The 51,414-nt window shown below is 41.2% G+C and carries 53 protein-coding genes; 9 read left to right on the top strand and 44 right to left on the bottom strand.

What is annotated here, in order from left to right; translation table 11 throughout:
- Positions 1 to 338: 338 nt before the first annotated feature.
- Both BIZ38_RS16705 and BIZ38_RS16700 read right to left on the bottom strand, forming a co-directional pair.
- Positions 339 to 788: a hypothetical protein gene (locus tag BIZ38_RS16705; protein ID WP_187490791.1), complete on the bottom strand. Its 450-nt coding sequence runs from the start codon at positions 786 to 788 to the stop codon at positions 339 to 341.
- Positions 789 to 885: 97 nt separating this feature from the next.
- Positions 886 to 1,287 carry a hypothetical protein gene (locus BIZ38_RS16700; protein WP_187490790.1) on the bottom strand — a complete coding sequence of 134 codons (402 nt, stop codon included), beginning with the start codon at positions 1,285 to 1,287 and terminating at the stop codon, positions 886 to 888.
- 193 nt (positions 1,288 to 1,480) lie between these two features.
- Here BIZ38_RS16700 and BIZ38_RS16695 point away from each other — a divergent pair, with 193 nt between their 5' ends.
- On the top strand, positions 1,481 to 1,684 hold the full coding sequence (locus tag BIZ38_RS16695) for a helix-turn-helix transcriptional regulator (RefSeq protein WP_187490789.1): 204 nt from the start codon (positions 1,481 to 1,483) through the stop codon (positions 1,682 to 1,684).
- 66 nt (positions 1,685 to 1,750) lie between these two features.
- On the opposite strand, the gene BIZ38_RS16690 is transcribed toward BIZ38_RS16695, so the two are convergent.
- From BIZ38_RS16690 to BIZ38_RS16650, 10 genes are all read right to left on the bottom strand, one after another.
- Positions 1,751 to 3,121, bottom strand: a complete 1,371-nt coding sequence (locus BIZ38_RS16690; protein ID WP_187490788.1) for a helix-turn-helix domain-containing protein — start codon at positions 3,119 to 3,121, stop codon at positions 1,751 to 1,753.
- A 13-nt stretch (positions 3,122 to 3,134) separates the two neighbouring features.
- Entirely contained in the window at positions 3,135 to 4,334 is a 1,200-nt protein-coding gene (locus BIZ38_RS16685; RefSeq protein ID WP_187490787.1) for a tyrosine-type recombinase/integrase, read from the bottom strand.
- Between the two features lie 449 nt (positions 4,335 to 4,783).
- Positions 4,784 to 5,392, bottom strand: coding sequence for a recombination mediator RecR (gene recR / locus BIZ38_RS16680; RefSeq protein ID WP_054551546.1), 609 nt, complete (start codon positions 5,390 to 5,392; stop codon positions 4,784 to 4,786).
- Between the two features lie 10 nt (positions 5,393 to 5,402).
- Positions 5,403 to 5,729: a YbaB/EbfC family nucleoid-associated protein gene (locus BIZ38_RS16675; protein ID WP_054551547.1), complete on the bottom strand. Its 327-nt coding sequence runs from the start codon at positions 5,727 to 5,729 to the stop codon at positions 5,403 to 5,405.
- Between the two features lie 59 nt (positions 5,730 to 5,788).
- Entirely contained in the window at positions 5,789 to 8,194 is a 2,406-nt protein-coding gene (gene dnaX / locus BIZ38_RS16670) for a DNA polymerase III subunit gamma/tau (protein WP_187490786.1), read from the bottom strand.
- A 3-nt stretch (positions 8,195 to 8,197) separates the two neighbouring features.
- The gene (apt, locus tag BIZ38_RS16665; protein ID WP_054551549.1) at positions 8,198 to 8,743 is read right to left on the bottom strand and encodes an adenine phosphoribosyltransferase; all 546 of its coding nucleotides are present in this window, start codon (positions 8,741 to 8,743) and stop codon (positions 8,198 to 8,200) included.
- Between the two features lie 161 nt (positions 8,744 to 8,904).
- The gene (locus tag BIZ38_RS21870) at positions 8,905 to 9,027 is read right to left on the bottom strand and encodes a hypothetical protein (RefSeq protein ID WP_254907726.1); all 123 of its coding nucleotides are present in this window, start codon (positions 9,025 to 9,027) and stop codon (positions 8,905 to 8,907) included.
- A gap of 85 nt (positions 9,028 to 9,112) precedes the next feature.
- Complete coding sequence (locus BIZ38_RS16660) at positions 9,113 to 9,871, bottom strand: DUF2063 domain-containing protein (RefSeq protein ID WP_300542595.1); 759 nt, start codon at positions 9,869 to 9,871, stop codon at positions 9,113 to 9,115.
- Complete coding sequence (locus BIZ38_RS16655; RefSeq protein ID WP_138616016.1) at positions 9,864 to 10,727, bottom strand: DUF692 domain-containing protein; 864 nt, start codon at positions 10,725 to 10,727, stop codon at positions 9,864 to 9,866. Before BIZ38_RS16655 ends, BIZ38_RS16660 begins: the two co-directional genes overlap by 8 nt.
- A gap of 54 nt (positions 10,728 to 10,781) precedes the next feature.
- Positions 10,782 to 11,321, bottom strand: coding sequence for a hypothetical protein (locus BIZ38_RS16650; protein ID WP_187490785.1), 540 nt, complete (start codon positions 11,319 to 11,321; stop codon positions 10,782 to 10,784).
- A gap of 173 nt (positions 11,322 to 11,494) precedes the next feature.
- Here BIZ38_RS16650 and BIZ38_RS16645 point away from each other — a divergent pair, with 173 nt between their 5' ends.
- Together BIZ38_RS16645 and BIZ38_RS16640 are read left to right on the top strand one after the other, a co-directional pair.
- The gene (locus BIZ38_RS16645) at positions 11,495 to 12,472 is read left to right on the top strand and encodes a tRNA-dihydrouridine synthase (RefSeq protein ID WP_187490784.1); all 978 of its coding nucleotides are present in this window, start codon (positions 11,495 to 11,497) and stop codon (positions 12,470 to 12,472) included.
- 51 nt (positions 12,473 to 12,523) lie between these two features.
- A complete protein-coding gene (locus BIZ38_RS16640) occupies positions 12,524 to 12,859 on the top strand; it encodes a TraR/DksA family transcriptional regulator (protein WP_054551553.1) in 336 nt (111 codons plus the stop codon).
- A 14-nt stretch (positions 12,860 to 12,873) separates the two neighbouring features.
- Here BIZ38_RS16640 and BIZ38_RS16635 read toward each other — a convergent pair whose 3' ends face one another.
- From BIZ38_RS16635 to pyrC, 10 genes are all read right to left on the bottom strand, one after another.
- The gene (locus BIZ38_RS16635; RefSeq protein ID WP_054551554.1) at positions 12,874 to 13,878 is read right to left on the bottom strand and encodes a hypothetical protein; all 1,005 of its coding nucleotides are present in this window, start codon (positions 13,876 to 13,878) and stop codon (positions 12,874 to 12,876) included.
- 56 nt (positions 13,879 to 13,934) lie between these two features.
- Entirely contained in the window at positions 13,935 to 15,194 is a 1,260-nt protein-coding gene (locus tag BIZ38_RS16630; protein ID WP_054551555.1) for a tetratricopeptide repeat protein, read from the bottom strand.
- 11 nt (positions 15,195 to 15,205) lie between these two features.
- On the bottom strand, positions 15,206 to 15,823 hold the full coding sequence (locus tag BIZ38_RS16625; protein ID WP_054551556.1) for an energy transducer TonB: 618 nt from the start codon (positions 15,821 to 15,823) through the stop codon (positions 15,206 to 15,208).
- A complete protein-coding gene (locus BIZ38_RS16620; protein WP_054551557.1) occupies positions 15,823 to 16,227 on the bottom strand; it encodes an ExbD/TolR family protein in 405 nt (134 codons plus the stop codon). Before BIZ38_RS16620 ends, BIZ38_RS16625 begins: the two co-directional genes overlap by 1 nt.
- A 14-nt stretch (positions 16,228 to 16,241) precedes the next feature.
- A complete protein-coding gene (locus tag BIZ38_RS16615; RefSeq protein WP_054551558.1) occupies positions 16,242 to 16,766 on the bottom strand; it encodes a MotA/TolQ/ExbB proton channel family protein in 525 nt (174 codons plus the stop codon).
- On the bottom strand, positions 16,766 to 18,130 hold the full coding sequence (locus tag BIZ38_RS16610) for a MotA/TolQ/ExbB proton channel family protein (protein ID WP_054551559.1): 1,365 nt from the start codon (positions 18,128 to 18,130) through the stop codon (positions 16,766 to 16,768). The genes BIZ38_RS16615 and BIZ38_RS16610 overlap by 1 nt, the downstream gene beginning before the upstream one ends.
- A 6-nt stretch (positions 18,131 to 18,136) precedes the next feature.
- Positions 18,137 to 18,907 carry a DUF3450 domain-containing protein gene (locus BIZ38_RS16605; protein ID WP_054551560.1) on the bottom strand — a complete coding sequence of 257 codons (771 nt, stop codon included), beginning with the start codon at positions 18,905 to 18,907 and terminating at the stop codon, positions 18,137 to 18,139.
- 466 nt (positions 18,908 to 19,373) lie between these two features.
- A complete protein-coding gene (locus tag BIZ38_RS16600; protein WP_161804338.1) occupies positions 19,374 to 19,964 on the bottom strand; it encodes a response regulator transcription factor in 591 nt (196 codons plus the stop codon).
- A gap of 432 nt (positions 19,965 to 20,396) precedes the next feature.
- A complete protein-coding gene (locus tag BIZ38_RS16595) occupies positions 20,397 to 20,606 on the bottom strand; it encodes a cold-shock protein (RefSeq protein ID WP_036967526.1) in 210 nt (69 codons plus the stop codon).
- Positions 20,607 to 20,946: 340 nt separating this feature from the next.
- A complete protein-coding gene (gene pyrC, locus BIZ38_RS16590) occupies positions 20,947 to 21,993 on the bottom strand; it encodes a dihydroorotase (RefSeq protein WP_187490783.1) in 1,047 nt (348 codons plus the stop codon).
- 191 nt (positions 21,994 to 22,184) lie between these two features.
- On the opposite strand from pyrC, the gene BIZ38_RS16585 reads away from it, so the two are divergent.
- Complete coding sequence (locus tag BIZ38_RS16585; RefSeq protein ID WP_187490782.1) at positions 22,185 to 24,557, top strand: EAL domain-containing protein; 2,373 nt, start codon at positions 22,185 to 22,187, stop codon at positions 24,555 to 24,557.
- Between the two features lie 58 nt (positions 24,558 to 24,615).
- On the opposite strand, the gene BIZ38_RS16580 is transcribed toward BIZ38_RS16585, so the two are convergent.
- Positions 24,616 to 26,895, bottom strand: a complete 2,280-nt coding sequence (locus tag BIZ38_RS16580; protein ID WP_187490781.1) for an acyl-CoA dehydrogenase — start codon at positions 26,893 to 26,895, stop codon at positions 24,616 to 24,618.
- Between the two features lie 168 nt (positions 26,896 to 27,063).
- Here BIZ38_RS16580 and BIZ38_RS16575 point away from each other — a divergent pair, with 168 nt between their 5' ends.
- Entirely contained in the window at positions 27,064 to 28,914 is a 1,851-nt protein-coding gene (locus tag BIZ38_RS16575) for a M2 family metallopeptidase (RefSeq protein ID WP_187490780.1), read from the top strand.
- 57 nt (positions 28,915 to 28,971) lie between these two features.
- Here the strand turns inward: BIZ38_RS16575 and BIZ38_RS16570 are convergent, their stop codons facing one another.
- From BIZ38_RS16570 to BIZ38_RS16520, 11 genes are all read right to left on the bottom strand, one after another.
- Positions 28,972 to 29,760 carry a putative porin gene (locus BIZ38_RS16570; protein WP_054551566.1) on the bottom strand — a complete coding sequence of 263 codons (789 nt, stop codon included), beginning with the start codon at positions 29,758 to 29,760 and terminating at the stop codon, positions 28,972 to 28,974.
- Positions 29,761 to 29,980: 220 nt separating this feature from the next.
- Positions 29,981 to 30,355, bottom strand: coding sequence for a PH domain-containing protein (locus BIZ38_RS16565; RefSeq protein ID WP_054551567.1), 375 nt, complete (start codon positions 30,353 to 30,355; stop codon positions 29,981 to 29,983).
- A gap of 2 nt (positions 30,356 to 30,357) precedes the next feature.
- Positions 30,358 to 31,266: an ABC transporter ATP-binding protein gene (locus BIZ38_RS16560; protein WP_138619291.1), complete on the bottom strand. Its 909-nt coding sequence runs from the start codon at positions 31,264 to 31,266 to the stop codon at positions 30,358 to 30,360.
- A complete protein-coding gene (locus BIZ38_RS16555; protein ID WP_187490779.1) occupies positions 31,263 to 32,081 on the bottom strand; it encodes an ABC transporter permease in 819 nt (272 codons plus the stop codon). The genes BIZ38_RS16560 and BIZ38_RS16555 overlap by 4 nt, the downstream gene beginning before the upstream one ends.
- A 115-nt stretch (positions 32,082 to 32,196) precedes the next feature.
- Positions 32,197 to 33,375 (bottom strand): cystathionine beta-lyase, encoded by a 1,179-nt coding sequence (locus BIZ38_RS16550; RefSeq protein ID WP_187490778.1) that lies wholly within the window; start codon positions 33,373 to 33,375, stop codon positions 32,197 to 32,199.
- Positions 33,376 to 33,394: 19 nt separating this feature from the next.
- Positions 33,395 to 34,312 (bottom strand): NAD(+) diphosphatase, encoded by a 918-nt coding sequence (nudC, locus tag BIZ38_RS16545; RefSeq protein WP_187490777.1) that lies wholly within the window; start codon positions 34,310 to 34,312, stop codon positions 33,395 to 33,397.
- A 114-nt stretch (positions 34,313 to 34,426) separates the two neighbouring features.
- Positions 34,427 to 35,221, bottom strand: coding sequence for a glucosamine-6-phosphate deaminase (gene nagB, locus BIZ38_RS16540; RefSeq protein ID WP_054551572.1), 795 nt, complete (start codon positions 35,219 to 35,221; stop codon positions 34,427 to 34,429).
- A gap of 210 nt (positions 35,222 to 35,431) precedes the next feature.
- On the bottom strand, positions 35,432 to 36,562 hold the full coding sequence (gene nagX / locus BIZ38_RS16535; protein WP_166339410.1) for a transmembrane glucosamine N-acetyltransferase NagX: 1,131 nt from the start codon (positions 36,560 to 36,562) through the stop codon (positions 35,432 to 35,434).
- 63 nt (positions 36,563 to 36,625) lie between these two features.
- On the bottom strand, positions 36,626 to 37,738 hold the full coding sequence (nagA, locus tag BIZ38_RS16530; RefSeq protein ID WP_138601670.1) for an N-acetylglucosamine-6-phosphate deacetylase: 1,113 nt from the start codon (positions 37,736 to 37,738) through the stop codon (positions 36,626 to 36,628).
- The gene (gene nagK / locus BIZ38_RS16525; protein ID WP_187490776.1) at positions 37,738 to 38,652 is read right to left on the bottom strand and encodes an N-acetylglucosamine kinase; all 915 of its coding nucleotides are present in this window, start codon (positions 38,650 to 38,652) and stop codon (positions 37,738 to 37,740) included. Before nagK ends, nagA begins: the two co-directional genes overlap by 1 nt.
- Positions 38,653 to 39,022: 370 nt before the next feature.
- Complete coding sequence (locus BIZ38_RS16520) at positions 39,023 to 39,517, bottom strand: NYN domain-containing protein (protein WP_187490775.1); 495 nt, start codon at positions 39,515 to 39,517, stop codon at positions 39,023 to 39,025.
- 155 nt (positions 39,518 to 39,672) lie between these two features.
- On the opposite strand from BIZ38_RS16520, the gene BIZ38_RS16515 reads away from it, so the two are divergent.
- Both BIZ38_RS16515 and BIZ38_RS16510 read left to right on the top strand, forming a co-directional pair.
- On the top strand, positions 39,673 to 40,287 hold the full coding sequence (locus BIZ38_RS16515; RefSeq protein ID WP_187490774.1) for a hypothetical protein: 615 nt from the start codon (positions 39,673 to 39,675) through the stop codon (positions 40,285 to 40,287).
- Positions 40,284 to 41,036, top strand: coding sequence for a DUF3307 domain-containing protein (locus BIZ38_RS16510; RefSeq protein WP_187490773.1), 753 nt, complete (start codon positions 40,284 to 40,286; stop codon positions 41,034 to 41,036). The genes BIZ38_RS16515 and BIZ38_RS16510 overlap by 4 nt, the downstream gene beginning before the upstream one ends.
- Positions 41,037 to 41,078: 42 nt before the next feature.
- Here BIZ38_RS16510 and BIZ38_RS16505 read toward each other — a convergent pair whose 3' ends face one another.
- From BIZ38_RS16505 to aspS, 7 genes are all read right to left on the bottom strand, one after another.
- Complete coding sequence (locus BIZ38_RS16505) at positions 41,079 to 42,527, bottom strand: DEAD/DEAH box helicase (protein WP_187490772.1); 1,449 nt, start codon at positions 42,525 to 42,527, stop codon at positions 41,079 to 41,081.
- A gap of 172 nt (positions 42,528 to 42,699) precedes the next feature.
- Complete coding sequence (locus BIZ38_RS16500; RefSeq protein ID WP_135924192.1) at positions 42,700 to 43,542, bottom strand: isopenicillin N synthase family dioxygenase; 843 nt, start codon at positions 43,540 to 43,542, stop codon at positions 42,700 to 42,702.
- A 168-nt stretch (positions 43,543 to 43,710) separates the two neighbouring features.
- Entirely contained in the window at positions 43,711 to 44,445 is a 735-nt protein-coding gene (locus BIZ38_RS16495; RefSeq protein WP_187490771.1) for an alpha/beta hydrolase, read from the bottom strand.
- Positions 44,439 to 45,023 (bottom strand): GNAT family N-acetyltransferase, encoded by a 585-nt coding sequence (locus tag BIZ38_RS16490; RefSeq protein WP_187490770.1) that lies wholly within the window; start codon positions 45,021 to 45,023, stop codon positions 44,439 to 44,441. Before BIZ38_RS16490 ends, BIZ38_RS16495 begins: the two co-directional genes overlap by 7 nt.
- A gap of 31 nt (positions 45,024 to 45,054) precedes the next feature.
- Positions 45,055 to 45,645 (bottom strand): pentapeptide repeat-containing protein, encoded by a 591-nt coding sequence (locus BIZ38_RS16485; protein ID WP_235373734.1) that lies wholly within the window; start codon positions 45,643 to 45,645, stop codon positions 45,055 to 45,057.
- Positions 45,642 to 45,848 carry a hypothetical protein gene (locus tag BIZ38_RS16480; protein WP_187490769.1) on the bottom strand — a complete coding sequence of 69 codons (207 nt, stop codon included), beginning with the start codon at positions 45,846 to 45,848 and terminating at the stop codon, positions 45,642 to 45,644. Before BIZ38_RS16480 ends, BIZ38_RS16485 begins: the two co-directional genes overlap by 4 nt.
- Positions 45,849 to 45,940: 92 nt before the next feature.
- Positions 45,941 to 47,710: an aspartate--tRNA ligase gene (aspS, locus tag BIZ38_RS16475; protein WP_166339426.1), complete on the bottom strand. Its 1,770-nt coding sequence runs from the start codon at positions 47,708 to 47,710 to the stop codon at positions 45,941 to 45,943.
- Positions 47,711 to 47,937: 227 nt separating this feature from the next.
- Here aspS and BIZ38_RS16470 point away from each other — a divergent pair, with 227 nt between their 5' ends.
- On the top strand, positions 47,938 to 48,786 hold the full coding sequence (locus BIZ38_RS16470) for a DUF72 domain-containing protein (protein WP_187490768.1): 849 nt from the start codon (positions 47,938 to 47,940) through the stop codon (positions 48,784 to 48,786).
- A 22-nt stretch (positions 48,787 to 48,808) separates the two neighbouring features.
- On the top strand, positions 48,809 to 49,303 hold the full coding sequence (locus tag BIZ38_RS16465; protein ID WP_187490767.1) for a M48 family metallopeptidase: 495 nt from the start codon (positions 48,809 to 48,811) through the stop codon (positions 49,301 to 49,303).
- 37 nt (positions 49,304 to 49,340) lie between these two features.
- Here BIZ38_RS16465 and BIZ38_RS16460 read toward each other — a convergent pair whose 3' ends face one another.
- The 3 genes from BIZ38_RS16460 to BIZ38_RS16450 form a co-directional block, all read right to left on the bottom strand.
- Positions 49,341 to 50,357 (bottom strand): DUF5924 family protein, encoded by a 1,017-nt coding sequence (locus BIZ38_RS16460; protein ID WP_187490766.1) that lies wholly within the window; start codon positions 50,355 to 50,357, stop codon positions 49,341 to 49,343.
- Between the two features lie 132 nt (positions 50,358 to 50,489).
- Positions 50,490 to 50,792 carry a hypothetical protein gene (locus BIZ38_RS16455; protein ID WP_187490765.1) on the bottom strand — a complete coding sequence of 101 codons (303 nt, stop codon included), beginning with the start codon at positions 50,790 to 50,792 and terminating at the stop codon, positions 50,490 to 50,492.
- Between the two features lie 74 nt (positions 50,793 to 50,866).
- Positions 50,867 to 51,145 carry a hypothetical protein gene (locus BIZ38_RS16450; RefSeq protein WP_138599712.1) on the bottom strand — a complete coding sequence of 93 codons (279 nt, stop codon included), beginning with the start codon at positions 51,143 to 51,145 and terminating at the stop codon, positions 50,867 to 50,869.
- Positions 51,146 to 51,414 lie beyond the last annotated feature (269 nt).

Genomic DNA, 51,414 nt, shown 5'->3' with positions numbered 1-51,414 from the left:
AAAAATCAAGTAAGGAATTAACATGAGTATTTTTTCAGGCAAAGCCTAAATGATGATAACCACCTACTGAAGTAGGTGGTTTAGGGCCGAAAACAAAAAGGAGTAGCACGCTACTCCTTCATTGCCCTTTAGCCTCGCCTTACATTATCGTTGGCAATACGCTTTTGCATTACCACAATGGAAAAGTATATTTGCGTACAATTCCCTCACTAGTATTATCAGAGTGAACTCTGACTACCCAGACATTGAGTAGTGAGCCGGCAAATAACGGCTCGAGGCGTATTTCGTGAGTTATGGTTAGGCTGCTATTTTTAAATGCAAAAATAGCTTTATTTATCCTATGAATGCTTTTGTTTGATTTGCGATATGGTCTCTTTTATAGAATTTTGAGTACGCTCATTATTAAGCTCTGGCTCGAACTCTCGCTCAATCTTTTCTTTAAAGCCATCATCGAAGTCATTCTCTAACTCCGTATCGAATAAATCATCAAAGCGCTCAGGGTTTTCGTTGCAAGGTTGGGCATCGTAATCCGAATAATCAAAGGTGCCCTCCTGAATATCTTCGAGCAGAAAAACCATCATTTTATAAAACAGGACTTTTACACCACGATAGTTCAGTTGCTTATTAGCATAAACATCAGGCTCGACAATTGACCACAGCCCCTCAAAATCAGGATTTTCTTTGTTTAACATTAAATGATTAATTTTATGGTCGTTTTTGTGAATGATACTGTATAAAGCATCAATTAAATCTACGAAGTTTAATGTACTTACATATCTTAAAGACATGCTTTTCTCCTTTAGTTCGAGTTATAAAAAACTTTTTAACTAAAAAGGAACGAGAAAGGGGAAATATTAAGAAAGCGAACCCGAAGGTTCGCCAGTATTAACTTTTTTCGATGATTTCTAACCAGTTCTCTTCAGCGTGACTGAAGAAAGTTGTTGGTTTAGTTAAAAATATCGCTTCGAACTCTGCTGAAAATAAATGACAGAATTCTTTTATTTGCTCAATGTACAGAAGCAAAAAAGCATACATTTCTACACCATCTAAATAGCGCCCTGAAAAATCAGGATTATCATCAAAGAGCTGCTTTGAGATGCTTATACCCAATACACTACCTACCCTATCTCTGTGCATATAAATGTAATGGCTGAAACTAAGCTCGATTGAATTGCTTGTAGACGCTTCATCAACATCTGCTAATAGCAGAATCGTTGAATTGTCATCCCAAGGTGATTTACTCGCGCGTTGATACTCTCTGATGAATTGCGATTTTGATGTACTCATGAGTGTCCTAGTTAGTGTTTGACCTAACACTAACTAGGATTGCTTTATGGTATTTTTGAACTCACACCATATAAGACAACTATGAAAATTTACACAAACCTTCAAATTCTTTGTTTTTGAGTTATAAAAATTTAAAATTAGACCAATGTTGATAATTAAGAGTTTAAAAAGCAATGCATGTTAAGGAGTTTTTATGAGCCTACCATCTAGTAAGTTTTACACAACTCAGGAAGTAGCAGCCATGGAAGGTGTAACAGAGGACTATTTAAGGAAGCTGGTTTCCAAAGGCGAATTCATTAAACCTAACCGCCCAGGGAAGCCCCATCGTTGGCTTAAAACTGTAATTGAAAAATACTATTCAGATTTAGATAAAATCCACAGAGTTGAGGCCCTATGAAAATAATAACTTGATTAAAAGAGCTTACGCGCCGTATTAGGCGCGAAATTATCTTGTTAATAAACACTACTGTTTATTCAGCTTATGGAATCCAAAAAGTTCTGTATCACCTGAGAACTCCTCGATGCAAGAGATAATACCTACCGACAATAGGACTCTATAAAAAATTGGTGAACTAAATAAATAAGGTATTGGGGTGTATTGCTTTGGGCATTTAAAATCTACATCACGAACTGAGTATTTATGTGAAAACATACTTTCTTCACTTGGCTCTGCTGGTAAAACTATATTTTTATCTAAAGTCAGAGGTATGGAGTTCACTTTACATCTCTCTAAAAAAGACTTCGAATCAATAAATGGAATCGTGTGGAATACATTTTTTATTGTAAAACATGAGTAAACATCCCTTTTATCGCCTAAAACATCTAACAGATGTAAATAGAAGTTAATTAATGCAGCTGTTGTCTGGCAAAATAAAGAGTAATCAACTACATCAATATCATTAAATCCAAATTCTTCTGCTAAAAGGTAGTAATCTGCTCCATATTTATGGATATCTATCTGAGATAGAAATGTACTAAGGTCATACTTATTTAAAGGAATATCCAACCTAACGGTTCCATTGTGCCACCACCGAAAGCTAGTAGTTGCAAGACTAGGATCGTTTTTGCCAATATTCCTAGCTAAAAACCCGTCCGAAGTTGTGTAGATTCCATCAAACGGCATCTTTACTCCATTCATAGTTTTTACATTTTCTGCACCTAAAACCTCTGAAAAATCCTTAAAGCTTAGCTTTTTCGAAGGACCCTTTTGTGACTGAGATGGTTTAAGGAAGATATAAGCCCATGAACTATCTGATTGTGAATTAGGAATAGCTGGAGTTGCGGTTAAGAAGTTTCTTAATTTAATCTTTCTATCACTACCGCGTTTCCATAAGTCATCTAATATATATCGGTCAGTTTCCTCTTTAGGTTTTGATTGATCTGCCAACCTTCTATAGATTCTTCCAGAAGAATGTATATGCGGAGTATTCTCGCTCATTGGAATGCCAATAATTATAATAGCTTTATCTTCAGCTAAACCAATGCTTTCAATTGGCCCAGATATAACTTTTTCTTCATATAATACTTCAGGATTAACATGAGCAGACGAAGCCTCTCGTATATCTCTTGATACTTTTTCTAATTCAGATACCGGAATCCCAACAAACTCAGAAGCTGTCCGTGAACCGTCTGAAGCTTCGTTGACTCCAATGATTAACCATCCGCCATATTGATTTGCAAATGCAGAAAGTTGTTTTGCAAGATCAGGAATCTTTAAACTTTGGACTTTATAATCTATATACCAGCCTTCTGAGACATCTTTTAAAAGAACTAAATCTTCAGCCCCAATGTCTTCAAGTATATTTTTAAATGGATAGTATGAGTAATTCAACATTCAGAACGTCCTTTTATTTATATGAAATTAAATTGGCCCATTTATCAAGCCATTCTGTTAAACCATCCAGCATAGGGGATTTGTTGTAAATTGCCAGAACCCCTTTCATTTTGTGACCTAAAAGCTTCTCAGTAAATTGCAGTGGACAACCTGCATCAGTTAAGTGAGTTGATAAGGTTCGTCTAAAATCATGCATTCTGAATGGCCTTACGCCCTCAATTTCTTCATAGCATGTATTGGCTATTGTACTTACACTTGAGCCACTCGCCGGCTTATCCCCTCCACGATTATGGAACATGTGAATGAAGCCTGGACTAAGATCTTTTAGATATTGTAGGTCGTTAATTAAAACATCAGGAATCGGTCTAACAATTGACTGTGTTTTTCCTTTAGTATTTTCACGCCTAACGGTGAATAGTTTCTCTTCTAAATCAAAATCAGTTTTATGAGCTGTATATAGCTCACTGATACGACAACCAAAAATCATAGCGCATTTAAGGATAACTTTGTTTCTATCAGTAAGAGCAAGGTTGTCAATATTAGACCAAATAAGACGGCACTCATTTATTGTTAAGAAGTGCTCTCTTGGTTGGTAGTCATTCGCAAAGTCACTAGGGCGCAGTGCTTCAAATTCAGCATTCGTTATATATGCTTGCCTTAAACAAAATCGCAAAGCTGAACGCAGCTCAATAATAGAGTTGAAAGCAAAACCATCGCCACGGCCAGCAGCAATACTATCGGTATTCATTTGCTTAAATAAAACAGAAAAATGATGCTTACTAATTTCAGCAACATATTGATTGCGCCAATCGTCATTAATACAGGAAACGATACGGTTATAAATTTCTTGTGGACGATCACGCATGTTGACGCAGTATTGTGCGTACCAAAAATTAATTGCGTCAATTAAGGTAGGATTTTCTTTTTCAACAACGCTGACATTATTTACCGCCTTCATGTTCCGCGGATCTAACTCTTTTCTAACCTGAGTCATTTGACGTTCGCATTCCTCTCTTGCATTCGCCAAGCTCATTTCAGGGTATGTTCCTATCTTATAACGCGCAGGCTTACCTTTTAGCCTGTATCTAATCTGAAATGTGACCTTTCCTTTTGGTGAAATACGCAATGACAAATTATCACCATCAGATACTTCTGGCTTTCCGCTATAAGGTTTTCCACTTATGCTTTTAAGTTTTGCAGCTGTTATTTTCATTATGCTCACGCTCTAGATGTGTACCAAATGCGCACCAAATTTGCTGTCAAAAATTTATGGTACACAGCTTGGTACGCGCCTGCCAAGCATAACAGTTCTTTTAAATCGTTAGTAGTGCGGATTAAAGATGATTAAAATCGATATAAGACATTGAATTTAATATGATAAAAAGGATTACTACGGATCGGTAATTAAATATTCCGAATGACTAAATTGAATGAATCATCAGGTTTAATAGTTGTTTGACTTCTGTTTGAAAGCCTAATGTTTCTTTTTGTGCTGCAGTCATTGTGTAAATCTCCAATTAACAAAGTGTCTAATCTGCACTATGACTCTTTATATGGGGCAGGCTTTTTGAACTTCAAGGCAAAAAATTAAATTTACGGCTAAATTGGGGGCTATATACAAAAAAGCCTGCTTAAAGCAGGCTTTTGACACCATATTAGGTATTAGTTTTGGTTTACGGCGCGTCGTCCGCTAAATGCATGCATCAATGTCATACCATCAAGTAAGTCGAGCTCACCACCAACAGGGACACCGTGAGCAATTCGAGATGCACCTACCTGATACTTATGACAAAGCTCAGCAATGTAGTGGGCTGTGGTTTCACCTTCAACACTTGGATTGGTCGCGAGGATCACCTCATTAATGCCGCCTTGTTGCAACTTACTTTCAAGAATATCAAGGCCAATTTCTTTTGGTCCTATGCCATCAATTGGCGACAAGTGACCCATTAAAACAAAGTAAAGACCTTGGTATTGACCTGTTTGCTCAATCGCGAGTACATCGGTTGGTGATTCGACCACACACAATAAACCACTATCTTGGCGTTTAACACTTGAACAAATATCGCATACAGCTTGCTCTGTAAAAGTACGACAAGATTGACAATGCCCTACTTCATCCATTGCCTTGGTTAATGCATGGCCAAGCTGTTTACCACCCTGACGGTCACGCTCAAGCAAATGAAAAGCAATGCGCTGTGCCGACTTAGGGCCTATGCCCGGCTGGCATCGTAGCGCTTCAATTAGCTGTGTTAAACTAGGAGATAGTTGCATACAAAATCACTTAGAATGGCATTTTCATACCTGGTGGTAATTGCATACCGCCAGTTACTTTGCTCATGCGCTCTTGAGTTTCTTCAGCAACACGACGTACAGCATCGTTACACGCTGCCGCTAATAAATCTTCGATCATGTCTTTGTCGTCTTCCATTAGGCTGTCATCTAATTCAACACGACGAACATTGTGGTTACCAAGCATAGTTACTTTAACTAGGCCTGCACCTGCTTCACCTACAACTTCAAGGTTTGCGATTTCTTCTTGGGCTTTTTGCATGCGCTCTTGCATTTGCTGCGCTTGCTTCATCATGTTACCCATTCCACCTTTAAACATAACTGTCTCTCTTTCTAAACTACTTTAATTGGCATGAAGATAAGGGCTATTGTAACTAATTACAATGCCTGAATACTGTTTTCATCGATTATAGCGCTAAACAACTGCTGAAATTGCACTATATTTTCATCACTATTTATTACATCAATCGCTTGTTGATGACGTCCCGCATCAATTTTTTGTTGAATCAAATACGGTGAATCAATTACGCCATCAGCAAACTCGATACTAAGCTCTACATTATGGCCGTAAATTTCACTTAATGCAGCATTGAGCTTTTGTCTAAGCACAGCGCTATCTAAATGGCGCTGTGATGAATCAACTTCAATATGCAGCTGATTATTCTGCTTGGTAAAGATTGAATGCAGCGCAAATTGGCGCATGCGACCACCCAGTCCCATGCGCTTAATTAAATACGCCCATTCGTCTTGTTCGTGTGCAAATTTAATACTGCTGATCGGGCTTTCAAAATCATCAGGTATCGGAATACTGGCTTCTTCAACTACTGGCTCTGGCGCTTTTTGTGGATTGATCTGCTCAAGTAACTCTGGCGCTAAGTTTTCGGTGATTGTTTGATGCTTTTCTCGAAAGTCGACTTTTTTTACTTTACTACTGCTCTCCCCCGTTTGCTGGGGGATGGGCTTTTTTACTTCAGCAGCCATTGCTTGCTGCTGAGGCTGAATGTTGGTCGCGGCTGTGCTTTGTTGCACTGGCGGTTCTGCTTTAGCATGAGTTTGCGTTGCTGCACCACTTAAACGCCCAGCACCTGAAATATTGCGATCTTGTAAAATACGAGCAATGGCCGACTGCGCCTGACTTTGCTGCTGTTGTAATTGTGCTGGTGCTGTTTGCTGTTGCTGAGGCGCAGATGCTTCATTGGCAGTAAAGCCCTGATCATAAGCGCTATTCATCACATCATCGTATTGCGCTGCAAGTGATGAATCCATTTCGGCATCATCATCCATATAATCTTGCGAAGAATACTCTGGTGATGAGTACTCAGCTGCTGGCACTTGCTCTGAGTGGCTTGGCTCTTGCTGTTGTGGCGCAGGTTGAACTTCAGCAACCATTGCAGTTTCAACAGATTGCTGAGGCTGTTGACCAGCATCAGGCTGCTCTACTGCTGTTGCTTCAACTTGCTGGGCAGGCTCATGGCTATGTGCCGTTTCTGCCTTGGCTGCTTGAATAGGCTCAGCTTGTGTTGGCTGAGGCTCTGAAGGAACAGCAGTTGTCTGTGCAGAGCTATGTGCAACTGGTGCTTGCTCTGAAGCAGCTTGCTCACGTTGCGCCGTAGATTTTTTCAAAATATCACGCAGTGCACCGGCACCACTTGGCTTAACCTGTTGCTGGGTATTCGTTGGTGTTTGGCTTTGTGCAAATTGCGTAGGTTGAAATGCAAGCAGTCGCAACATGATCATTTCAAAGCCAAGTTTAGCATCGGGTGCCCATTGCAAATCTTTTTTACCATTTAATAGCAATTGGTAGTAAACCTGCATCTGCTGTGCATCAGTGGTTTGTGCCACCTGCTCAATAAAATCTCGGTTAGTATCATCAAGTGCCGCTGCACTAGGCACAAGTTGCACAAGCTGAATAAGATGCGTCAGGGCAATTAAATCGTCGAGCAAGGCTACAAAGTTGGGGTTTCGGCTAACGACTGCTTTTACTTCTTGAAGTAATGCATCGCCATCTTGGCACAGTAACGCTGCTAACATGGTTTGGCTATATTGAGTATCCATCAAGCCAAGCATAGTTTGCACAGCCTGATGATTAATATTGCCATTGGTTTGCGCAATTGCTTGGTCTGTAAGACTCAATGCATCACGCATACTACCATCGGCTGCCTTAGCTAAAATAGACAATGATTTATCATCGAAACTTAGCTGTTCTTGATTAAGAACATGGGCAAGCTGATCATGAATTTCTGATTGCGACAAAGCATTTAAATTAAACTGTAAGCAACGCGATAAAATCGTCACGGGTAGTTTTTGCGGATCGGTTGTCGCTAATAAAAACTTCACATGCTCTGGCGGTTCTTCCAATGTTTTTAGTAATGCATTGAAACTGTGCTTTGACAGCATGTGAACTTCATCGATTAGGTATACCTTGTAACGACCACGTGTTGGTGCGTATTGAACGTTATCAAGGATTTCGCGGGTATCTTCTACTTTGGTACGTGATGCCGCATCGATTTCTAATAAATCAATATAACGGCCTGCTTCAATATCAGTACAACTTGAACATTGGCCGCATGGCTCAGCAGAGATACCCTTATCGCAGTTGAGACTTTTTGCGAATATACGTGCAATGGTTGTTTTACCCACCCCACGGGTTCCAGTAAAGAGATAAGCGTGATGGAGTCTATTTTGTGTTAATGCATTAACTAATGCTTGTTTAACATGAGACTGCCCCACTAACTCGTGAAAGGTTTGTGGTCGCCATTTCCTTGCTAGAACCTGATAACTCATTAATTATTCGCCTTCGAATTCAACCAACTTTAAGATTTTGATGCCCATATCAGCAACTCGTTGCTCACCACCCAGCTCAGGTAAAGAAACAACAAATGCCGCATCAGTTGCGTTACCGCCAAGTTTAGCAACTAATTTTGCCGTTGCTTCGATTGTGCCACCTGTAGCCAGTAAGTCATCTACTAGTAACACTTTATCGCCAGGGACAATTGCGTCTGTATGAAGCTCAAGAATATCTTCACCATACTCTAATTGATAACTTTGTGAAATCACTTCGCGAGGAAGTTTGCCTGGTTTACGAACAGGAATGAATGGAATACCTAGTGCGTAAGAAAGTGGTGCACCGAAGATAAAACCACGAGATTCAGTACCGATGATTTTTGTAAAACCTTGGTCTTTATATGCTGCAATAAAGCTGTCGATGGTTGCTTTAAATGCGTCAGCATTAGCCATTAAAGTAGTTACGTCGCGGAACATAATGCCCGGCTTTGGGTAATCAGCGATCGTTGCAATGCTCTGTTTGATGAGCGTTGAAGTTGCTTGAGTCATAATTATACTGCTCAAAAAGTTTATCTAACAAAGCTCGAGAGTATAACATCACCTTAGTAGAAAGTCGGTAGCAAGTTTCGAAATTAATCACTTAACAAGAAATATCAGCTATAAAAAAGGCTGCATAATGCAGCCTATTGTCTTTAATTTGCTTACGCAGATTAAGATAAAGAAGTGATCCAACCAAGAATAGCGTTTAGACAGCCAATGCCACCGAATACAGCTAAAAACGCAATGAAATAAGTTGCATTGAACGGATCTTTAAAGTCTTTATCATTCGACATAATTACTACCTTTATTTAAGCACGACAAAATAAGGCGCTCATAATAGTCGAACTAAATACATCAATAAAGACTTTTAGCTGATTTTTAAACCAAGGTATTAGAAACCACAATGCCGCGTTCTGCCATTGCACTTAAGGTATTGAGCGCTCCCTGATACAGCTGCTCTTGGCTAAATTCAGGCGCATGCTCTGCAACTGCTTGGCATACATCATTTAAATCTGCACCCGGCTGAGATTCAATAATATTAAGAAGTAATGCGGTCATCGCATTTGTCGATAAAAATTGTACTTCGTCATCGCTATCACGATAAACCACAAAGTAACTGGGTTGTGCTGCCGGTTCACTTGGTTGATTATCTGCACTGATGGTATGAACAGGAAAACTGTAACACAAATTACGGGCAAGTGAACTTAAGAATAATGCAGAGCTTGTCACTTGATGAGCCGATAAACTGACTTCTTCTGCCACCTCTTGAGCAACCGATACATCAAGCTCAACCCATTCATAGTGCGCTAGCTCTAACATAAACGCGGGATCATCGCTTTGTATTTCATAGTCATTAGCAAGAAAAGCCAAAAACTCCCCTGCAATATCTAAAAAATAAGGTGATTTACAATCATGCTGGCTAAAAAACTGCCTAACGAGTCTGTGCCAAGCTTGCTCTGAATATAAACTTTTTAGTACTGGATACGCAGAGCTTACAAACCCATCCACATTATTAAAAAATAAGTCGCGGTAAATCGCCATCCGGCGCTCTTCAATATCACTAGGCTTAGCGTGTTGTTGAGGGTCGCGGATATGCGCCATAAACGCTTGCTGTACTTGAGTAAAATGTTCAGGCACTGTGTTTCACCCTTGCTTGGTTTTGCTTGCTCGCTGTTTGCTGCAGTGCTTCAATGGTTTTTAGCTCGGTTAACAACTCACTCATCGGCGGAATATTAAAATCACGCTCTAATAAAGTGGGAAATACGCCATGAACTTCATAAGCTTTTTCAAGCAATTGCCAAACAGGATCGATAACTGGCGCACCATGGGTATCAACCAGTAGATCTTCAGCCTCAGTGTAATGGCCCGCAACATGTCCATAGGCAATCCGTTTTGTTGGTAATTCAGCTAGGAATTGCTCAGCGTTATAACCATGATTAATCGAATTAACGTAAATATTATTCACGTCGAGCAGCAGTTTACAATCAGCTTCTTCTAAAACAGCATTAGTAAATTCAAGTTCTGTCATTTGTTGCCCAGGGGCGCCATAGTAAGACACGTTTTCAATAGCAATTGGCTGTTCTAAAATATCTTGTACTTGCCTAATACGAGAAGCAACATGCTTAATAGCATCTTCAGTAAATGGTATAGGCATTAAATCGTACATATGTCCTTCGCCCGAGCAGTAACTTAAGTGCTCGCTGAATAAACGAATATTATGCTCTTTAAAAAAGGTTTTAAGCGATTGCACAAATTCAATATCAAGCGCTGCTGGTGAGCCAATCGATAACGATAAACCATGGCAAACAAAGGCATGTTGTTCGGTAAGCTGTTTAAATTGTTTACCAAAACGCCCCCCAAGCTTTAGCCAGTTTTCAGGTGCAACTTCTAAAAACTCAATAGGTTTAGGAACATCAATGAGCATTTCATCAAGCATTTCTCGGCGCAAACCTAAGCCAATCAACCCAAAATCAGCTACTGATTCATTTAACATACTACCTCCTACTAAAAAGGGCCTTTACGGCCCTTTTAAAAGCTAAATGAGCGCTTAGTGATTAGAACCACATTTACCTTCGCCACACTTACCTTCTTTAGCTTTCTTTTTGTCTGCGCCACATTTACCTTCGCCGCACTTACCTTCTTTGGCTGCTTTTTTGTCTGCGCCGCATTTACCTTCGCCACACTTACCTTCTTTGGCTGCTTTTTTGTCTGCGCCGCATTTACCTTCGCCACACTTACCTTCTTTGGCTGCTTTTTTATCGCCGCCGCATTTACCTTCGCCGCACTTGCCTTCTTTGGCTACTTTTTTATCTGCGCCGCATTTACCTTCGCCGCACTTACCTTCTTTGGCTGCTTTTTTGTCGCCGCCGCACTTACCTTCACCGCACTTGCCTTCTTTTTCAGCTTTTTTATCGCCGCCACATTTACCTTCACCGCATTTACCTTCTGCGGCATCTAGTTGATAGCCTGCTTGCATTTGCTGAAATTCAAATGGGTTTGCACTCGCATCAGTTGCTACAAAACTTGACGCACCTACTACAACCGCACCTAATGTTAATGCAATTGAATTTTTCTTAACTGTGTTCATTCGATGACTCTCTTTTTTATAAAGGGTTATTAAACAAGACCCGAGAACTAAAAATTACTTTCAAAATTTTTATAATTATTTTCTGAAAGTGCCGAGAATGCAAATTACGATTTATAAAACAATCCAGAAAAGCTAGAATACGCGTCCTAATTTTTGATGAGTTAACAGGTATCATGCGACTAGTTTTAGCACCGATGGAAGGCGTTGTGGATTTTAAAATGCGACAACTCTTAACTGATTTAGGTGGATTTGATTTATGCGTAACAGAGTTTGTTCGTGTCGTTGAAGACACACTGCCCGAACGCGTGTTTCACCGCTATTGTCCTGAGCTAAAAACAGGTGGCTATACCCGTGCAGGTACGCCAGTGCGTATTCAGTTGCTAGGTCAAGTTGCTCATGCTTTGGCAGCAAATGCCGTCAAAGCAATACGCCTAGGCTCCCATGGCATTGACTTAAATTTTGGTTGCCCAGCTAAAACAGTGAACAAAAGTAAAGGTGGTGCGGTACTGTTAAAAGACCCTGAGCACATGTACGAAATTATTAAAGCCGTACGTGATGCTGTTGATCCTTGCCATGAAGTTAGTGCCAAAATTAGGCTTGGTTTTGATGATGATAGTAATAGCCAAGAAATTGTTGATGCTGTTGTTAGCGCGGGTGCTTCAAGTCTTGCTATTCATGCCAGAACTAAAAGAGATGGCTACAACCCTCCGGCATACTGGGAAAAAATCCCGCCGTTGATCAAAGATAAAAATATTTCGGTCGTTGCTAATGGCGAAATTTGGCAAGTTGAAGATGCCATGCTTTGTCAAAAGCGCAGTCATTGCCAAGATTTAATGCTTGGTCGTGGTGCATTAGCGATGCCTGATCTAGCAAAACAAATAAAATCTCATGCAGAAAACGAGCATTACACTCCGATGTTATGGGAGCATGTGATATACCACATTATTCATTCATCTATGCACCAAGACGAGAGTAAATGTGAAAAGTATTTTGCTTCTCGTACTAAGCAATGGCTCGGCTATTTAAAGCGCCAATACCCACAAGCTAACGCACTTTTTGATGAGATCCGCCGCCTAAAAGCCAAAGACGAAGTTGCAGATGTACTAAGAAAGTACGCGAAAGCGCCGAGTATTGATACAAATCATAATTAGCAAATCGATTTTGTTTGATAATACCAGTATTGCCCACTTGGAAGAAAAGCGATGAACAATACTGAAATTCAAACAAAGTTATCTGCGGAACTTGCGCAGGTTCGACAACGTTTACTGGATATGCTGGCTAATTCTGATCAAGCCTATCATCAGCAACTGCTATCGCAACTCAAGGATCATCCCCCTTCAGACTGGTTAGAGCTGACAGCAAATAATCTCGGTTCTGAGTATCAAATATTGATTGCTCGAATAGAAAAGTTAGAAGCAGCACTATGCCAAATCGATATTGGGCAGTATGGCTATTGCTGTGATTGTGAAGAAAAAATTGATGACGAACGTTTACTTGCAGATCCTGCAAGCCAACGCTGTCGGCGATGCGCTCCATAGAGCGCAGCGCTGTACTAATTTATAAAAATAAAGCTCATCGCAGGATAAAGCACGATATCCTCAATTAACCAATCAGCTTGTTGCTGATTTACCCCTAGACGCTTCATCAAACTAACACGTGCTTGCTGTTCACTCCATGTGTGATAATGAATTCCTAAGTCGGTTTCCATCATAACTTGCCAGAAGTATTGCTCATCTTTTGTTAATTTACGCTTACTTTTGAGCGGGTCGAGATAATCAAGCTGCCAATCAAGACCTGTGTGCTGATGACTTTCTACAAAATAGTTCATTACTAATGGTTTAGCGTGAGAGTCTGATACAGGTAATACAAAATCTGCATTCTGCGATTGCTTTAACGAAGCCTGGATTTCACTTAACCAAGTTAAAGGCGGCTTAGTCTCACCACTAAAGTAATTAAGTTTACTTTGATACCAATCTTTACCATTTGCCAAACCGACTAAACCAAGTTTTGTACGCGGTTTATATTGAGTTAAATATTGATTAAGTTTGTTTAGTGCTGCTTGTACACTGTCATCGCTATTATCAAGGTGCGATTTGACCATATTATGTAAAAGCGTTAATTCGATTTTATTTAATTTCAGATTGCTTTGCTCAGCTGCAATTAGCTGCGTTTCAACTAACTCTAGCCAGTTAGCTAATTCATTTACCGAATAGTCATCTACTAAACGAGCTTGGTTAATAACATCACGTTGTACAGGCCACACAAAGTAACGTTCGGGATAACGCTCAGCAATAATTAAATAGTTCAATTGCGCCTGTTGTGACACATCTAACGTCGTCGTTTTTAGTCCTTGATAAGCTTGATGACGTGCTTGCAAATAACTTTCTGAGAAAGGCCAGCTAGCAGCTTCACTTTGCTGTTCTTGAGTCGATAATAAATTATTAATAGTTTGCAGCGCTTGCTGCCCTTCACTAAATGTTTTGAAACCTGATGTTTGCTCAGAGCAAGCTATCAGCATCACACTTGCGACAACTAATAATACGATCTGTCTTAGCATTTTAAAATTCCATAAAAAAAGCCCCAGAGGGGCTTTTTAATTTAAAACAACATCAATTAGATTTTTACACCGTTACGAGCGGCTTTATCTTTGATGAAGGTCGACCAGCTCTTCGCAAACTTGCGAGTGCGCGGATCGTCCATTGCTTTAGTGATAGCGTTATAAGCTTGCTTATACTTCTCTTGGTAGTAATAAGCTTCAGCTAAATCAGAGTAAATAGTTCCTTTTTTGTCAGAACCTAACTCTATTGCCTTGTTCAAACGAACAACGGCTGCACTATAATTTTGCGATTGTAAAAGTAATGAACCCGCTTTGCGGTAAAGCTCAGCATCATCATCAAATTTAGCCGCTTCTTCATAGTATTTAGCTGCTTTTTCAATATCTTTAGAACGGTGGTAGTTAGATGCCACTGCACTGATATTTTGCTTGTTACGCTTAACTTTTTCTTCGTTGATTGCCTTTTCAAGCACAACTGCTGCTTTGTAAGGGATATCATTTAACGAATAAAAGTTAGAAAGTACTTTGTATTCAACTTCGTTTTCAAAATATCCATTTTTATAGGCAACTTCCATGGTCGCTAGACCTTTCTTGAAGTCTTCGGTTTGAAGGTAGTATTTACCTAAACCAACCCAGGCTTTTTTGTCTTCAGGCCAAACACGAACAATTTCTTCAGCAACACCTACCATATTTTTGTACTGTTTAAGTTCAAAATAGGCAGCTAGCTTTAATTGGTAAGCAGCCTTTGCAGGTTCTTTTGCCAATTCAATTGCTTTGTTTGCAGCAGGAAGTACGTCTTTGAAAAGTTTTAACTCGTAGTTTGCTTGCGCAATACGTGTATAAACCTTGTCGTCTTCCTCACCTGTGAAGTCCATCCAAGCTGCATAAGCTTCTTTCGCTTTTGCATATTGCTCAGTACCCGCGTACATATCACCTAGAAGTTTTAAGCCTTGCTCTTGGTCAGCAAAATTTAAAACGTCAGGCTGAACTGCAGCTGCGATATGCTTGATAGCCAATTGATACTGCTCTTTTTGAGCGTACATTTGACCTAAGTAACGATCGACTGTTGCCTTATCAAATTCATCCGAAGGATCGATTTCTTTAAGTAACGCAATCGCTTCATCAAGCTTCTCTTCATTGTACAAATCAAACGCTTTAATAACTTTTTTACCAACGCGCTCGCCCATTACTTTAGTTTTTGCTTTTTTACGCGCTTCAATCTTCGCGTAATCTGGCGCTGCTAAAGCAGGTGCAGTGAAAGCTACACCTGATAGAGACATAAGAAGCGCAAGTGCAGTTACTTTAGATAAATTTCTCATTACTCGCCTCCTTAGTTACCTTGGTTAAGTTTAAAGTCTAGTTGTACTTGAAGACCAAATTGCTTCTGTGGTTTGCCGTCAATGATTTTCGGACGGTACTTCCACTTACGTAGCGCACGTTTAGCTTCGCGGTCGAAGATACGTTTAGGATCGGCGTCGATCACTTCAACATCTTCTACACCACCCACTTCATTGATAGTGAATGAAAGTTGTACCCAACCTTCTTTACCATCACGCGCTGCTTGCGTAGGGTATTTTGGTTCAATACGAACGATAGGTGTCGCGTCACCATCACGTCCAAATGCACCTGGACCACTTAGGCCACCAGCTGTGCTACCCACATCGATGCTTGGCATATTAAATGACAAACCACCAGTGTTAGGGTTGCTGTTTTCCGGCTGAGGCGGCTGCGGTTTAGGCGGCTGCTTTGGCGGTGGCGGAGGCGGAGGCGGAACACGCTTCCTCTCCTGCACCTTAGATTCAGGCGGATTCGTCATAATTTCGACTACGATCTGTTCTTTTTGTTCAGTCGCACGGTCAGCTCCACCGGAGATGAGGTACGCCATGAAGTAGAACAAGCCGAAAGTAACTGCCCCACCTGCAATCAGTGAAAACAGAAAACGAATCATTACTGATCTCCAGCTATTGAAATTTTAAGGTTATCACCCGTCGCTTTGATCTGGTCCATAACTTTAACTACTACGCCGTGTTTTGCTTCTTTATCAGCTTGCAAAATTACAACTTCAGTAGGTTGTTCTGCTAATAAACTTTCAAGTTTAGCTGATACACGCTCAACGTCTACTTGTTGTTTATCAATCCAGATCGCACCGTCAGCGCGGATAGCAACAAAAATGTTTGCATTTTTTTGCTTCGTAGCTGCAGCTGCTTTAGGTTTATTGACTTCGATACCAGCCTCTTTAACGAACGATGTAGTTACGATAAAGAAAATAAGCATGATAAATACGATGTCAAGCATTGGCGTCATGTCAACCGCTGCTTCTTCTTCTTCACGAAAACGTTGTTTACGTGCCATATTTAATTCTCTCTCTAGTGATGAGGCATGCTATCTACAAGTTTAGCTTTCGCCATTCTCGCTCTCGCTTCAAGACGTGAGCTAAAGAATACTCCAGATAGTGCCGCAACCATTCCAGCCATTGTTGGGATTGTTGCCATTGAAATACCTGATGCCATTAAACGTGCGTTACCAGTACCTTGAGTAGCCATGGTTTCGAAAACCGCGATCATACCCGTTACAGTACCTAATAAGCCGATTAAAGGACAAACAGCTACTAATGTCTTAATCAACAACATACGCTGATCTAATTTTTCAGACGCTTCAGAAATCCATGCTTCACGGATTCTGTGTGCGTACCAAGACGTAGTGTCTTGGCGGGCATCCCACTGAGCTACAATGTTCTTCGTCATACGAGGAAACTCAGCTAGTAGGAACCAATAGCGCTCAATCATTAAAACCCACATAAGAAAGAGTGCTATCGCGACCACGTATAATACCTGGCCGCCTGTGCCAACAAAATCCCTGATAGATTCCCAGATCTCCATCAGGACTAGCATTAGGCTTTCTCCTTCTCCGCGTGAGCAGCGATGATACCAGCGCTTTGCTCATCAAGGACATGTAGAACCGACTTACTACGACCCGCAACAATTGAGTGAAGTAGGATAAGTGGTAGAGCTGCAATTAGACCTAACGCTGTAGTTACAAGTGCTAGAGAGATATTACCAGCCATGATCTTCGGATCACCTGTACCGAACAATGTGATTGTTTGGAACGTAAGGATCATACCGATTACCGTACCTAGTAGACCTAGTAATGGAGCGATTGCTGCCAAGATCTTGATGATGTTGATACCAGCTTCGATGCGAGGCGTTTCACGTAGGATTGCTTCGTCAAGTTTAAGCTCAAGGTTTTCAACGTCTTGATTCTTGTTGTCAGCGTAAACCTTAAGAATACGACCCAGTGGGTTGTTTGTATTCGGAGTAGAAAGGTTCTTAAGCTGGCTCTTAATCTTAGTGCTAGTAAGCGCAAGATCAATGAAACGAACGATGAAGATAAGTAGACCAACAACTAATAATAGTGTGATGATGTAACCTACTTCAGCACCTTGCTCGTAGTATTCCATTAGTGATTTCTTCTGCGTGTTGATACGTAAGATCGCGCCACGAGTCGGGTCGATGTATACGCCAGCGTAGTTATCTGCAGAAGTACCTTCTAAATCGCTGATACCCGCTAGGATGTAGCTATCAGGTTGCTTACCTAGAGGTTGAATCGCTTTAGTTTCTGGAGAGTAGATTAAATAACCGTCGTCAGTTACTAAGTTGAAGTTACCGATACGCGTTACTTTCTTCACAGAAGATGAACCGTCAAGACCTGCAACTTCAGTTTCGAAAGTTGAAACTTTAGCAGACTCAGTCATTTCAGTTTGAAGAGAAATCCAAAGCTCTTCTAGTTCACGAACAGTTGGAAGTTCTTTCGCAGCAGCTAGTGAGCGAAGTACTTCAGCACGTCCTGGTTTTTCAGCAGAAACAAGTGATGCTTCGATTGAACCGATTGCATCAGCAGCTGCACGACGTACAACACCGAACATCTCACCTAAAGTACCTTGAGCATTTAAAAGAGCTTGCTCTTTTTCTGCTAAAGTATTTTCGTTTTGAGCATATTCTTTAGCTAAACGGTCACCACGTGCTTTTTCAGCAGCTAGGTCGCTTTTAGCTTTGTTAAGTAACGCTTGCTTGTCAGCACGAGCTGAAAGGAACTCTTGTTCACGTTGCTTATTTAATTTGCCTTCAGAGATACGTTCTTGCTTAACTTGCTCAAGAATTTTGTCTAAAGCATCAGTGTTTGCGTGTGCATTAAGCGCGGTACCTGCAGAAACAGATAGTACTGCTGCAACAGCAAAACCTTTAAATAGTTTCTTCATTATTGATTACTCCGCGCCAAAAATTGGTAGTTTAACAAGTTCTAATGTCGCTTGTTTACGCGCCATACGGATAACTTCTTTAACAGGTTTTAGGTATTCTTCACCTAATTCTTTCCACTGTTTAGTGTTGTTATCCCACACCCACGCGTGCTTAAGGTCAAAAGACTGAGCTACGTAAGTGATACGACCTAAACGACCGAAGTCAACGTTGATGCTCTTACCATCGATCTCAAGAGTACCTTGAGAAGCAGTTACAGCTGAGCTGTATGCAGTTTCAACAGTGTAAGCTTCAAGAACTTGGCGGAATTTTTCAGATGTAGTAACTGAAGCTGACGCCATGATGTCACGAAGTCTTTCAACACGTGCTAGACGGTTTTCAAGATTGAACGGAACGTCCGCTTTGATGAATTGCTCAAGCGTATCGATCATGCGATACATCAAAGGCACAACGTTTTGTTTCGTGTTATCGATAGTTGCGATTTGACGGTCAAACGATTCGATTGAAGCGTTTTGGTCAGCGACCAAACGTGCTACGTGATCGTTGTAAACCTTCATTAGCTCAGTTTCGTCAACAACGCTACGGTACTCAGCGATTAACTCTTGAGTTTGACCATATACATTGTCAATTTTAGTTTGAGACTTAACAGCAGCCTTTTGAATTTGTTGACCTGCATCTTGCACATCTTTCAAAGGATCTGCAATCACATTGCTGCTTGCAAATGCAAAAGCGCCAACCAACGCTGATGCTACAAGACTCTTTCTGATTTTAACAGACATAGTTCCCAACCAATTAAGTAATGTTACTTTTATAATTTAATTACCCTCCGAAGAGGACAACCCTGATATCTTTTAATAGATATCAACCCTCCAATAATGCTAAATGCATCTGAGTCTGTCAACTTGATGTTCGGCTTTCATCGGAAAAATTTGGTGACTCGTCGTTGATATGAAAATAACCAAAACAACGAATTAACAAAAATATAACAGCCACACATCTGTAAGGCTTCTATAGCCCTTTATTAACAATCATCACATTCATATTCCGTTCAAACTTAAACATAAATGTAACATTTATTGAAATCAAAAAGCGGTAAAGAAAAATGAAAAAAAAATTCAGTTTTTTCATCTAAAAAATCTAATTAGAAGAATTTTTATGCATTTACAGGCAGGGAATGTTTAATAAGCAAGCAAACTGCTTACTAAACATTAAACGGGATTTAATCTTGACTTATAACTGCCGCCATTAGAACACGGCGCGGTCTTTTACTAGCTTAGCTAATGAGATAACTGAATCAACCTCAAGCTTTTCAAATATCTTTGTTTTGTAAGTACTGACGGTCTTGTTACTGATGAAAAGTTTTTCACCAATGTCTTTATTCGATAGCCCTTGCAATAGGTAATTCATTACGGCGAGTTCACGCTCAGTGAGTAACTCGTCAATGTCTTTTTCAGAAGCAATTAAATGCTCTTGAGGAAAAAAGGTGTAACCACGCAAGATCATTTCAACTGCAGAAGAAATATCTTCAAGGCTCTCAGCTTTGTTAACGAAGCCTTGCGCTCCCAACTTTGCTGCAGTGCGTATAATATGCTTATCTTGCTTAGCTGATAAGAATAACACTTTGCCAGTAAACCCTGCACTAACAGCCCGCTTGTATAAGCTAAAACCATCTGAGTCTTCTAACTCAATATCTAATATAGCTAACGCTACATTATTAGCTTTTAAAAATTGTAGTGCTTCTTTTTGACTTCCAACAGCTTGAACTTCGTTAACTAAGGTCGATTTGGATAAAACCATTTTAATTGCTGTTGCCACCATCGGGTGATCGTCTACCAAAAGTATATTATTTCCTATGCTCATCAATTAGCAAACCTTCATTATATCTATCAAACGAGTATTTTATTGCTCATTTAAATTACCGCTGTCTTATATATCACTAAGTTTAGCGGGAAATTCAGATGTTGGTAAAAAAATCTACAATCTCTGAAAATGAGTACTAAATTTTCTCGTTAGATCAAATTCTTCACTTACACAACGATCAATGTCATGTTTAATTAACTAAGTCTAAGAGCATATAGTACTTTAGATACCGAGAGTAGCTTTAAAGGAATAGTTGAGAAAGTTCTAGAAGAATTACCTATTAAAAAAGGCTAACACAATACTTTAGGTTTAAATAGGTTTAGGTACAACTGTATGATATTTGGGGAGTAAATGAATTTTGGTGAAACAGAAACTGTTTCACCAAAATGCTTAGGTTCACATAATAAATTATGCTACTTCTACGTTCTCAGCTTCAGGGCCTTTTTGACCTTGTTTGATGCCGAAAGATACTTGCTGGCCTTCGCTTAGAGTGCGGAAGCCTGTACCTGTGATAGCGCTGAAGTGTACGAATACATCAGGGCCATTTTCTTGTTCAATGAAACCGAAACCTTTAGCTTCGTTGAAGAACTTAACTTTACCAGTAACCGTGTTTGACATACCAAATTTTCCTGTAAGTCAATTATTAAAATTCAGCCATAATGGCTCTATCCTCCCTGAGTGAATGCCCAATAAACTTGGGGTAAAGTACAGGAAGAACCAATAACCAAACCGGTAACCGTACAGCCGCACATTATCCGTAAATTCAATACGCAAAAACTCAAAGCAATTTAAGACTAACACATTAAATAGCTTTTAGCTCTATTAATCGAAAATAATTTTAAGGTCAACCGCTCAAACAAAAATATATGACAGTACTATTTATAAACAATTAATTATAAATGAAAAAAGCCCATCAAATAGATGGGCTTTTTATTCTCGATTTAGACCTTGCTAAAACTTACTTAACTTGCCAGTCCATTTGTGCTTCTGCTTTGATTGGCACCACTTCTGAATCGCCTAGTTTATAGCTAGCTGGTACTGTCCAGCTCTCTTTTACTAGTGTAATGGTATCTTGGTTTCGAGGCATACCGTAAAAGTCAGGACCGAAGTGACTCGCGAAACCTTCAAGCTTGTCTAAAGCACCCGCTTCTTCAAACGCTTCAGCATAAAGCTCAATAGCTGCATGTGCAGTATATGCACCAGCACAACCACAGGCCGCTTCTTTTTTGTCTTTGTAATGTGGTGCAGAGTCAGTACCTAAGAAGAACTTTTTGCTGCCGCTTGTTGCAGCACCAATTAACGCTTGTTGGTGAATGTTACGCTTTAGAATAGGTAAGCAGTAATAATGCGGGCGAATACCACCTGCTAGCATATGATTACGGTTATAAAGAAGGTGATGAGCAGTAATGGTTGCAGCAACATTCTCTGGTGCATTATTAACAAACTCTACCGCATCTTTTGTCGTGATGTGCTCAAGCACAATTTTAAGACTCGGAAAGTCATTTACTACATCCGCTAAAATTGTATCTAAGAAGACCTTCTCACGGTCAAAAATATCAATTGATGAATCGGTTACTTCACCATGTACTAACAGTAACATCCCTACTTCTTGCATTGCCTGAAGTACAGGGTAAATATTCTTAACTGATGTCACACCAGAATCTGAGTTGGTCGTCGCGCCAGCTGGGTACAGTTTAGCAGCAACAATTTTACCTGTTGCCTTAGCTTTTTTAATTTCTTCTGGCGTAGTTTTATCTGTTAGGTAAAGCACCATTAATGGTTCGAAGTTACCTTGTGGGCCCGCAGCTTTAATTCGCTCATAGTAAGATAATGCAGTGTCTGTACAAGTTGCCGGTGGAACAAGGTTAGGCATGATGATTGCTCGCCCCATGTAACGGCTTGCATCACGAACGGTATCAACGAGTTGCTCACCATCACGTAAATGAATGTGCCAATCATCTGGGCGTGTAATTGTTAGAGTTTGCATCGAATTTAAATCTGACATTGCTTGTTTCCACGGCTAAAGTTAGGGGGATAGCATAAACATTGAGCAAATAACCTCGCTTATTTACCCAAGTTCATTTTCAGGTGCCTAGTTTACACCAGTATACGTTTTTTTTGAAAATAACTTTGTGGATAGTTTGATAGTAGGTTAACGTAATAAATTAATACAACATTTTGGTTACCTTTTATTCTATGCCTAAGAGTTTAGACACGGCTTTTGCACTTGAAGTCAAAACAGACCAATTACATATTATTAATCAGTTCTCATCATCTCTAATGCAGTTAGATACAGTTGAAGAGTTACTCGAATATGTTACATCAGAGGTAGTGAGCCGCCTGGGCTTTATAGAGTGTGTCATTTACCTAGCAGACAATAAAACACGTACCCTAAAAGAAATGGCGTCTATTGGCACGGCAAGTAGCCATGATACTTACCATATCGACCGAACAGAAATTAGCTTTGATCAAGGTATTACGGGTTATGTCGCAAGCACTGGCAAACCCTTAATGATTGGCGATGTCAGTCAAGACCCGCGTTATATTGCCGATTCTCGCCCTGCTCTTTCTGAGCTTTGCGTACCATTAGTTTACAAAGAAAAAGTACTGGGTGTCATTGACTGTGAGCACCCGCAAAAACATTACTACAATGATACGCATTTAGAGATTTTATCAACTGTCGCCCACTTACTCAGTGCCAAGATAAATCAAGTTCGCACCGTAGAAGACTTACAGCAAACTGTGATGCAGTTAAATGATGCACAAAAGCTAGAACGCTCGATGCTGCAAATCGCTAACTTAACCTATCAATCAAGCGAACTAGATAGCTTCTTTGAATCTTTACACGGCATTATTACCTCTTTACTGAGGGCTGATAACTTCTTTATTGGCCTGTATGACAAGCAACTCGATGTGCTTGATTTAGTTTATATTATCGAAGAAGGCGTGCGTTCTAACGCCCATAAGAAAATATCGAAAGAACAACTAAAAGACACCGCATCTTATTATTTATTAAACATCGACCAATCTTTACTTTTTACGAAAGAAGAATTTCAACAACACATTGATGCGGGTCATTTTAAAATGGTTGGTCGTCAGGCCGAGTCTTGGCTAGGGGTGCCATTTAAAGTAAATGAGCGTATTAGTGGTGTTATCGCCGTACAAAGTTACAGTAAAAGCTATCACTATGACGAACATGACCGTGCCTTACTCACGTATGTGAGCCGCCAAATTAGCATGGCGATAGACCGCCAATTATCAAGACAAGAGCTTGAGCACCGAGCTCTTCACGACGAATTAACCGGCCTTGCTAACCGCTCGTTATTAATAGAGCGTATTAAACATGCGATCCTTCGTTTGGCAAGAGCAGATAAGCGCCACCAACATGCCCTGCTCTATCTAGACTTTGACCGTTTTAAAAGTATCAATGATTCATTAGGTCATGAGGTTGGTGACCACTTTTTGGTAAAAATCTGTGAGTTAATCTTAGGTACCATCCGCAATACCGATACCTTTGCCCGCTTAGGGGGCGATGAGTTTGCCATTTTTATGGAGAACATCACCGATAAACAACAAATTAAAGATGCCCTTGAACGAATTCAACTGGTTCTCGCTGAGCCTCTTGATATTGATGGCCACTTACTTCAGGCATCCACAAGTATTGGTGTTGCGTTTTGTGAAAGTAGTCGCGATCAAGCTTATAAGCTATTACAGCATGCTGATGCTGCAATGTACGAGGCGAAGTCATCAGGCCGCGGTAAAGTTAAGTTTTTTAACAATACCATGCGTAAAAAGCTCAAAAATCATGCGGATATAGAAAATGATTTACAGCATGGTATTGAACATGACGACTTTGAACTTTACTACCAGCCAATTTTTACCATTCAAGATGCACAGGTTGTCGGCTTTGAGGCGCTTGTGCGTTGGCACCACCCAAGTAAAGGCTTTGTCTCGCCAAATGATTTTATACCCGTTGCAGAAGACACAGGCCAAATTATTAACTTAGATTTACACTTGCTTGAACTCGCGGCAAAGCAAATCGCACTGTGGGCAAGTAAAGGTAAAGCGTTTGGCCGAATTACCGTGAATGTGTCATCACGTCATTTTGCAAGTCTCGACTTCGTCGCGCAAATCCATGCTTTGTACTCTAAATACAAACTCCCTTTAGGCTCGCTGTGCTTAGAAATCACTGAATCTGGGCTAATTGGTAATTTAGAGCTAGCAACAAAAATTATTAAAGGCCTTGAGCCTCTTGAAGTTAAACTGTGCTTAGATGATTTTGGTACTGGCTACTCAGCGCTTGGTTATTTACACCAATTACCTATCCATATTTTAAAAATCGATAAAAGCTTTATCGATCATTTAAATAAAGCACACAACCCCTTGGTGGATGCCATATTATCGTTAGCACAGTCGTTAAAGCTCGATGTTGTTGCGGAAGGGATTGAAACAGAAAAACAATTGGCAATCTTAAAACAAACTCAATGTAAGTTTGGTCAAGGCTTCTTAAAAGCGAAACCCATGCCAGCCAGCGAAGCAGAAAAAGTCATCACTCACGGATTGGTATAAGCTAAGATAAAAAAGCCTTGCAAATGCAAGGCTTTAATTATTTCAACTTGGCAAGAAGTTACAGCTCGCCGGGGGAGAAGTTATCAACGGCTATCGCTTGTTTACGTAGCTCATTGGCTTGATTCATACGCTCTGCAACGGTTTCGTTTATCAAGTTTTTCTCTGCTGCTGCGGCAATTGCGCCCTCAAGTTCAAGGTTTTTGGCAATAGTGCCTTCTTTTTGCCATTTACGAAGCTGCTTAAAGTCTTCATGGGTGTCAATCATGGCTAAAAAGGCATTTTCCATGACACCCGTGCCTGCATTTTCATCAACATAACAAAGATGGGTTAATCTGTCTCTAAAGACCCCTGGTTTGCTCATGTGCTCACACATTGTTTGTGCTAACTCATCGCTTGGACGGTGGTAATGATTACCCAGAGGGAACACAATACGTTTTAGTAAAAAATTAACCACTGGGTTAGAGAAGTTTTTAAAGAAGCCATCGAATGCTTGACCAATGCAGAATAACGAATGCTCAACGGCATATTGCACAAATGGTAGGTCAGCTTGCTGGCGTCCTTCATCTTCGTAGCGTTTCAATACACATGAAGCAAGATATAAGTGGCTAAGCACATCACCTAGACGCGCCGAAATCATCTCTTTGCGCTTTAACTCACCACCTAATACTAGCATCGCAACATCAGTACAAAATGCTAAACCACGACTCATGCGGCTCAACTGTTTGTAGTAAACAGTGGTTGCGCCACACACAGGAGCTTTAGCGAAGTAACTGCGCGTTAAACCGTGCACAAATGCCATACCAGCATTACTGCCAGCAAATAAAATATGTTGCAGCAGTAATGAGTCAAATTCTTTTAAAGCAACATCTTGGTCTTCCATTGCTGCTGCTTCCATTTCTTTTAAAACAAATGGATGACAACGAGTGGCACCTTGACCAAATATCATCAAGTTACGAGTCAGAATATTTGCACCTTCAACGGTAATCGATACCGGGATCCCCATATAGCCATGGGCTAAATAGTTATTCGGCCCGACTTGAATACCTTTACCTGAATGAATGTCCATCGCGTCGTTCATAACTGTACGGCCCATTTCAGTCATATGGTACTTAGCTATAGCGGTAACCACAGATGGACTTAGTTTTAAATCAATCGCCCCTGCGGTCATTAGCCTTGCTGATTCTAAGGTGTAAGTTAAACCACCAATGCGAGCGAGTGCTTCTTGAACACCTTCAAATTGGCCAATCGACACACCAAATTGTTGGCGTACCGTTGCATAGGCAGATGTCATCCTTGAAGCCAAGTGGCCTGTTGCCGTACTAAGTGCCGGTAACGAAATACCGCGACCCGCACTTAAACATTCAACTAACATGCGCCAACCTCTACCTGCGCCCTTTTCGCCACCAATGATCCAATCAAGCGGAATAAACACATCTTTACCGTACGTTGTGCCATTCATAAATGCCATGTTTAACGGATAATGACGCTCACCTGTTTGCACACCTTCGTGATCTGTCGGAATAAGTGCACACGTAATACCAAGTTCTTTTTTATCACCCAATAAACCTTCAGGATCGTACATTTTAAATGCAAGACCCAGTACTGTGGCGATTGGCGCAAGGGTGATATAACGTTTTGACCAGTTAAGTTTTAAGCCAATCACTTCTTCACCGTTATGCATGCCCTTACAAACCACCCCAGTATCAGGAATACTGCCTGCATCAGACCCAGCCTCAGGGCCCGTTAATGCAAAACAAGGCACATCATCGCCCTTAGCTAGGCTTGGCAACCAACGCTCTTGTTGCTCTTTGGTACCATAATGAAGAAGTAATTCGCCAGGGCCTAAGCTATTTGGCACCATTACAGTGACCGCAGCGGTTAAGCTCTTAGTGGCAATTTTCGATACGATGGTTGAATTTGCAATCGCTGAAAACTCGCGGCCACCAAATTCTTCAGGAATGATTAGTGCAAAAAATCCTTCTTTTTTTAGGTAGTCCCACACTTCTTTTGGTAGGTCTTTATCTTTTTGCACGATTTGATAATCATCAAGCATGGCTAGCAAATTTTCGACTTGCTCACCCATAAATGCGCGCTCTTTTTCGCTGAGTTCAGGTTTAGGAAAACGATGCAGCTTTTGCCAATCTGGGTTACCACTGAATAACTCACCATCCCACCAAACATCACCCGCTTCCATAGCTTCACGTTCTGTTTGCGATAACGGCGGCAAAACTTTTTTAAATAGTCTAAACGTAGGTCGTGTGACAAGATTGATGCGAATGTCTTTCACAGCAAAAATTACAATCACAGCAACTAGTAACAGAATGATTACGGTCGTCATTGTGCAATCCTTTTATTTTATTTAACTGGTTCAAGTATGACTGATCGTGCCATAAATACAACGTAAGCAGCGCTTACTTAGCTTGTTTTCAACTAGGCAGTTTGTTGTTTACTAAGACACTGCTATTATGCATGGGCAATAAATAACAATAAACTTCTAGGGAACGTTATGAAAAAGACTCCATTTAAGCTCAGCATCAGCGCGCTTATGGTCGCCAGTGCACTTGCACTTACAGGCTGTAATGATGACGCTGCGAGCACTAAAACAACGACTGCTGAAGTCAAAACAAGCCAAGTAACCGCACAAGATGCCGCTAAATTTATCGCCGATACTGAAAAAGAATTAAGCGCGCTTTATTTAGAAGCAAGCCGTGCTGAGTGGATTTATGCCAACTTCATCACCCATGATACTGCTGAACTATCTGCCGAAGTAAATCGCAAAATGACAGAAGCTGTGGTTCGTCTTGCTAATGAAGCTGCAAAATTCGATAGTTTAGAGCTTGATTACGATGCACGTCGTAAACTCGATAAACTTAAACTCGCACTTACCTTACCTGCCCCACAAGATGCTGAAAAAACAGCTAAGCTCTCACAATTAGTGGCTGAACTAGGGGGTATTTATGGTAAAGGTAAATACTGTAAAGAAGATGGTAGCTGTTTAAGCCTTGGCGAGATGACTGCTAAAATGGCAACGAGCCGTGATTACAATGAATTGCTTGATTTATGGCAAGGTTGGCGTCAAGTTTCAAAACCTATGCGCCCGCTTTATGAGCAACAAGTTGCACTCACCAATGAAGGTGCAAAAGAGCTAGGTTATGCAGATACAGGTGCTATGTGGCGTAGTAAATACGACATGCCAGCCGATGATTTTGCAAAAGAACTCGACCGCATTTGGGGCCAAGTTAAACCGCTTTATGATTCATTACATTGTCATGTTCGTGCCAAGCTAGGTGAAAAATATGGCGAAGATAAAGTACCACAAGACCAGCCTATCCCTGCACACCTACTAGGTAATATGTGGGCCCAAACGTGGGGTAACATTTACGATGTTGTTGCACCAGAAAATGCCGATCCTGGTTATGACGTAACAGAACTATTAGCTGAGCACGATTACGACGAACTTAAAATGGTACGTGGTGCTGAGAAGTTCTTCACCTCAATGGGTTTTGCGCCATTGCCAGATACCTTCTATGAGCGCTCGCTATTCACTAAACCGCAAGACCGTGACGTACAATGTCATGCATCTGCATGGAATATTGATAGCAAAGACGACCTACGTATTAAGATGTGTATTCAACGCACAGGTGAAGAATTCTCTGTTATTCACCATGAACTAGGGCATAACTTCTACCAACGCGCCTACAACACACAGCCTATTTATTATCAAGAAAGCGCGAACGATGGTTTCCACGAAGCGATTGGTGACACCATTGCACTTTCTGTAACGCCAGGTTATTTAAAAGAAATTGGTTTATTAGACGACGTGCCTGATGAATCTAAAGATATCGGCCTGTTAATGAAAATGGCATTAGACAAAGTAGCATTTATCCCATTTGGTTTATTAGTAGACCAATGGCGCTGGAAAGTTTTCTCAGGTGAAGTAACGCCAGAGAACTACAACAAAGCGTGGTGGGAATTACGTGAAAAATACCAAGGTGTACAAGCGCCTATCGCACGTAGCGAAGCAGACTTCGATCCAGGTGCTAAGTATCACGTACCAGGCAACACGCCTTACACACGTTATTTCTTAGCGCACATTTTACAATTCGACTTCCACAGAAGTTTATGTGAAATTGCCGGTAACGAAGAAGCGATTCACCGTTGTTCTGTATACAACTCTGCTGAGGCTGGTGAAAAACTAAATGCTATGTTAGAAATGGGCTCAAGCCGCCCATGGCAAGAAGCACTTGCGACAATCACTGGTAAAGAAGAAATGGATGCAACAGCAATCTTAGATTACTTTGCACCGTTACAAAAATACCTTGATGAGCAAAATGAAGGCCGCCAGTGCGGTTGGTAATGATAAAAACGAAAAAGCCCGCATAATGCGGGCTTTTTTATATCATCAAATTAATGATTAAAACTGTAAGCTTAGGTTTGCAAAGTATGCATCGTAGTCTGAGTCATCCCAGTTGTTTGCATAACCAGCTTTTAAGCCAACGTTTTTATTAAAGAAGTGCTGAGCACCAAAGCTGTAGTCATCTTCTTTATTAAACGTTACAAATACTGATGTTGCTTTAGAGAAGTAGTAGTTAGAACCTAGTTCCCAAGAGCTACCACTATCATCAGTATCAGCAATTGTACCTTCAATCGTTAGGTAATTACCTTGTTGAAGATCCATAAAGTATTTAGCGCTAACCGCACGATAATCAAACTCGTCGTCTGCAGTGAACGTGAAACCTAAGTAATCAGTGCTGTTAATTTGATGATTGTACTTAAGGTCGAACATTACATAGTTATCACCATCTTCAACGTCAGTGAAAGTCGCTTTTAGAAGAAGGTTAGGGTTAAAGAAGTAACCCGCAGACACATTGAATAAATCAGTGTCTGAACCGTAATCGTAATTGCTGTAACCCGCACCGATTACAAAATCTTGTACGAAGTACTCACCGCCGATGTTAGTCACATCACCAAAGTCATCATCTGCGTACGAACCAAACACGTTAGTTGTTCTGTTGATGTATTCAAACTGGTCGTATGGACCCATCGTTTTCTTTGGTGCGAAGTAATAAGTTGAATCAACACTTACAGTGTCGTTGCCATCGGTGTCCTTGTATCCTAAATGGCTAATTGATTGGTAACTATCCGCAGCAGTCGCGGCAGTTGACAGAAGCATACTCGAAATAATAACTGCTAACTTTTTCATAAACAGATTTCCCTATTAACATTGTTTCATTGCTGTTGAAAACTAGCCTGATGGCTAAGTTGGGCACATGCTAACGTCAGAAAACTGAATGGAAACTTAACTAAGCGTTTGTTTTTACTTGATTAATTGTAATAAAGTGTCGGTAAATGTAAAGAAAAAGTTGGCCAAAACTTTCATCTTTTAGCCAACTTTTAATAAAAAAACAAGATTTGTCAGTACTTTATAAAGCAAATTGACTTATAATTCTATAAACCTCATTAATGTTATCTCCTGCTTTAAAGTCTTTACTGATTGGCGTTGGATCTGAACCAACCCAAATTTTCAGTTCAGCATCTAGGTCAAAATGCCCGGCACTTTCTTTACTAAACTTAGTAATTTTTGAGTAAGCAATACTCAGCATTTCAACTTTAGAACCGGTAACACCTTGTTTATCTATGATAATTAATCTTTTATTAGTAAAGATGAACATATCACGAATAACTTTATAGGCTTTTTGAACTGTTTCACCATCAATCAATGTATTAGCAAGCAGCTCTTCTAAGTCGTCGTTATCGACTTCACTTGCATTACCCATTAATCCACTTAATAGACCCATAACTAGCTCTCCTTATGAAAAATTTGATTTTCGAGTGTGTGACCATTTACCAGTTGACGATACTGCCAACCTTGCTGATAACAAAATTGTAGAAGATTGATGTCAAAAGGCTCTGCGGTTTTCTCAAACTCGATCACATATTCTTTTGCTTGGCTCATATAAACATGATGTACATCGGCAAGGCCAGCAAGCTTTGCTTCTACATCATCATAGTGTTGATTTAACTGCAGCGTAATAAAGTGTTTATTATCTTGCGTGCTAGAACGGGCTTGATGCTCACTTAACACCCCTTTATCGAGGTGTAAAACTTGTGAGCATAAACGCTCAAGTTCAGTTAAGTCATGGGAGCTTAAAATAAATGTTGCTTCGTTACTTAAAGAACTTACCAGCTCCCTTACCTCACGAGCATGAATTGGATCAAGGCCTGCAGTTGCTTCATCAAGCATCACTATTTCAGGTGAGCCAATTAATGCCTGTGCAATCGTCACTCGCTTACGCATACCATGAGAAAGATCATCTGGTCGTTGCTTAGCCACTTCTGATAAACCAACCAACTCTAAGACGCGAGCCGTTTCTTTTTTACGAACCGCACCACTGAGCCCTTGTAATTGGCCATAAAAGTTAAGTTGATGCGCAATACTAAAACGAGGATCAAGCTGGGCATCTTGCGGTAACGCGGTTAGCTTACCAAATAACGCCGCACTGCCTGGGGTATACCCCATTACCGATAGCTTTCCTGAGCTAGGTAAAATATAGCCACATAACAAACTGAATAACGTTGTTTTACCTGCACCATTAGGACCAACTAGCGCTACCGGTGCCCCTTTGTTTATCTCAAAGCTAACGTTATCGAGCGCTCGCTTAGCCCCGTAGTTTTTTGACAAGCCTTGTGCTTGAATTAAAACGGTCATAATGAGCTCCTTGCAAAAATTCGTTCACCAGCAACCAGTAGCACTGCCGTTTGTAAAAGTGGTAAACCAAGAGCCAATGTGATGCCGGCACGTTGACCTGCCATTAAATCAAGTTGATAGCCCGGAAATATGTAATTTAAAACCTCAAATGCAGGCCATTGCCATGTTAGTAAGCCAATCACAATATTACCGCCAGCAAAAAACAAAATAGCCAAAACAAACGCAAGACGCGATGAACGGGCAAACGTGTTCAAAAAGCTCATTAAGGCAATAAATGGCATAACTGCAACAAGCAAATAAAATAACAACATAAAGCTTCGCGATAAGCCAGAAAGCAGTAAACTTGGCTCACGATAGCCAAGCATTGCAACCGTTGCCATCAAGGTAACAAACAACAATGCCGCTAAGATGAGTAGCTGTCCTAAAAAGCGGCCAATAATAATTTCTGAACGAGTCGCTCTTAGCGATAAAAAGCGTAACGTACCTCGCTGTCTGTCGCCCACTGTTTGGTCACTACATAGAAACAAACAAAAGCTTGGGAAACTAAATAAGGCAACCAGCCAATAAACGGCAAGTTCAGATTCAGGCCAATCAAGTAATTTACTGATGCCAATGGCGCCAAATGCTTGCCTTGCAAAGTCGGCAAAATCAGGTGAGCTAATCAAGGTCACAGATTGGGCAATGGGATAGCGTAAAATAAGTAGCCAACAAATGGCAAAAGCGGCAACCGCCAACAAACCACGTTTGGTCAGAAATAGTCGTACCAGCTCAAATTGGGCAATTTGTGCAAGGCGTTTAGGATGTAACTGCGTCACTCATAATCCTTAATGAATTTTATTATTAGAATTACACTAAGTTGAAACAGCTTGAATTACCAGAAAAAAAAGACCCGACAAGCGGGTCTTATGTAACAAAGTATAAACTTTTAACCTAGAGGTGGCTTTCGTACACTGCAAGCGCTTGGTCAAGGTCGGCTAGTAAATCAGCCACATCTTCAAGACCAATGTGTAGCCTTATTACCGGGCCTTGTGACCAACCTGTTTCAGAGCGAAGCCCTTTCATGCTCAGGTTTGCCGTGACCAAGCTCTCATAGCCGCCCCAAGAAAAGCCCATTTTAAAATGGTGCAGGCTATCTAAGAACGCATCAATTGCTTGTTGATTACCCTGCTTCATTACAAATGAAAATAAGCCGTTACTGCCATCAAAGTCTCGTTTAAAGAACTGATGACCCGGGCACGTTGCAAAAGCGGGATGGCGAATATGATCAACCAATGGGTGTGTTTCAAGCCATTTAGCCACTTCGATGGCGGCTTGTTCATGCTGTTTTAAACGCACAGCCATAGTACGCAGACCACGCAGCGCTAAATAAGCATCATCCGCAGAGGTGCATTGCCCTAGTAGGTATGAATTTTCTCGAAGGGTTGGCCAATACTTTTTATTAGCGACCGCCACACCCATCATCACATCAGAGTGACCAACAATGTATTTTGTCGCTGCTTGAATACTAATATCTACGCCATGCTCAAGCGGTCTAAAATGCAGACCATTACCCCAGGTGTTATCTAGCATGGTCATTACACCGCGCTCATTAGCCTTAGCAACCATGGCTGGCACATCTTGTACTTCCATAGTGATTGAGCCTGGTGATTCTAAAAACAATACGCGAGTGTTATCTTTGATAAGCTCATTAATTCCTGCGCCAATTCCCGGTGGGTAATAGGTTGTTTCAATACCTAATCCAGCCAGTATTTTGTCGCAAAAATCACGGGTTGGCTCGTAAGCGGTATCCACCATTAAAATATGATCGCCTGTTTTTACAAACGATAGCAGCGCATTGCTTATTGCAGCCGCACCTGATGGATAGAGCGCACAGCCTTCGCCGCCTTCAAGTTCAGCAATCGCTTCTTGCAGAGCAAAATGTGTCGTCGTACCGCGACGGCCATAAAATAACGTTTTGTCGCCTCGTTTCTTCGCCGCTGCTTTTAAATCAGCCACTGAATCGAATACCACTGTTGATGCACGTTGCACCACAGGGTTCACAACCCCTTGTGTATATGCTTTTTTACGCCCTGCAGAGACGATTTGGGTATGTTTATTTGTCTTTGTCATAATTTGTCCAAGCTGTGCTTTACAGGTTGCGCCAGTGCTCAACCAAAAATCGAGAAATAGAATCTTGTCTGGTTAGTTTAAGATGGCTACCCTGCTCATGCCATTGGCCAAATTCATTAAGTTCAGCACGGCTAAACCATCTCGCGTCGTCTAACTCGTCTTTATCTACCTGAATATCTTCTGAAACTGCTGTAGCCATAAAACCAAACATAATTGATGATGGAAATGGCCAAGGCTGTGACGCGATATATTGAATATCTGTCACCGCAACACCAGCTTCTTCCATAACTTCGCGGGCAACGGCCTGCTCTAGTGTTTCACCTGGGTCTACAAAACCAGCAAGAGTTGAATAAACACCGTCAGGCCAGCTTGCTTGACGGCCTAGTAAGCAGCGCTCAACTCCATCTGAAAAGGTTTTAGTCACGATCATAATCACCGCAGGATCAGTTCGCGGAAAAGTTTGATGCTGGCAAGTTTGGTTCTCACATAAACGTGAATGCCCTGCTTCAACCATGTTATTTTCATGACCACAACGACCACAAAAACGGTGCGTTGCGTGCCAAAAACACAAGCCCCTTGCCAGTGCGGCAATCGAGCCTTGTTTTAGCTCAACTTGTGGGCCTAACTTGCGAATATCAACAAATTCAGCGCCATTAAGCATAGGCTCAATGAGTGAGTCTGGAACATGGCTGACATCTAAAGCAAAATGCGCCACATCATCGTCGTCTAAACCCAATAAAATGCCTTTTGATAAATCGAGATGATCCACTTGAGATAAGCGTAAATAACACACTTCAGGACTGTCTTTAACAAATAAACTTTGATTGTTATTGACCAATAACCAGCGACTCTGAGAATTCATTTGAGCCTTTAACCACTTTGGATCTTTACGGCGATTTGATGCACGATCCAATGGCATTTGAGAGTAATTCAGCATGGCGTTCCTTGAAAATAGTTTACTCGCTAAAACTACCATAAGCGGATAATAAACCCAATTTATTACAGGCATAAAAAAAGCCCAAACTGGGCTTTTTTATTCTCTCTCACAATTTTACAAGGTCGCTAGATGCGCTTGTAGTTTTTGGTTCTCAGCTTCAATATGCTGATAGAACTCTAAATCTTCTAATTTACTCGCGGCAGCTTTATCAATGATGATCACCGCATCTTTATGAAGTTGCAGTGCTGAAGCTGGGCATTTAGCCATTAACGGGCCTTCTACCATGGCATGAACGGCATCCGCTTTACTTGCACCCGTTGCTAAAAGCACAACTTTTTTGGCTTCTAAAATAGTGCCAATGCCCATAGTGATTGATAAATGCGGTTGATATTCGCCTTCTGCAAAAAATCGTGCATTGTCTTCAATCGTCGCTTTCGTCAGTGTTTTTACACGGGTGCGTGATGTCAAACCTGATGAAGGTTCGTTAAAACCGATGTGACCATTACGGCCAATACCAAGTAGTTGTACGTCAACACCACCAGCCGCTGTGATTTTTTGCTCATATTCAGTACAAGCAATAAGCGGATTTACTGCATCACCCGGCGGTACATGGGTGTTTTGTTTGTCGATATCAACATGGTTAAACAGCTGCTCATTCATAAAGTAACGGTAACTTTGAGGATGCTCGCCAGTTAAACCTAAGTATTCGTCTAAGTTAAATGTTGTCGCTTGGCTAAACGAAATATCGCCAGCTTTATTTTTTTCGATCAGTTGTTGGTACAAAGCAACAGGTGTTGAACCTGTGGCAAGACCGAGTACCGAGGCTGGTTTTTTTAGTAATTGTTTAGCAAAGATGTTGGCACCATACGCTGCAACTTGGGCTGCATCATCAAGAATCACTATTTGCATATCGATTAGCTCTAATTATAAGTTGGAAAAAAATGGGACCTAAAACCCAACCCCACGTGCAATCGAGCTGGGTTTTAGATCAAACCACTGCCAGGATACGATGCAGTAGCTACAACCATTATGACAACGCTGTCATTATCACTTCTAGTTTTATCTTTGTAAAGTAAAAGTGAATAAAAAATTACTCTTTTTGTTAGTGTTTAATAATTATCAAACACTAACAAAGATCTTACGGCGATACATCCAATGCAACACCAGCATTTGTACTGCTAATAATGCAATTACCGCCATCAGGGGTTGCCATGCCGCTGGCACAGCTCGAACCACCCCACCAAATACGCTTTGGCTTACATAACCCCAATTCACTAGACTTGACGCTAAATAAATAATAATCGAGTTTGCACCTATGATCACAAATGGATACGCAGCGCGTTGCCCCGGTAAAATATCAACCAGTGCATAAAATACGGCGAGCAATATGGCACTCCAGCCAACGGTTACAAGCACAAATGAGCTGGTCCAAAGTTCTTTATTTACTGGGAACTGTAAATCCCATAACCAGCCTAAGCATACACTTACCACACCTGCGGCGAACAATAAGGCGGTCATTTTCCACTCGCCAATTTGCTGAGCACGTGCCACTAATTGACCTGCAAACACACCCATTAATGCATTGACTATCGCAGGGATATTCGACAACACACCTTCTGGGTCTACTACACGGTTTTGATAACTAATCCCCGGCAGTAAGTGTGCATCAAACCATGCATTCCAACTCCCTGCTGCTGAAAGGTCACCAGCACTGCCACCCGGCACTGGAACAAAACAAAGTAGTAACCAATAACCCACTAAAATAGCCGCAGCGGTAATAATTTGTGTTCGTAAACCAGTATGCCAAACCAACATTGCACAGAAGAACCACGCAATAGCGATGCGGCCAAGCACACTGGCATAGCGAATTTCATCTAACGCCATCGGCATCCCTGTGCCCCAGCCGTGGTTATACAAAATACCTAATAAACACAATAGTAAAAGACGTTTACCCGCCTTACGGTAATACACTTTGCGCTCATCAAACGGTAAATGGTCAATGCGTTTCGGGGCTAACCCCATCGCAACACCCGATAAGAATATAAACAATGGGAAAATCAGATCGTAAAATGTGAAGCCATGCCAAACGCTGTGCACTGTGTGTGCTTCAAAAACTTTCCAGCCAGTCCAGCCAGTTAAAACGAAGAGCGCTGCGAATAGTGACTGTCCGCCTAATATCCAAAACATATCCATGCCGCGCAGTGCATCCAGCGATGCCAAACGTTTTCTTGTTGGTTGTGTTGTTGTCATTGTATTACCTTAAATAGAAAAAGCCCCGCGATACAACGGCGGGGTTTTTACCAGGGAAGCTTGTTATAGCGCTTTTCCAGCAATAAAGGTGGCTTGTACATTTTGCTGTGCGTCTAACACCACAAAGTCAGCGTCAAACCCGCTCAGTAAGCGACCTTTTTTATGTAAACCTAAATATTGTGCAGGATAAAGTGATGCCATACGTAAGCTCTCAGCAAGGCTAACATCCAATGTGTTCACTGTGTTGCGCACCGCACTTGCCATATCAAGTACGCTGCCTGCTAATTCACCGGTCGTTGAATTTAATCTATCGCCAGTACGAATAACTTTACGACCATCAAAGAAATCAAACTCCATATCATCAGTCCCCACAGGTGGCATTGCATCTGTGACTAACATAATTTTTCCGCGCTGTTTGCTGCGAATTGCTAATTTAGCTGATGATGGGTGTACATGGTGACCATCAACAATTAAACCGCACCAGCTGTTATCATCCCAAAGTGCAGCACCCACAACACCAGGCTCTCGCGATGTAAATGCTGACATAGCATTAAATAAGTGGGTAAAACCATCTGCCCCTGCAGCAAGTGCTGCATTTGTGGTCGCAAAGTCTGCATTGGTGTGGCCAATTGATACTTTTACACCACACTCAACCAAGCGCGCGATATCATCAGCACTGACATTCTCAGGTGCTAAGGTAACCATTTTAATGCCTAAGTCTTGGCGGGCATAAATTGCAAATTCTTGCTCTGTAATAGGGCGAATAAATTGCTCGCTGTGGGTGCCTTTTTTCGGCAATGAAAGGTGCGGTCCTTCGAAGTGCACACCCATTACGCCCGGAACACCTTCAGCAATTGCTTGTGCAGTTGCATCGGCCGCTTTTGCCATGACTTCGACTTGGTCAGTGATCAGCGTTGGCATAATCGCTGTTGAACCAAACTGACCATGTGCTTTGGCTATTCTATCTAAGCAATCTGGCGTTTGTTCAGCGTTAAAAAACGCCCCGCCACCGCCATTCACTTGCACATCAATAAAACCGGGGGCCACTAACCCCGTTAATGCAACGGCATTAGCATCTGCTTCAACACGGTTAAATACACCATTATCGACGCTAAAATATACATCAGATAAAAATTCGTCACCGGTAAACAATGAACTTGCATGATAAATCGTCATTACAAACTTACCTCTTGGTTTTGTTCAAGCACAGATTGCTGAGCAAAATACACAGCGCCCATTTCCGGTGGTTGAATAGGAGATTCAACGCGTTTCGCAATATCTTCTGCAAGCCATTTATTTAATGGCTCAGCTAAACCGCCAATCATAGATAAACGTGGCGGGTTATTCTCTAATAAACGCTGAGCTAATTTACTGACGTAATCAGCACCCTCTTTAACAATCGAAACCGCAACTTTGTCATTGTTATTGGCTGCTTCAAATACATAGCGGGCTAATTTGGCAAAACTACTCGAAGGCTGACCAGACATTTTTTCAACAATCGCCATCGCATTGTCAGCTGCAAAATGCTCGGTGATCACGTTAGTCAGATTTGTTGCTTCGCCTAGGCCATCAAGGTCTAACAAGGTAGCTTTTATTGCTTCAAGACCCATCCAGGCGCCACTGCCTTTATCGCCTAGAGCAAAGCCATGACCGCCAAAGTTAGTTGTGCGACCATTTACACATGAGAAACCACATGAGCCAGTACCTGTGATGATCACCGCACCATCACTCCCTTCATGGGCGCCGATACAGGCTGTATGTAAGTCGGTGGTGAGGAACATTTGTTTGAATGGATGCTCCCATTCCATAATCTTGTCGTACAAACTTGGTAGGTTTACGCCTGCTAAACCTAAGCCGGCATAAAGCTGATGAACGGTTTCAAGCGGTAAACCCGCATCACGAAGTGCTAATTGTGTTGAGACCATAATTGATTCGAGAGTACGTTCCAAACCATGTAATGGATTTGCAGGACCACCTAGGCCAGTTCCTAATACACCTTGTTTAACAGAGTAGATAGTTGCGCGACATTTCGTTCCGCCGCCATCAATACCAATAAACAATTGGTCCTCACTCACACTCTTCGCCACCATTTAACGACCCCTAGCCTTCGTTTAGTTTTTGTCTAAATCGCATTATTTTTCTTATCAGAATGCGAAATCATCTCAACCTTTGTTGATTTAATGTTACACAACAAATGACAGCGTTGTCATTATATTTTTTATAAAAATTCGTATAACTTTCATATTTATTTTTAATTAATTGAATTAAAACGCTTTATTTAACAGACAAGAAAATTAGAAACCACATCAACAATGTCCTATTACACCTTTATTTATGCTTTTTTGCATAATTTAGTGCGTTGTACGCGCCTATTCCTTTATTTATCATCAAGTGTAGCTAATGTTAGCTTAGCTGAAACAATACTTTAGTTAAACATTTTATTTTTATAGGAATATTTTTTTACCTTGATAGTAGCAGTGAATCATCAATACAATGAAATTCACCGGCGGCTTGCTTTAAAATATCTGCGGTGAGGTGCTCTGCTCCATAGACATCACACGGTAGCTGATACTTATTCGCTAAGTGACCAAGTAATAAGGCAAAATCACCATCACCCGAAAGCAATACCAATTTATCGAGCTGCTTGGCATGCTCTAGCATATCAATGGTAATGCCAACATCCCAATCCCCTTTTGCACTGCCATCTTTGCGCTGAATAAAAGGTTTCAGTTTTACCTCAAAACCAATTGCGCGCAGAATATTTTGAAACTGCGATTGCTTTTCATCGCCCCGATATATTGCATACGCAATGGCGCAATCAATTTGGTAGCGTTCGCTCATTTGTGCCCAAAAGGCATTGTAGTCAAAGTTTTTCTTGTAGCTTTCTCTACAGGTGTAATAAATGTTTTGTACATCTACAAAGATACCGACTTTTGGCTTATCAACTGCTGACATAAATTTTCTGTTTTTAGTGATTTGTGTTCACTGTAGCATATCTAGGTTGATATTTACGAAAAAGTAACCTAAATTGGTTACATAAAACAAAGTAACCAAATTTGGTTACTTATTGCGATGTAACTAAATTAAGTTACTTAATCTAAGGGATCATAATGATTGCGGTGATCAGCGGTGATTTAATTAAATCACAAAAAATTCCACAGCAAGAATACGACGCCATGCTTTATCAGCTTGATCAAAGCTTGCGCTTTGTTGCCAAGCGTTTTAATGCAAGCTTTACCATTTACCGTGGCGATGCATTACAAATACAGCTAACAGAGCCAGAGCTTGTATGTCATGCAGCCATCTTGTTGTATTTGCAAATGAAAGCAACCAATTACGAGCTGCGACAAAGCTTGGCTATTGGCTCACTTGACAACCCCCGCGCCGATATTAAAACAGCCACAGGCAGTGCTTATACTTTATCAGGCCGTGGTTTAGATAATATGAGCCAGCAACGCTTAGTGTTAAATATTGAAAACAACACCGTTGAAGAAGCCTTTGCGCTTAATATTGCGCTTATCGAAGTCCTGCTTGAAAAAATGAGTCAAAAGCAGGCCAATGCCCTGTTTTATTATTTAACCGCTGAGAACAACAGCCATGCAGAGCTTGCCAAAGAGCTTAATACTAGCCGAGAGAATGTCACTAAGTTACTCAACCTGGCGCATTATCAACTTATCGAGCGCTTTATAAATTACAGCCAAACCACACTCAAAGGATTGTTATGACCAGTTTTGCTCTATTACTCACCGCATTAGTATTGGGCCACTTACTTGCAGACTTTTATTGGCAGCCAATGAGCTGGGTACACGACAGAAACAACCGTCACTTTCGTGCCAGTAAACTCTATTTGCACGTATTAACACACGGCGTGACCTCTTTAGCTGTGCTCACACTATGGGAATACACTTACGGCTGGCAAGAGTTCTCTCGTGTATTGTTAGCAACGGTTGCGATTATGCTAAGCCACTATGTCATTGACTTGGCAAAGTCGTATTCAAGTAAAGGCGTAGTGCCGTTTTTAGTCGACCAGTTGGCGCATCTTATTGTGATTGTAATGCTAAGCGTTTGGCTTAGTGATAAGAATGAATTTTATAGTTTAGCGTGGCAGAAGCTGATTGCCCTCGATACCTTGTTTGTTATTGCAGCTTATTTGTTAGTGCTCAACCCAAGCTCTGTGTTTATTCGCATGATGCTAGAGAAAATCAATATTCAGATAAACAATGAAGGCAGTATTCCTGCTGCGGGGCATTTTATCGGCTTGCTCGAGCGAGTGTTGATGTTGAGCTTTATCTTGCTAGGTGAATACGGCGGCGTGGGCTTTCTGCTAGCGGCCAAGTCTATCTTCCGATTTGGTGATTTAAAAGAAAGTAGCGAAAAACAACTCACTGAATATGTCATGCTGGGCACTTTGTTAAGTGTCACCGTGACACTCTTTATTGGTGTCGCCACCTTATATTGCATTAAACTCATTTAAAACAAAAAACGCGCAATTGCGCGTTTTTTGTTTTTACTGCTATTAACTATCCGCAGCGGGCTTACGTCTTGGGCGAGATGGCCCCGATACACGCTGACGATTACCCGCAGGTTTATTACCTGTTGGTTTAGTGTTATTTGATTTATTCACGTTGTTAGCGCCTTTTTGGTTTTGGCCTTGCTCTTTACCCTTACCCTGCCACTTACCTTGTGAAGGACGCTTTTGCGATTTAGGTTTTAGCTTTTGTGCAGGTTTTGCTGCACCTTGACCATCTTGAGCTGGTGCTTTTGGCTTTTTCGGTTTCTTTGGCTTTTTCGGCTTGATAGGACGCGTATCTAGCGGCTTTTCAGCAACCGGTTTGCTTGGCTCAAAACCTGCTTCGGTTGCACGCGGAATAAGCTCACCAATAAAGCGCTCAATACCATATAAATCGTCGGCATCATCTACTGTTACAAACGAAATAGCATGACCCGATGCACCCGCTCGGCCTGTACGGCCAATACGGTGTACGTAATCTTCATAAATATTCGGTAGATCGTAGTTAACAACGTGAGGTAGCTCAACAATATCAAGACCACGGGCAACGATATCGGTTGCAACTAGTACGCGCACTTCACCCGATTTAAAGCCTTCGAGTGCTTTAACACGAGCGCCTTGTGATTTATTCCCGTGAATGGCAGCGCCGACAATATCATCGCGTTCAAGCTGCTTAACTAAACGGTTCGCACCATGCTTAGTACGACAAAATACCAATACTTGCTGCCAATCGTTAGTACGGATCAGGTGGCTAAGCAATGCTGTTTTACGTGATTTATCTAGCGCATAAACAGATTGAGTAACCGTTTTAGCCGTGGTGTTTTTTGCCGCAACTGAAATCTCAACGGGGTCATTAATGAGCCCTTTTGCAAGTTCACGAATTTCATCAGAGAACGTCGCTGAGAACATCAGGTTTTGACGTTTAGCAGGCAATTTAGCAATGATACGTTTGATGTCATGAATAAAGCCCATATCAAGCATACGGTCTGCTTCATCAAGGATCAGCACTTCTAAATCATCAAACTTAACAGCATTTTGATTGTGTAGATCTAATAAACGACCAGGTGTGGCCACTAAAATATCAACACCTTTACGAAGGCGCATCATTTGTGGGTTAATTTTAACGCCACCATAAACAACAAATGAGCTAACATTTGAATGCTTAGCATATTGCTCAACATTTTCGCTTACTTGTAGAGCCAACTCGCGAGTTGGAGCCAATACTAATGCGCGTACTTTGTTGCCACCCGCTTTAGGGCCCTTTGACAAACGCTCAATTAACGGCAGTGTAAAACCTGCTGTTTTACCTGTACCAGTTTGCGCTGCGGCCATAACATCGCGGCCTTCAATGATCGCAGGGATAGCTTGTGATTGAATAGGCGTTGGTGCTTCATAGCCCTTTTCTAAAACTGCATTTACTAAAGCTGGTGATAAACCTAACCCATCAAAACTCATACTATCTCTCTTTAAAAATTTCAGCCGATTCGGCGAAGTGCGCGCATTATACCTAGGATAGTCAATAATGCATGGAATTATTTGCAAACTAACACTTAATGCTGAACTTAGCAGACAAATTTCAGGCATAAAAAAAGCGGCTCTAATGCCGCTTTGTTCTCATACTCAATCTTTACTTAACACCAAGTTCGCGTAAACGCTCTTGTAAGTAGCTGTCTGCTGTGTAGCGCTCAGAAAGCACAACATCAGGACGCGGATGTAAGAATAATGGTAACGAAATACGTGATTTCGTTGACGCTTTACCCGTTGGGTTGATCACACGGTGAATTGTTGATGGGAAGTAACCACCTGACGCTTCTTGTAGCATGTCACCAATATTGATGATCAAGTTACCAAAATCACATGGTACGTCTAACCAACCGCCATCTGTTGTTTGTACTTGTAAACCTGGCTCATTTGCCGCAGGTAATACAGTTAATAAGTTGATGTCGCCATGCGCTGCTGCACGGATTGCACCTGGCTCTTCATCACCTGTCATTGGTGGGTAGTGAAGAATACGCAGGAGTGTTTGCTCAGAGTTAGCAATCATATCTTTAAGGTCAATAGAGAACTTAGCACGCACCTCTTCTGGTGCTTCAGCTTGAACCCAACTTAATAATGTTGCTGCAAACTCATTGGCTAAACGGTAGTACTCACGAATTTCTTCTTCTAGCTGTGCTGGAACACGGCCTTTTGGATAAACGTGGTAGTACTCTTTAATATCTTTAACGGTAAAGCCTTTTGCAACTTCTGACACTGATGGTGGGAAGTAACCATCTTGTGTTTCTTTTGAAAATAAAAACTCGTGCTTTTGCTCAGAATTAAAGAATTCTTGCCAATTTTTGTAAATAGACTCAACTAATGACTGAGGGATTGGGTGATTTTTTAGTACACCGAAACCTGTGTTTCTTAGTGACTCAACAAATTGAGCGGCCGCATCGCTCGCTTTATAATCAACGGTAGGTAAATGTTGCATTTGTCTTTTCCAGTGAATAAGGTTCAAGAAGTCTGTGCTAAGCATAGCATTTCTTCATTATAGCGCTTCGCGAGGATAGAGAAACACAGGTAAAAACATAAGGACTTATGTCCGCTCCACCTTGCTTAGCTCCTTAACTTTGATACAGATCAAGCAACAAATCATTTGCTATTTATTAGCAAGTAAAAATGCGTTGAGCTCTTTACTCATTCGTTCTACAAGCGCTTTTGGGCCACCATCATACATATCGTTATGGCGCGAATCTTTAAGCTTAATTTGCGTCACTGGGTACATAGCAAGTTCTTGCGGCGTTAGCAATACGTTGTCATCTGCTGGGTAATCGCTACCGCGTAGTGTCAGTACAGCAATATTTTTGTTTCTTGGGGTCAGCATCCGACGATGATCAAGGGTGATCAGCTTAGCCACCTTAGCAGGATAAATAGCGGCATATAACGCTGCAATATCACCGCCATTTGAGTGCCCAAATAAAGTGAGCTGATTAAAGTCATACGCAGGGTATCGCTTTGCAAGTTCTACGGCTAAAAACTCAAGGGTTTGTACACCACGGTGCCAGTTTTCCATACGGGTGGTCATGTAGGGTGGCTCAGGGTTTAAACTCGGATCGCCTTTTAACTCATGAGCAACTTCAACCGTTAAGTAACCATGCTGATGAAAGGCCTGCTGGGCAAATTGATAGTCTGTATGTGCCATACCATAGCCTGCCCCAATAAACGCCACGGGGCATTTCTTCTTTATCGTGCATTTGCTATCGGCTGTTGTAATGGTCACCGGAATATGGCGTGCCCGCTCAGTATCAAACAGTGTCTCTGTTTGATTTGCAAAGGCTGTTTGCCCGCAAAGCGTTAAAGCGAGCAATAGCGCCGGCTTTTTAATATTTAACATGCTAATTTGAATTCTAAGCTACGTTTAACCATCGGCCACTCACCATCAATAATTGAAAACACCACGGTGTCGCGTACGCATCCATCGGCCATAATTTGGTGATTACGAAGCACCCCATCTTGTTTCGCTCCTAAGCGAGCAATGGCATTGCGCGAAGCCTGGTTATGCCAATGGGTACGAAACTCAACAGCAATCACATTAAGTGTTTCAAATGCATAACTCAGTAGCAGTTTTTTACATTCAGTATTAACTCCAGTACGCTGAAAACGCTTGGCATACCAGGTATAGCCAATTTCTAAACGGCGGTTTTTACTGTCGATATTACAAAAGCGAGTTGAGCCTATCACCTCATCGGTGTGTTTATCGATGACAGCAAATGGTATTGCGCGACCAAGTGACTGTTGTTCAAACGCCATATTTAAATAATCGTCAACACGTTCTTCATTGGGCACTGAGGTAAACCAAAGCTCCCAAAGCTTTCCATCTGAAGCGGCGTTTACTAAAGCATCACGGTGCTCAAGCGTTAACGGCACTAATTTAACAAATTGACCTTCTAAGGTGATGGGGCTTAAATCCATAACTTTCCTTAACCTTAATTAGTAATAATATTTAATCCACCAGCTCTATATCGAGCCCTGCTAATAAATCCAAAGCGGCATAACGTTCAAATTTGGCCTTACTGATATTGTTAGCTGTTATATCAATGGCGAAATGACTGGCACCAATAAAATTAGCTTTACTGAGGTTGGTTTGTTGAAACAAACTGTCACGAAAGTCCGTATCAGTAAAATCAGCAGATGTTAAATCTGCATGTCTAAAATCAACATCTTTGGCAAAACAGCTACGCATTTTTAAAGCTTTTAAACTAAGTTCAAAAAAGCTGCTGTGGCTAAGTTCACAGCCAACAAAACTCACTGGAGCACGGCTGGCGAGTAGCGGCCAATCAACATCAGTAAAACGAACACTGGTTAATTTACACTGTTTAAAGCTTACTTCTTCAAGCGAGGTGTATCTAAGCCCAAGCGTAGCTAAATTACAATTTTTAAACTCACACTCTATAAACCGGCAGTTTTCAAACTGACTATTGCTAAAGTCACAGTCGATAAATTCACATTGCTCAAATTCGCAATGCGAAAATGTTTGCCCTGCAAGGTTTGCTTCAAAGGTATGCTCAAAATAAAGGGAATGGCTTGCAATCACGCGGTGGTCTCAATATCTTGTTTAAGCGCAAGTACAGCAATAAAAATAAGACCAAACAATGGAATTAGCCCTAGTAAGCCACCAATAATTGCCACCACGATTGGTGTTGAGGTTTTACGCTTACCTAAGTAATAGCTGATAGCGGCAAACAGTGGGAACAGAACAAGTACAAAATAACCTAAAAAAGTTGCACTGATATTCATACTCTTTCCTTGAAGAACATACTAAATATTCATTTAAGCACAAAAAAACCCTAAGGCATACACCTTAGGGTTTTCGTTGATCAGCTTATGAATTATTCAGCGTCTTTCGCTACAACATCAATAGCAAGCTCAGTTAATGCATCGGCATTTGCTTTGCTTGGTGCATCTGTTAATAAACATGATGCTTGCGTTGTTTTAGGGAAAGCAATAACGTCACGAATATTATCAGTACCGCATAGCAGCATAACTAAGCGGTCAAGACCAAACGCAAGACCCGCATGCGGTGGCGTACCATATTTAAGTGCATCAAGTAAGAAGCCAAACTTGTCTTGCTGCTCTTGCGCTTCGATACCTAAAATTCTAAATGCTGTTTCTTGCATTTCTGCATTGTGAATACGTACCGAACCACCACCAACTTCGTAGCCGTTTAATACCATGTCGTATGCATCTGATAGTGCACCAGCTGGGTTTGCTTCAAGCTCTTCAGGAGAAATACCTTTTGGTGCAGTGAATGGGTGGTGAACCGCATGCAATGTACCTTCGTCGTCTTCTTCGAACATTGGGAAGTCAACAACCCATAATGGTTTCCAGCTATCGAGATCAGTAATGCCTAAATCAACACCAATCTTAAGACGTAACGCACCCATTGCTTCGTTTACAACATTGCGCTTGTCAGCACCAAATAAAATGATGTCGCCAGATTGTGCGTTAGTACGCTCAAGTAACTGGTTGATCACTTCTTCGTTTAAGAACTTAGCGATTGGTGATTGTACACCTTCAACGCCCGCTGCACGGTCGTTCACTTTCATCCATGCTAGGCCTTTCGCGCCATAGATACCGATGAATTTAGTGTAATCGTCGATTTGTTTACGAGAAAGCTCAGCACCGCCTGGTACAGTTAATACAGCAACACGGCCTTTTTCGTCATTAGCAGGACCAGAGAATACTTTAAACTCAACGTCTTTTACTAAATCAGCAACGTCTACAAGTTGCATTGGGTTACGTAGGTCTGGTTTATCAGAACCATATAAACGCATTGCTTCGCTGTATGGCATTACTGGGAAGTCGCCTAGGTCAACGTCTAGTAATGATTGCCACATTTCGCGGATCATTTTCTCAGTCATTGCACGCACTTCATCAGAGCTCATGAATGACGTCTCTAAATCGATTTGTGTGAATTCTGGCTGACGGTCAGCACGTAAGTCTTCGTCACGGAAACATTTAACAATTTGATAGTAACGGTCAAAGCCCGACATCATTAATAATTGTTTAAATAACTGTGGTGACTGAGGTAAAGCGTAGAAGCTACCTTTGTGAACACGGCTAGGTACTAAGTAGTCACGGGCACCTTCTGGTGTTGCTTTTGTTAGTACTGGTGTTTCGATATCTAGGAAACCGTTGTCATCTAAGAAACGACGCACAAAGCTACTCGCTTTTGCACGAAGTTTGATACGGTCGCTCATTTCAAGACGACGTAAATCTAAGTAACGGTATTTTAAACGGCGCTCTTCAGAGTTTTGCTGATTAAAATCAAGTGGTAATGGCTCTGAACGGTTGATGATAGTTAAGCTTGTGCCTAAAATTTCAACTTCACCTGTTGCCATGTCTTTATTTACTTGGCTATCAGGGCGTGCGCGAACAACACCTTTTAACTGCACACAAAACTCTTGACGTAGTTTATTCGCAGTATCCATTAATCCTTCTACTTCAGGATCAAAAACAACTTGTACTAAACCTTCTCTGTCACGTAAATCGACGAAGATAAGACCACCAAGGTCACGGCGTTTGTTGATCCAACCACATAGTTCAACTTCTTGATCTACGTGAGATTTATTTAGCTGTCCGCAATATATAGAGCGCATAGTATTCCTGTCAGTTAAAGACTTATAGCCGCCTGCTCTTAAGAGTTCGCTATTTTGAGAGCAAAAGCCACTATACAAAGTAATCATTTAAGGCAGAGCATTATACCCAAACCATCGCAAAATGCGAGTGCCAGCAGTGCCTGTCGGGGGCTAAATATACACCCCGACTTCTGAGCAAACATTTCTTTTGATACACTAGCTAAAGTTTAAATTTATTGGTTGATTTAATGCTGTATTTAGGTTGTCCGCAGTGGTCTAGCACCGCATGGAAAGGAAATTTGCTCTCTAGTCACTGTAAAAGCGCCGACATGCTCAGTGAGTATGCGCAATGCTTTAACTCAGTCGAGGGCAACACCAGTTTTTATGCTGACCCAAGTCATGAGTCATTATTACGCTGGCATGATGCGGTACCCGAAGACTTTAAATTTACGTTTAAGTTTCATCGGCGTTTTAGTCACGAATTACAACTGACGAATATAACTAGTGAGCTTAATGCATGGCTAAACTTATTTGAGCCAATTTTTGCTAAAACGGGGCAAATCATGTTACAGCTACCCCGCGCCTTTGGACCAGATGCCCTACCCCTTCTTGCAAATTTTATTGCACAACTCCCCAAGCAACTTAGTTACGGTGTAGAAGTCCGTCACCCCGGCTTCTTTAATAAAGATGATGCAGAAATTCGCTTAAATCAGCTGTTAATTGAAAATAATATAGATCGCATCAGTATGGATACCCGCGCTTTATTTGCCGTACCCGCCGATACCGATGCACTCATTGATGCGCAAAAGAAAAAGCCTTATTTACCTGTGCATGCCATTGCAACAGGAAATCAGCCTATGCTGCGCTTTGTGGTTGGCAGTCTTGAACATGAATACAAGTCGTATTACCAGCCATGGCTGAAAAAAGTAAAACAATGGCTTGATGAAGGAAAATCACCCTATTTGTTTTTTCATACCGCAGATAATCGCCAGTCACCACTTTTAGCAAGACAGTTTTGCCAAGATTTAGGTTACAATCACCCCGTGCTTGCGCCCTTTATAGGTGAACGCGAAGCAAGCCAAAGCAGTTTATTTTAGCGCCCGATTTATCAGAGAAAACATGAAAGATTACAGCCGTTATTTTCAAAGTTACCCGCCTCAAATCATTGAGCAAGTGTTACAGCTATTTAATGGCGACAGGGCCGCAAAATACCTTAAAGGCAAATACCCTGATGCGCATAGCATTACCAGCGATAAAGCTTTATACAATTACGCCACTGAACTAAAAAAGCGCTACCTTAAAAATGCCCTGCCTTTTGGTCGTGCCGCATTCAAAAAACAAGGCGATATGGTCACAAATGCCTTAGGCACCCATACTTTTCGTATGCAAGGTAAAACCCGAAAACACGATCTTGCCATTAATAGCGACCTGCTTCGCGCACCTGAACCACTTCTCAAAGCACTCGTCGTACATGAGCTGGCTCACTTTAAAGAAAAAGACCACAACAAAGCCTTCTATCAACTTTGCTGCCACATGGAGCCGCAATATCATCAACTAGAACTAGATTTAAGAATATTCAGTGTGTTGGTAGGTGAAGGGAAAAATCCGTATTAAAACTATCAGCTAAAAACTGACGGCTGAAAGCTGACAGCTAAACTTCTGAAACCTCAAACCTTCTTTGCCCTATCAGCTGCCCAGACTCGGTAACCACTTTGACGACCCATTTCCCTGCAGCATTAGCAGGGAAATTCGTTTTATGGCTCCACGCTCGATAGCCCTCTTTACGACCACCAGAAATATCCAAGGCTATACGGTCAACTTCTTTTCGATTATGCACCCAAACGTGGAAGATTTTCTCATTTAAACCTCGCGGTGCTTTTACCGCACTAAAACTATATAGACCGTTTTCATGTAAGCTCTGCTCAGTGAGTTCTGTTATTGGCGAAAGCGGTTTACGAGCTTGTGCATCTAGCTGATATGACATACTCATATCGGTTAAACGCAGTGCTGCAGGTGGCACAAAACTACGTAATTGCCAAAGCCCGGCACCTAATGAACAAAGCAATAACACCAACAACGGAAAACGCCACCATTTAGCATTAGGCATCAAATTGCCAAGACTGGGGACCGTTAAAATAACAGCTGTTATTAGTGCAATTTCAAAACTTTGGCTGGTCGTTAACTTTAATAAAATAGGCAAGGTAACCGACAGCACGACAAACAAAGAAAAGCTATGAAACACACTAAACCAGACACTGTGCCTTGCAAGCTTTTTATAATAGAGAGGATCAACAACAGAAACGAACGCACAAAGTATAATTAAAGCGGTAAACGCGGCCTGACCATGGTCCCAAGTAGTCACCGCTAAGAAAAATGGTAAAGCAAAAAACAAACTTTCTTGCTGCACAACTTGCAGCGCAAAGCGCATCACATTAGGCGACACCGCCACACCAAAACGCTCCTCTACCTTATCTCTTAGCCAGTTATCTATTAACAACCACAACCAAGTGACTAATAACAAAATAGAGATAAGCTGCGAAAACGATTCTTTTCGTTCAACAAAGACATAGCTTGCTACACCACTACAAAAAGCCAACACCGCCATCAACCCCGGCCGCTTCTGCATCATGAAAACAAATTTAGTTATAAAGTTTTTTAAGTAACTCATGCAATCATCAAATCCATTTAAGGCTTTATGAGTAAAGCATAAATTGGATGAATGTAGGCTTTAAAACGAGCTTTAAGTTCAAAGCTTTAAGCTGTAAGTTTTGAGCCAAGACTAATTACTCAACTGTATCGATTATGAAGGTTCGTAAATAACAATTTGACTCAACCACCAGTTAAGTTCATCGTCAATTTGCCATGCCTCACATGAATTCAGATGTTTTAAAATTACCTGCTTATCAGACTGACAACTAACTGCTTTTAATACAAGGTTACCATTTTCCCAAAGTGTTGCTCTTGCTATAAGGCCATTGCCTTTAATTTCGATGTATTGAGCTTTAATTGGCTCACCCAATTGAGCAGAGAGAACCACCTTGAGCTTTTCAATTGTCAAAATTTTAGATTTTGAATTTCTCCAATTATCTAATTCTTGCAGCATTATTTTCCTCAACATAAGAATGTAAGCAATTGCTACCAAGCACTATTTTTATACCGAGGTAGCTTACAAGGCTCTTAACCTAATGAGTCAAAGCAAATTTCCGTATAACTCTCATGTGAAATACCTAGGGTAAATTTGCCATACTCAGCTTGATCAGATTCGCTATATTCGAGCCAAAGTTGTTTTGCTTCTAACAAATCAGAAATATTATCAATCTCTCGGACTCCATTAAGTACAACATGTAGAGTCTCCGATTGAGTTTGGAATGTAACAAACACTTGAAACTCACTCCCAGCGCGTTTTAACTTCACTTCATTGACAATAACATCTTGGTATATGTGATTAAACTTCAATTCAATTGCCTATTGAGTTATTTCAGTAGATTAATTTATGTATTACACACCAAGACATTAACTTAATGAAAGCTGAAAAACCATATTTCAAACTTAGGGTTCAGTACCCTCAATTGAATTTCAGCGTTGAAATAAACTCAACATAAAACACTAAGTGCTATAGCCTTTTAAAAGTAAAAGATCCACCTTCTAAAGAAGGTGGCTTTGCATTAGCCCCCTAGAAGGGGGCGTTGTTTACTGCAGTGTTAACTGCGCCTGCTCTTGCACCT

The organism is Pseudoalteromonas sp. BZK2 (assembly GCF_014349195.1).
Classification (GTDB): Bacteria; Pseudomonadota; Gammaproteobacteria; order Enterobacterales; family Alteromonadaceae; genus Pseudoalteromonas; species Pseudoalteromonas simplex.
The sequence above is the reverse complement of the archived record's forward strand: the minus strand, read 5'-3'. Positions and strand labels throughout refer to the sequence as shown.

What these genes read in the sequence shown, in the direction of transcription:
- BIZ38_RS16705 (WP_187490791.1), bottom strand. Translation starts at nt 788, where the DNA reads ATGTCTTTAAGATATGTAAGTACATTAAACTTCGTAGATTTAATTGAT.
- BIZ38_RS16700 (WP_187490790.1), bottom strand. Translation starts at nt 1,287, where the DNA reads ATGAGTACATCAAAATCGCAATTCATCAGAGAGTATCAACGCGCGAGT.
- BIZ38_RS16695 (WP_187490789.1), top strand. Translation starts at nt 1,481, where the DNA reads ATGAGCCTACCATCTAGTAAGTTTTACACAACTCAGGAAGTAGCAGCC.
- BIZ38_RS16690 (WP_187490788.1), bottom strand. Translation starts at nt 3,121, where the DNA reads ATGTTGAATTACTCATACTATCCATTTAAAAATATACTTGAAGACATT.
- BIZ38_RS16685 (WP_187490787.1), bottom strand. Translation starts at nt 4,334, where the DNA reads ATGAAAATAACAGCTGCAAAACTTAAAAGCATAAGTGGAAAACCTTAT.
- recR (WP_054551546.1), bottom strand. Translation starts at nt 5,392, where the DNA reads ATGCAACTATCTCCTAGTTTAACACAGCTAATTGAAGCGCTACGATGC.
- BIZ38_RS16675 (WP_054551547.1), bottom strand. Translation starts at nt 5,729, where the DNA reads ATGTTTAAAGGTGGAATGGGTAACATGATGAAGCAAGCGCAGCAAATG.
- dnaX (WP_187490786.1), bottom strand. Translation starts at nt 8,194, where the DNA reads ATGAGTTATCAGGTTCTAGCAAGGAAATGGCGACCACAAACCTTTCAC.
- apt (WP_054551549.1), bottom strand. Translation starts at nt 8,743, where the DNA reads ATGACTCAAGCAACTTCAACGCTCATCAAACAGAGCATTGCAACGATC.
- BIZ38_RS21870 (WP_254907726.1), bottom strand. Translation starts at nt 9,027, where the DNA reads ATGTCGAATGATAAAGACTTTAAAGATCCGTTCAATGCAACTTATTTC.
- BIZ38_RS16655 (WP_138616016.1), bottom strand. Translation starts at nt 10,727, where the DNA reads ATGTTAAATGAATCAGTAGCTGATTTTGGGTTGATTGGCTTAGGTTTG.
- BIZ38_RS16650 (WP_187490785.1), bottom strand. Translation starts at nt 11,321, where the DNA reads ATGAACACAGTTAAGAAAAATTCAATTGCATTAACATTAGGTGCGGTT.
- BIZ38_RS16645 (WP_187490784.1), top strand. Translation starts at nt 11,495, where the DNA reads ATGCGACTAGTTTTAGCACCGATGGAAGGCGTTGTGGATTTTAAAATG.
- BIZ38_RS16640 (WP_054551553.1), top strand. Translation starts at nt 12,524, where the DNA reads ATGAACAATACTGAAATTCAAACAAAGTTATCTGCGGAACTTGCGCAG.
- BIZ38_RS16635 (WP_054551554.1), bottom strand. Translation starts at nt 13,878, where the DNA reads ATGCTAAGACAGATCGTATTATTAGTTGTCGCAAGTGTGATGCTGATA.
- BIZ38_RS16630 (WP_054551555.1), bottom strand. Translation starts at nt 15,194, where the DNA reads ATGAGAAATTTATCTAAAGTAACTGCACTTGCGCTTCTTATGTCTCTA.
- BIZ38_RS16625 (WP_054551556.1), bottom strand. Translation starts at nt 15,823, where the DNA reads ATGATTCGTTTTCTGTTTTCACTGATTGCAGGTGGGGCAGTTACTTTC.
- BIZ38_RS16620 (WP_054551557.1), bottom strand. Translation starts at nt 16,227, where the DNA reads ATGGCACGTAAACAACGTTTTCGTGAAGAAGAAGAAGCAGCGGTTGAC.
- BIZ38_RS16615 (WP_054551558.1), bottom strand. Translation starts at nt 16,766, where the DNA reads ATGCTAGTCCTGATGGAGATCTGGGAATCTATCAGGGATTTTGTTGGC.
- BIZ38_RS16610 (WP_054551559.1), bottom strand. Translation starts at nt 18,130, where the DNA reads ATGAAGAAACTATTTAAAGGTTTTGCTGTTGCAGCAGTACTATCTGTT.
- BIZ38_RS16605 (WP_054551560.1), bottom strand. Translation starts at nt 18,907, where the DNA reads ATGTCTGTTAAAATCAGAAAGAGTCTTGTAGCATCAGCGTTGGTTGGC.
- BIZ38_RS16595 (WP_036967526.1), bottom strand. Translation starts at nt 20,606, where the DNA reads ATGTCAAACACGGTTACTGGTAAAGTTAAGTTCTTCAACGAAGCTAAA.
- pyrC (WP_187490783.1), bottom strand. Translation starts at nt 21,993, where the DNA reads ATGTCAGATTTAAATTCGATGCAAACTCTAACAATTACACGCCCAGAT.
- BIZ38_RS16585 (WP_187490782.1), top strand. Translation starts at nt 22,185, where the DNA reads ATGCCTAAGAGTTTAGACACGGCTTTTGCACTTGAAGTCAAAACAGAC.
- BIZ38_RS16580 (WP_187490781.1), bottom strand. Translation starts at nt 26,895, where the DNA reads ATGACGACCGTAATCATTCTGTTACTAGTTGCTGTGATTGTAATTTTT.
- BIZ38_RS16575 (WP_187490780.1), top strand. Translation starts at nt 27,064, where the DNA reads ATGAAAAAGACTCCATTTAAGCTCAGCATCAGCGCGCTTATGGTCGCC.
- BIZ38_RS16570 (WP_054551566.1), bottom strand. Translation starts at nt 29,760, where the DNA reads ATGAAAAAGTTAGCAGTTATTATTTCGAGTATGCTTCTGTCAACTGCC.
- BIZ38_RS16565 (WP_054551567.1), bottom strand. Translation starts at nt 30,355, where the DNA reads ATGGGTCTATTAAGTGGATTAATGGGTAATGCAAGTGAAGTCGATAAC.
- BIZ38_RS16560 (WP_138619291.1), bottom strand. Translation starts at nt 31,266, where the DNA reads ATGACCGTTTTAATTCAAGCACAAGGCTTGTCAAAAAACTACGGGGCT.
- BIZ38_RS16550 (WP_187490778.1), bottom strand. Translation starts at nt 33,375, where the DNA reads ATGACAAAGACAAATAAACATACCCAAATCGTCTCTGCAGGGCGTAAA.
- nudC (WP_187490777.1), bottom strand. Translation starts at nt 34,312, where the DNA reads ATGCTGAATTACTCTCAAATGCCATTGGATCGTGCATCAAATCGCCGT.
- nagB (WP_054551572.1), bottom strand. Translation starts at nt 35,221, where the DNA reads ATGCAAATAGTGATTCTTGATGATGCAGCCCAAGTTGCAGCGTATGGT.
- nagX (WP_166339410.1), bottom strand. Translation starts at nt 36,562, where the DNA reads ATGACAACAACACAACCAACAAGAAAACGTTTGGCATCGCTGGATGCA.
- nagA (WP_138601670.1), bottom strand. Translation starts at nt 37,738, where the DNA reads ATGACGATTTATCATGCAAGTTCATTGTTTACCGGTGACGAATTTTTA.
- nagK (WP_187490776.1), bottom strand. Translation starts at nt 38,652, where the DNA reads ATGGTGGCGAAGAGTGTGAGTGAGGACCAATTGTTTATTGGTATTGAT.
- BIZ38_RS16520 (WP_187490775.1), bottom strand. Translation starts at nt 39,517, where the DNA reads ATGTCAGCAGTTGATAAGCCAAAAGTCGGTATCTTTGTAGATGTACAA.
- BIZ38_RS16515 (WP_187490774.1), top strand. Translation starts at nt 39,673, where the DNA reads ATGATTGCGGTGATCAGCGGTGATTTAATTAAATCACAAAAAATTCCA.
- BIZ38_RS16510 (WP_187490773.1), top strand. Translation starts at nt 40,284, where the DNA reads ATGACCAGTTTTGCTCTATTACTCACCGCATTAGTATTGGGCCACTTA.
- BIZ38_RS16505 (WP_187490772.1), bottom strand. Translation starts at nt 42,527, where the DNA reads ATGAGTTTTGATGGGTTAGGTTTATCACCAGCTTTAGTAAATGCAGTT.
- BIZ38_RS16500 (WP_135924192.1), bottom strand. Translation starts at nt 43,542, where the DNA reads ATGCAACATTTACCTACCGTTGATTATAAAGCGAGCGATGCGGCCGCT.
- BIZ38_RS16495 (WP_187490771.1), bottom strand. Translation starts at nt 44,445, where the DNA reads ATGTTAAATATTAAAAAGCCGGCGCTATTGCTCGCTTTAACGCTTTGC.
- BIZ38_RS16490 (WP_187490770.1), bottom strand. Translation starts at nt 45,023, where the DNA reads ATGGATTTAAGCCCCATCACCTTAGAAGGTCAATTTGTTAAATTAGTG.
- BIZ38_RS16480 (WP_187490769.1), bottom strand. Translation starts at nt 45,848, where the DNA reads ATGAATATCAGTGCAACTTTTTTAGGTTATTTTGTACTTGTTCTGTTC.
- aspS (WP_166339426.1), bottom strand. Translation starts at nt 47,710, where the DNA reads ATGCGCTCTATATATTGCGGACAGCTAAATAAATCTCACGTAGATCAA.
- BIZ38_RS16470 (WP_187490768.1), top strand. Translation starts at nt 47,938, where the DNA reads ATGCTGTATTTAGGTTGTCCGCAGTGGTCTAGCACCGCATGGAAAGGA.
- BIZ38_RS16465 (WP_187490767.1), top strand. Translation starts at nt 48,809, where the DNA reads ATGAAAGATTACAGCCGTTATTTTCAAAGTTACCCGCCTCAAATCATT.
- BIZ38_RS16460 (WP_187490766.1), bottom strand. Translation starts at nt 50,357, where the DNA reads ATGAGTTACTTAAAAAACTTTATAACTAAATTTGTTTTCATGATGCAG.
- BIZ38_RS16455 (WP_187490765.1), bottom strand. Translation starts at nt 50,792, where the DNA reads ATGCTGCAAGAATTAGATAATTGGAGAAATTCAAAATCTAAAATTTTG.